Source organism: Pseudomonadota bacterium, assembly GCA_039193195.1.
GTDB lineage: Bacteria > Pseudomonadota > Gammaproteobacteria > Steroidobacterales > JBCBZW01 > JBCBZW01.
The window spans coordinates 1-54,864 of sequence record JBCCWS010000038.1; the positions used below are offsets into that span (position 1 = coordinate 1).

The 54,864-nt window shown below is 65.5% G+C and carries 44 protein-coding genes; 15 read left to right on the forward strand and 29 right to left on the reverse strand.

From position 1 onward, the window contains the following. From AAGA68_21210 to AAGA68_21225, 4 genes are all read right to left on the reverse strand, one after another. Window positions 1-2,788: formylglycine-generating enzyme family protein (locus AAGA68_21210; protein MEM9387586.1), on the reverse strand; the 2,788-nt coding region annotated here is incomplete at its 3' end. A gap of 14 nt (window positions 2,789-2,802) precedes the next feature. Beyond that, window positions 2,803-3,777, reverse strand: a complete 975-nt coding sequence (locus AAGA68_21215) for a MoxR family ATPase (GenBank protein ID MEM9387587.1) — start codon at window positions 3,775-3,777, stop codon at window positions 2,803-2,805. A 7-nt stretch (window positions 3,778-3,784) separates the two neighbouring features. Continuing rightward, the gene (locus tag AAGA68_21220; GenBank protein ID MEM9387588.1) at window positions 3,785-5,203 is read right to left on the reverse strand and encodes a toll/interleukin-1 receptor domain-containing protein; all 1,419 of its coding nucleotides are present in this window, start codon (window positions 5,201-5,203) and stop codon (window positions 3,785-3,787) included. A 213-nt stretch (window positions 5,204-5,416) separates the two neighbouring features. Further along, window positions 5,417-5,584: a hypothetical protein gene (locus AAGA68_21225; GenBank protein ID MEM9387589.1), complete on the reverse strand. Its 168-nt coding sequence runs from the start codon at window positions 5,582-5,584 to the stop codon at window positions 5,417-5,419. A gap of 45 nt (window positions 5,585-5,629) precedes the next feature. Here AAGA68_21225 and AAGA68_21230 point away from each other — a divergent pair, with 45 nt between their 5' ends. The 3 genes from AAGA68_21230 to AAGA68_21240 all read left to right on the forward strand — a co-directional run bounded on the left by AAGA68_21230 (window position 5,630) and on the right by AAGA68_21240 (window position 10,410). After that, entirely contained in the window at window positions 5,630-6,985 is a 1,356-nt protein-coding gene (locus AAGA68_21230) for a sigma-54 dependent transcriptional regulator (GenBank protein ID MEM9387590.1), read from the forward strand. Next, on the forward strand, window positions 6,982-8,289 hold the full coding sequence (locus AAGA68_21235) for an ATP-binding protein (protein ID MEM9387591.1): 1,308 nt from the start codon (window positions 6,982-6,984) through the stop codon (window positions 8,287-8,289). The genes AAGA68_21230 and AAGA68_21235 overlap by 4 nt, the downstream gene beginning before the upstream one ends. A 213-nt stretch (window positions 8,290-8,502) precedes the next feature. Then, window positions 8,503-10,410 (forward strand): M1 family metallopeptidase, encoded by a 1,908-nt coding sequence (locus AAGA68_21240; protein MEM9387592.1) that lies wholly within the window; start codon window positions 8,503-8,505, stop codon window positions 10,408-10,410. A gap of 55 nt (window positions 10,411-10,465) precedes the next feature. On the opposite strand, the gene AAGA68_21245 is transcribed toward AAGA68_21240, so the two are convergent. Beyond that, on the reverse strand, window positions 10,466-11,365 hold the full coding sequence (locus AAGA68_21245; GenBank protein MEM9387593.1) for a hypothetical protein: 900 nt from the start codon (window positions 11,363-11,365) through the stop codon (window positions 10,466-10,468). A gap of 183 nt (window positions 11,366-11,548) precedes the next feature. Here AAGA68_21245 and AAGA68_21250 point away from each other — a divergent pair, with 183 nt between their 5' ends. Beyond that, window positions 11,549-13,819, forward strand: coding sequence for a transglutaminase domain-containing protein (locus AAGA68_21250; protein MEM9387594.1), 2,271 nt, complete (start codon window positions 11,549-11,551; stop codon window positions 13,817-13,819). Further along, entirely contained in the window at window positions 13,816-17,997 is a 4,182-nt protein-coding gene (locus AAGA68_21255) for a VWA domain-containing protein (GenBank protein ID MEM9387595.1), read from the forward strand. The genes AAGA68_21250 and AAGA68_21255 overlap by 4 nt, the downstream gene beginning before the upstream one ends. Here AAGA68_21255 and AAGA68_21260 read toward each other — a convergent pair whose 3' ends face one another. After that, window positions 17,998-18,624 (reverse strand): response regulator transcription factor, encoded by a 627-nt coding sequence (locus AAGA68_21260; protein MEM9387596.1) that lies wholly within the window; start codon window positions 18,622-18,624, stop codon window positions 17,998-18,000. A gap of 118 nt (window positions 18,625-18,742) precedes the next feature. On the opposite strand from AAGA68_21260, the gene AAGA68_21265 reads away from it, so the two are divergent. Both AAGA68_21265 and AAGA68_21270 read left to right on the forward strand, forming a co-directional pair. Further along, entirely contained in the window at window positions 18,743-20,521 is a 1,779-nt protein-coding gene (locus AAGA68_21265) for a hybrid sensor histidine kinase/response regulator (GenBank protein MEM9387597.1), read from the forward strand. A 34-nt stretch (window positions 20,522-20,555) separates the two neighbouring features. Continuing rightward, complete coding sequence (locus tag AAGA68_21270) at window positions 20,556-22,925, forward strand: tetratricopeptide repeat protein (GenBank protein MEM9387598.1); 2,370 nt, start codon at window positions 20,556-20,558, stop codon at window positions 22,923-22,925. A 59-nt stretch (window positions 22,926-22,984) separates the two neighbouring features. Here the strand turns inward: AAGA68_21270 and AAGA68_21275 are convergent, their stop codons facing one another. The 5 genes from AAGA68_21275 to AAGA68_21295 all read right to left on the reverse strand — a co-directional run bounded on the left by AAGA68_21275 (window position 22,985) and on the right by AAGA68_21295 (window position 25,806). Further along, a complete protein-coding gene (locus tag AAGA68_21275) occupies window positions 22,985-23,506 on the reverse strand; it encodes a peptidylprolyl isomerase (protein MEM9387599.1) in 522 nt (173 codons plus the stop codon). 145 nt (window positions 23,507-23,651) lie between these two features. Further along, window positions 23,652-23,831 carry a hypothetical protein gene (locus tag AAGA68_21280; GenBank protein ID MEM9387600.1) on the reverse strand — a complete coding sequence of 60 codons (180 nt, stop codon included), beginning with the start codon at window positions 23,829-23,831 and terminating at the stop codon, window positions 23,652-23,654. A 138-nt stretch (window positions 23,832-23,969) separates the two neighbouring features. Then, window positions 23,970-24,104 (reverse strand): hypothetical protein, encoded by a 135-nt coding sequence (locus AAGA68_21285; GenBank protein MEM9387601.1) that lies wholly within the window; start codon window positions 24,102-24,104, stop codon window positions 23,970-23,972. 65 nt (window positions 24,105-24,169) lie between these two features. Further along, window positions 24,170-25,126 (reverse strand): DMT family transporter, encoded by a 957-nt coding sequence (locus tag AAGA68_21290; protein ID MEM9387602.1) that lies wholly within the window; start codon window positions 25,124-25,126, stop codon window positions 24,170-24,172. Beyond that, window positions 25,123-25,806 carry an isochorismatase family cysteine hydrolase gene (locus tag AAGA68_21295; GenBank protein ID MEM9387603.1) on the reverse strand — a complete coding sequence of 228 codons (684 nt, stop codon included), beginning with the start codon at window positions 25,804-25,806 and terminating at the stop codon, window positions 25,123-25,125. The genes AAGA68_21290 and AAGA68_21295 overlap by 4 nt, the downstream gene beginning before the upstream one ends. Window positions 25,807-25,921: 115 nt before the next feature. On the opposite strand from AAGA68_21295, the gene AAGA68_21300 reads away from it, so the two are divergent. Continuing rightward, window positions 25,922-26,827 carry a TauD/TfdA family dioxygenase gene (locus AAGA68_21300; GenBank protein ID MEM9387604.1) on the forward strand — a complete coding sequence of 302 codons (906 nt, stop codon included), beginning with the start codon at window positions 25,922-25,924 and terminating at the stop codon, window positions 26,825-26,827. Here the strand turns inward: AAGA68_21300 and AAGA68_21305 are convergent. The 3 genes from AAGA68_21305 to AAGA68_21315 all read right to left on the reverse strand — a co-directional run bounded on the left by AAGA68_21305 (window position 26,803) and on the right by AAGA68_21315 (window position 32,703). After that, complete coding sequence (locus AAGA68_21305) at window positions 26,803-29,523, reverse strand: M1 family aminopeptidase (protein MEM9387605.1); 2,721 nt, start codon at window positions 29,521-29,523, stop codon at window positions 26,803-26,805. The genes AAGA68_21300 and AAGA68_21305 overlap by 25 nt on opposite strands. 149 nt (window positions 29,524-29,672) lie before the next feature. Further along, window positions 29,673-31,286 carry a 4-hydroxyphenylacetate 3-hydroxylase N-terminal domain-containing protein gene (locus tag AAGA68_21310; GenBank protein MEM9387606.1) on the reverse strand — a complete coding sequence of 538 codons (1,614 nt, stop codon included), beginning with the start codon at window positions 31,284-31,286 and terminating at the stop codon, window positions 29,673-29,675. Continuing rightward, a complete protein-coding gene (locus AAGA68_21315) occupies window positions 31,279-32,703 on the reverse strand; it encodes an MmgE/PrpD family protein (GenBank protein ID MEM9387607.1) in 1,425 nt (474 codons plus the stop codon). The genes AAGA68_21310 and AAGA68_21315 overlap by 8 nt, the downstream gene beginning before the upstream one ends. Before the next feature lie 140 nt (window positions 32,704-32,843). Here AAGA68_21315 and AAGA68_21320 point away from each other — a divergent pair, with 140 nt between their 5' ends. After that, window positions 32,844-34,034, forward strand: a complete 1,191-nt coding sequence (locus tag AAGA68_21320) for a CoA transferase (GenBank protein MEM9387608.1) — start codon at window positions 32,844-32,846, stop codon at window positions 34,032-34,034. A 19-nt stretch (window positions 34,035-34,053) separates the two neighbouring features. On the opposite strand, the gene AAGA68_21325 is transcribed toward AAGA68_21320, so the two are convergent. Continuing rightward, window positions 34,054-34,926, reverse strand: coding sequence for a CoA ester lyase (locus AAGA68_21325; GenBank protein ID MEM9387609.1), 873 nt, complete (start codon window positions 34,924-34,926; stop codon window positions 34,054-34,056). Then, complete coding sequence (locus AAGA68_21330; GenBank protein MEM9387610.1) at window positions 34,923-35,702, reverse strand: GntR family transcriptional regulator; 780 nt, start codon at window positions 35,700-35,702, stop codon at window positions 34,923-34,925. Before AAGA68_21330 ends, AAGA68_21325 begins: the two co-directional genes overlap by 4 nt. A 41-nt stretch (window positions 35,703-35,743) precedes the next feature. Here AAGA68_21330 and AAGA68_21335 point away from each other — a divergent pair, with 41 nt between their 5' ends. Then, on the forward strand, window positions 35,744-36,643 hold the full coding sequence (locus AAGA68_21335; GenBank protein MEM9387611.1) for a TauD/TfdA family dioxygenase: 900 nt from the start codon (window positions 35,744-35,746) through the stop codon (window positions 36,641-36,643). Then, the gene (locus tag AAGA68_21340) at window positions 36,640-37,848 is read left to right on the forward strand and encodes a CaiB/BaiF CoA-transferase family protein (GenBank protein ID MEM9387612.1); all 1,209 of its coding nucleotides are present in this window, start codon (window positions 36,640-36,642) and stop codon (window positions 37,846-37,848) included. The genes AAGA68_21335 and AAGA68_21340 overlap by 4 nt, the downstream gene beginning before the upstream one ends. Before the next feature lie 4 nt (window positions 37,849-37,852). On the opposite strand, the gene AAGA68_21345 is transcribed toward AAGA68_21340, so the two are convergent. The 7 genes from AAGA68_21345 to pqqB all read right to left on the reverse strand — a co-directional run bounded on the left by AAGA68_21345 (window position 37,853) and on the right by pqqB (window position 42,778). Next, window positions 37,853-38,476 (reverse strand): glutathione S-transferase family protein, encoded by a 624-nt coding sequence (locus AAGA68_21345; GenBank protein MEM9387613.1) that lies wholly within the window; start codon window positions 38,474-38,476, stop codon window positions 37,853-37,855. Continuing rightward, on the reverse strand, window positions 38,473-39,126 hold the full coding sequence (locus AAGA68_21350; protein MEM9387614.1) for a GNAT family N-acetyltransferase: 654 nt from the start codon (window positions 39,124-39,126) through the stop codon (window positions 38,473-38,475). Before AAGA68_21350 ends, AAGA68_21345 begins: the two co-directional genes overlap by 4 nt. Before the next feature lie 19 nt (window positions 39,127-39,145). Next, on the reverse strand, window positions 39,146-39,625 hold the full coding sequence (locus AAGA68_21355) for a nuclear transport factor 2 family protein (GenBank protein MEM9387615.1): 480 nt from the start codon (window positions 39,623-39,625) through the stop codon (window positions 39,146-39,148). Between the two features lie 106 nt (window positions 39,626-39,731). Beyond that, window positions 39,732-40,160, reverse strand: coding sequence for a hypothetical protein (locus tag AAGA68_21360; GenBank protein MEM9387616.1), 429 nt, complete (start codon window positions 40,158-40,160; stop codon window positions 39,732-39,734). A gap of 91 nt (window positions 40,161-40,251) precedes the next feature. Further along, window positions 40,252-40,758, reverse strand: coding sequence for an N-acetyltransferase family protein (locus tag AAGA68_21365; protein ID MEM9387617.1), 507 nt, complete (start codon window positions 40,756-40,758; stop codon window positions 40,252-40,254). Between the two features lie 189 nt (window positions 40,759-40,947). Further along, entirely contained in the window at window positions 40,948-41,604 is a 657-nt protein-coding gene (locus tag AAGA68_21370) for a spondin domain-containing protein (protein ID MEM9387618.1), read from the reverse strand. Between the two features lie 244 nt (window positions 41,605-41,848). Beyond that, a complete protein-coding gene (pqqB, locus tag AAGA68_21375) occupies window positions 41,849-42,778 on the reverse strand; it encodes a pyrroloquinoline quinone biosynthesis protein PqqB (GenBank protein MEM9387619.1) in 930 nt (309 codons plus the stop codon). Between the two features lie 312 nt (window positions 42,779-43,090). On the opposite strand from pqqB, the gene pqqA reads away from it, so the two are divergent. The 3 genes from pqqA (at window position 43,091) to pqqE (ending at window position 45,530) form a co-directional block, all read left to right on the forward strand. Continuing rightward, window positions 43,091-43,165 (forward strand): pyrroloquinoline quinone precursor peptide PqqA, encoded by a 75-nt coding sequence (gene pqqA / locus AAGA68_21380; protein ID MEM9387620.1) that lies wholly within the window; start codon window positions 43,091-43,093, stop codon window positions 43,163-43,165. Between the two features lie 104 nt (window positions 43,166-43,269). Beyond that, window positions 43,270-44,022, forward strand: a complete 753-nt coding sequence (gene pqqC, locus AAGA68_21385; GenBank protein MEM9387621.1) for a pyrroloquinoline-quinone synthase PqqC — start codon at window positions 43,270-43,272, stop codon at window positions 44,020-44,022. Beyond that, a complete protein-coding gene (gene pqqE / locus AAGA68_21390; GenBank protein ID MEM9387622.1) occupies window positions 44,022-45,530 on the forward strand; it encodes a pyrroloquinoline quinone biosynthesis protein PqqE in 1,509 nt (502 codons plus the stop codon). The genes pqqC and pqqE overlap by 1 nt, the downstream gene beginning before the upstream one ends. Window positions 45,531-45,583: 53 nt before the next feature. On the opposite strand, the gene AAGA68_21395 is transcribed toward pqqE, so the two are convergent. Further along, a complete protein-coding gene (locus AAGA68_21395) occupies window positions 45,584-45,922 on the reverse strand; it encodes a tRNA-binding protein (GenBank protein ID MEM9387623.1) in 339 nt (112 codons plus the stop codon). Window positions 45,923-46,032: 110 nt separating this feature from the next. On the opposite strand from AAGA68_21395, the gene AAGA68_21400 reads away from it, so the two are divergent. After that, entirely contained in the window at window positions 46,033-46,785 is a 753-nt protein-coding gene (locus tag AAGA68_21400; protein MEM9387624.1) for a TIGR04211 family SH3 domain-containing protein, read from the forward strand. Between the two features lie 13 nt (window positions 46,786-46,798). Here the strand turns inward: AAGA68_21400 and AAGA68_21405 are convergent, their stop codons facing one another. The 5 genes from AAGA68_21405 to AAGA68_21425 all read right to left on the reverse strand — a co-directional run bounded on the left by AAGA68_21405 (window position 46,799) and on the right by AAGA68_21425 (window position 54,704). Continuing rightward, window positions 46,799-50,257 (reverse strand): amidohydrolase family protein, encoded by a 3,459-nt coding sequence (locus AAGA68_21405; GenBank protein MEM9387625.1) that lies wholly within the window; start codon window positions 50,255-50,257, stop codon window positions 46,799-46,801. 83 nt (window positions 50,258-50,340) lie between these two features. After that, window positions 50,341-51,327, reverse strand: coding sequence for a prolyl aminopeptidase (gene pip, locus AAGA68_21410; GenBank protein MEM9387626.1), 987 nt, complete (start codon window positions 51,325-51,327; stop codon window positions 50,341-50,343). Further along, on the reverse strand, window positions 51,324-52,013 hold the full coding sequence (locus AAGA68_21415; GenBank protein MEM9387627.1) for a TMEM175 family protein: 690 nt from the start codon (window positions 52,011-52,013) through the stop codon (window positions 51,324-51,326). Before AAGA68_21415 ends, pip begins: the two co-directional genes overlap by 4 nt. 350 nt (window positions 52,014-52,363) lie before the next feature. Further along, window positions 52,364-53,758 (reverse strand): DEAD/DEAH box helicase, encoded by a 1,395-nt coding sequence (locus tag AAGA68_21420; protein MEM9387628.1) that lies wholly within the window; start codon window positions 53,756-53,758, stop codon window positions 52,364-52,366. A 304-nt stretch (window positions 53,759-54,062) separates the two neighbouring features. After that, window positions 54,063-54,704, reverse strand: a complete 642-nt coding sequence (locus tag AAGA68_21425) for a Rid family detoxifying hydrolase (GenBank protein ID MEM9387629.1) — start codon at window positions 54,702-54,704, stop codon at window positions 54,063-54,065. Window positions 54,705-54,864 lie beyond the last annotated feature (160 nt).

The window sequence follows — 54,864 nt, forward strand, 5'->3', positions numbered from 1 at the left end:
CGCCGCCGCGCGCCGTCCCGGCGCGGTCACTCGGGGGACCTGCGACCAGGCGGAAGCCCACGAGGTTGAAGCGGACGTCGGCGTGGCCAGCGTCACGGCAGGCGGAACGCAGGGGCCCGCCGAAGGAGTCCCACGAGCCACCGCGGAAGACGCGGTAGCCGCCAGCGTCCCCCGGGGGCGGATCGACCCGAGGATCGGTGCCGTAGGGCGCCAAGTCCGTCGCGTCCGCGCACCATTCGTACACGTTGCCGTGCATCTGGTAGAGCCCCCAGCGATTCGGACGGAAGGAGGTCACGGGCACCGTTCCTTCTCTAACACGGAAATACTGCTTGTCTCCCTGGCGGGCCGCAGCGATGGCCTCAATGGGTACGTGGAGCCAAGCCGCCCACTCAGCGTCTGTCGCCTCGCTCCCGAAGCGCTTCGCCACCTGCGATTTGGTGCTGTCGTGCTCAAGCGCGCTGCTGACGTAGTCGTAGCCGAGGAAGCGAGCATCGTCGAAGGAGAGGTGATTCCCCCAGGAGAAGGCGCTGGGCGCGCCCGCGCGGCAGGCGTACTCCCACTCGGCTTCTGTTGGCAAGCGAAACTCGAGACCTTTGACCCTGGAGTTAAGGGCGGGGAGGAAGCGCTCTTGGATATCGTCCCAACTCACATTCTCGACGGGACGCTCGTTGCCTGGGAAATGGCTGGAGTTCTCGCCAGCGAGCGCGCTCCACAGTAATTGTGGGCAGGCGGTTTCCATCATCCAGAAGCCGCGCGTAAGGGTGACGTGGTGTTGCTCCTCGCGGTCCCAGCGGCCTAACGCGTTCGGAGGAGATCCCATCTGGAACTCGCCAGGGGGGATCCAGCGCAGGCGGATCGGAGGGACGTCGCCCGCTAGTTTCACCTCCATGATCGAGTCGGGAGGGCCATCACCTTCCGTGAGCGTTGGGTAGGGGGCTCGACCCTGCGTCGGGGCGGGGAAGGTGGGGTGAAGTTGGTCGCGGTCTATCCAGGCGCCGGGGTTGCCCTTGAGGAACGCTTCGTGGGGGCCGCCAGCGGCGCACCATTGTACTTGGCGGTCGTCGTCGAGGGTGGCGATGACGCCTTCGGCCGTTTGTTCGATGCGGATGGCCCAGGGGGGTTTGGCGAGGCGCTTGCCATGGACGACGTGCATCCCCGCACTGAGGCAGAACGGGTCACCGCCGCCCGAGAGTTCCTGCTCCGCCGGGGGTTTCAGCACAGCACGCCGAAACCCTTGCGACCACGACACCTCGTCGGCACCCTCAAAACGAAACCAGCTCAACCCTGAGGGGGTGGCCTCATCGCCCTGCGTCAGCTTCAGCCGATCGCCAGCACACGTGACGGAGACCACCCCTTTGACGTCCTTCGCTGGGGTGGCCGTGAGAAAGCCCTCGGGCAACTCCACACGCCCGTGCACCGCACCGCGCCGCAGGGCCTGCTCACACGCCACGCGCAGCGACTCGTTGAGCTGCCAAAAGCGCTCATTGCCCGCCTGGCGGAAAGCCAAGCGCCGCAGCCAGGCGTCCGTATAGGCCTGATCTTCCGGCGATTGCCTGCCCCGCGCCACCTCGGCTGCCAACATGCGTTCAAAGGCTCCCTCGTCGATATCGAGGCCCAGCTCACGCGCCCAAGCGTCCTCTTCCAGCAACGTCTGTGGCGACACCCCAGGCCGCAGCGCCGCCGCCACCTCACGCAATTCATGGAGCGTGTCACGGCCCAGACGGGGCAACCCTTGCTGGTACCGCGCGCGGTGCCGCTCGAGCCCGCAGGCACCCGGCTCTTGCCACACGTCTGGGTGGTGCCACACCGCGCCCTCATCCTCAACGCTGCCCTTGAAGTAGCGGCGCCAAAAGCGCAGCAGCTCCGGCGAACACCACTGCACGCCCGACAGGCAAGTCAGCATCTTCTGCGTTGCGTCTGCGGCGGGCGCCACGACAGGCTCCCACGCGAAGCAGCCATCGATCTCACCCCAGCCCTGCGACGCATCACTAGGCGACCACACGGCAATGCGCACGCCCTGGTCGCGCCAGGCGCGGAAAGTCTGGCGCCAGCGCGCGTCCTGGGCGCCCGCACAACCGAACGCCCCCAGCACCAATACCCAGGTACCGGCGCGAGGTCGAGGCCAACGCGCCCCGCCCCACAGCGTGCGTTTGTCCATGTGCAAGAGGCGATGGGTGCGAAGGCGGCTGGAGCCAAAGTGCCGCCGAAGAATCGCGCTAGCCGCCCGAAGGTCTGACCACCACGGCATGGTGAAGTAAGAGTATTCCTCGATGAGCAAGACGTCTCCGCTCTCCACCGCCGCCTCGATGGTGACGGAGCGCGTGGGCGTCTCGGCCCGCGAGAGGCTATGCAGCCATTGCGCGAGCTGTTGTTCACCAAGCGACGCGGGCGTGAGAGCGATCCCCTCCGCCGCCGCGATGAGTTGGGGCGGTTTGAGGGCCGTCAGCTCTGGATCGAAGCCTGTTACGGAGGGAACGTCGTCGATGTCGGGGGACGACGGTGGCCATTCCGGCGCTGCCGTGACCTCGACTTGCGCCGCCTCGGGCCCGACCCGCTCGATGCGCTCGATGACGCAGAACACCGACGGACTGGCCATGGCAGGACGGGGATCAGGCGGCGGTGGCTCCGGGTCCTTGCCTCCAGTCTCCGGCTCCGGCGGTGGGGGCTTTGGCGAGGCAACCCGCCTTGCGAACCCCGCTAGGCCAAGACACTCCGCGTCGGTGAGACCCGTGTCCTCGTGGCGCAGTCTCAGCAGCTCCGCGAAGGTCAATTGACTCTTGATGGCCATTCGTTGGCGCCGCGCTAGAGGGACTTCTCCAAGACTAGTTCCGAGAGTTCCGTGATGGCGGCATCGGGACCGTCAGCAAACTCGATGCCCCCGAGGGCGTTCAGCAAGTCGAGATACTCGGCCACGCCGGGGGGTTTGTGCGCTGGGGATTGCTGCTGGCGTAAGTTGACGATCGCCTCGGCTGCTTTGCGTCTCACAGGCTTCTTCACTTGGCTGGCATTACCGATCTTGCGTTTGGCGTTGGCGTCGCCAATGGACGTGAGGTAATCGATCAGGCCATCGTCTTCGGGCAGGGTCATGTCGAGCACGAGGCAACGACGCATGAAGGCAACGGGAAGCTGGCGCTCGTTGTTCGAGGTGATGAGCACGAGGGGCTTGCGAGGCATCTCGTCTTGGCCATCGATATCGTTGGGTAGGGTGAAATCACCGTTGCCCAGGATCTCCAGAAGGCCGTTGGGGAGGCGGGAGTCCGCTTTGTCGATTTCGTCGATCAGCAGGACCAGCCCCGCATCACGCTGCTTGTCGTTTCGTGGATAGAGGTAGGGGCAGGTGTCCGTACCGGCCTTCGTGCACAACGTGGCCGCCGAGCCGGGACGGTAGGCCCACCACAGCGGCCCAGGGCGAAGAAAGCGCTCGTGGGCCAACTCCGGCGGGAGTGCCGTGGCGCTGCCGCCTGCCCCCGCCGCGCCCAGCAGCTGCGCGGTGGCAAGACGGGCCACCGCGTCGAATTCCCAAAGCAGATCTGAATAGTCCGTTTGCGGCTGGGTGTTGATGCTCACAAATTGCCATTGGAGAGCGTGAGCGACGGCATGAGCGAGCTGGCTCTTGCCAACGCCAGCTTCGCCTCGCACGAGCAACGGCCGCCCTACATGCCACGCAGCGACGACGGCCTTGAAGTCCCTCGCCTTGCCCTGGTGCGCGGCGGCGGGCCAGCTCCCGGCCTTGCTGAGCGCCATGGGATTATCGAGGGGGAAATCATTTAGTTGCATGGTGCGCTCAACCATCAGGCATCAGGGTTTTGGCGAATCGTTCTACTTCATCGCGAATGTTAGCGCCATCGAGCTCCGGACACAGGGGCTGGATGGCGCCCGCGCGGCCCGATTCGATGCCCAACTCGATCACCAGCAGCAGTGGCAGCTCGAACTTGAGGCGATCTAGCGTGCTGCGGTGGTTGATCGCGCTGTCCTTCTCCACCAGCAAGAAGCGGGGCAGCCCCTCCTCGCGGTTGCTTTCCATCTGATGCCGCAGGCGACCGATCATCTCGGTGCGGTCTGCCGGAACGTCTTCGTGAGGCAGTTCGCTCTGCCAGATCAACTTGATCTGCGCATCGACAATATCGCCCCGTGCGGCTTCCGACGTCACGGTGGGGTAGCGCCCGCGACTCATCAATCGTCCGTCGCGCAACTCCATGTCACCCACCGGGTTCTCATGGGTGCGAGCGCTCAGCACGAACGCAACCTCCGTATCGCGCGGATCGGCGATGACGAGTAGCGACGGCTCGTCGTGGGCCTCCCGCAAGTGAGGAGTGAGGTCGTTGCGGAACACCGACAACAACAACAGCGCGACAAGTTCACTGAGGCGCTCCCGCATTTCCTCGACTTCAAGGGAGCGACGACGCATGTATTGGCGCAAGGCGCGCCGGCTCTGCCGCAAGCGGGTGCTGCCATCCAGCTGCATGAGCACGCGAGCCACCTGCGACTCCGTCGCCTGACGGCTGCGAAGCGCACTGACGAATTCCGTGGCGACATCCGCGTGTTGGCGAAGGAAGTCGCTCAGGGCGAACTCACACGCTAATCGGTAGTCCTCATCGCCCGGCACATCCACGACAAACTGCATGCGCTCCGCGTAGCGCGTAGCGTCCTGGTACACGCGCTCGATCTCAGTGGGCTCATCGGCGCCCGTAGGTGGCGTGGGCCCATCGAGTGCTCGGATCGGCAGGGAGGCGAGAAACTCCAGCGTAGCGGGCAGTAGCTCGATGATCTCATCGGCACGCTCTTTGTGTGCCGGGTACTTGGTGCCGAAGTCACGCCAGTAGTCGAGCTGAGTGCGTTGGTAGGTGCCTAGGAGGTAGTCGTCGAACTTCTCGACGTCTTCTGGCCAACCACCGATGGACACAAAGATCCCGTGATACTGGGGGGCCTTGTGGGCGCGGATGAACCGGGTGAGTTCTCGTAGGCACCAAACACTGCGGAAGTAGTTCTCGCTCAGCAGGAAGACGGCGAGGGGGGACGTGGTCAGGCGATGGATGAAGCCCTCGATAGCCTCGTAGCGCTCGACGCCCTCCCCGGATTCCGGCGCGTCGTCGTAGATGAGCTGCTGGCCGTTGGCCTCGAAATGCGCCTTGAGCGCTTGGCCGGCAGGCGGCAGATTGCCGGCCTCGCGGGCGTACGATACGTATGGCTTGACGTCTACCATCGAGCGTCCCTGCTGCTTGAACTGCTTAGAGTAGCGTGTTTCCTAGCGGGATGATTTCGCACTCGACCTCACTTGCAAAGCTCGCTGGAAACGCTAATTCACCCCCGCGCCACCCCTGCATGCAGCAAAACCCACTCCCTCACCGCCGAGTCCTCGTCCGTCCGCCGCAGCTAGCTGCGCAACATGAACGCCTTGTCCCCGCGCTGCCGCCCGTTACGTGATCGATGCGCCAAGCAGCCCATCCAGTGGGCTCGCCTCGCCGCCCTCACCCAGCCACGCCTGCTCCTCCTCACGCTCCAGCAGCCCGCGACGCTCCAGGTGGCGACCGGCGGGCACCTCTCGGATGACGCTCTGCACCATTTCGATATTCGAATCGGACACCCCGAGGCGTTCGTTTTCGAACAAGCGTGCGGTAGAGTCCCCGCCATGCCAGGCCAGGGAACCTTCCTCGTCATCGACGACGACGCCGACGTGCTCACCACCGCGCGTCTGCTGCTGCGCCGCCACTTCGGCCGCATCCTCACCACCGACGACCCGAGCCGCATCGAGGCCCTCATGGGCAGCGAGCGCATCGACGTCTTCCTCCTCGACATGAACTTCGCGATCGGCGACAACACCGGCGCGGACGGCCTGCGCTGGCTCAAGCGCATCCTGGAGATCGACCCCGACGCGGTGGTGGTGCTGATGACGGCCTTCGGCGATCTCGACACCGCCGTAACCGCCATGCGCGAGGGGGCCGCCGACTTCGTGCTCAAGCCCTGGCAGAACGACAAGCTGGTCGCCACCCTCGGCGTGGCCCTCGCCCTGCGCGAATCGCGCACGCGCCTCGCCGCCCTCGCCCACCCCCAGCCCATCGACGACTTCGTGGCCACGTCAGCGTCGATGCACGAGGTGCTGCGAACGGTCGAACGCGTGGCCCCCACCGACGCGACGGTGTTGATCCGCGGCGAGAACGGCACGGGCAAGGAGGTGATCGCGCGGGCCATCCACGCCTTGTCGCCGCGGGCCAACCGTCCCCTGGTCGCCGTCGACCTGGGCGCGATCCCCGAACACCTCTTCGAGAGCGAGCTCTTCGGCCACCGAAAGGGCGCGTTCACCGACGCCAAGCAAGACCGAGCGGGGCGCTTCCAAGCTGCGCAAGGCGGCACCCTGTTTCTGGATGAGTTAGGTAATCTCCCACTGGCCCTGCAGACGCGTCTCCTGCGCGTGCTGGAGAGCCGCGAGGTGGTACCGCTCGGCGCCGACACGCCCGTACCTGTGGACGTGCGACTCCTGGCGGCCACCAATCAGGATCTCGAGAAGATGGTGGCCGAGGGTCGCTTTCGCGAAGACCTGCTCTACCGCCTCAACACGATCGAGGTGCGCCTCCCGCCACTGCGTGAACGCCTCGAGGATCTGCCGCCCCTCATCGAACACCTCACCCAGCTGCACGCCCGCAAGTACCGCCTGACGGCACGCCCGCCGAGTGATGCGGCCCTGGCCGCCCTGCGCGCCCACCGCTGGCCGGGGAACGTGCGTGAGCTCTCCCACGCAGTCGAACGCGCACTGATCCTCGGCGCTGGCGATCAGTTGGAGGTACAGGACTTCAACCTCCCCGGTGCTGCGCCCGCCAGCCCGACCTCGCCACCGCCCCCCTCGGGCAACCTGAACCTCGAGGAAAACGAACGGCGCCTGGTCAAGACCGCCCTGAGCCAAGCGGACGGCAGCGTGGCCGACGCGGCCCGCGCCCTCGGCATCACCCGCGCCGCCCTCTACCGGCGCATGCGGAAGTTCGACCTGTGAAGGCGCGCCTGCGGGCCCGCTTCCGCCTCCTGGCGACCCTGCAAGCCCTGCTCCTCGGCCTCACCCTGGCCCTGCTCGGCCTCGCCCTCACCAGCACGGATCACGTGGCCGTGCCCCTGGTGCTCGGGATCATCGCCACCTTCCAGCTGATGGCGTTGGTCCGTTTCGTCGAGCGCCACGTGGAGACGCTGGAGGAGTTCTTCTCCGCGGTGAACTACGAGGACCTCGCCAAGCGCTTCGTCACAGACGATCTCGACGCCGAACTCAAGCGCGCCTTCAACCGCATCCTGGCCCGCTTCGGCGAAACCCGCGCCCAACGCGACTTGCAGGCGAACTACCTGGAAACGGTCGTACGCCACGTGCCGGTGCCCCTCATCGCGGTGCGCCACGACGGGTCCGTCACCTTCATGAACCAACCGGCGCGCCGCCTGACGGGCATCACCGCCCTCGCCGATCTCAACGAGCTCTCCGCCCTCGACCCCGATCTCGCCGAGCGCATGCAGGCGATCGAACCTGGGGATCAGCGCCTGCTGCAAACCCGCCTGCGCGGCATTCCCGCCGAGCTGCGCGTGAGCGTCGCGCAGATCCGGTCGGAGGAAGGCACCGAGCGGATTTATTCGCTGGAGAACCTCTCCGGTGAACTGAACGAGCGCGAGTCGACGGCCTGGCGCAACCTCATCCGCGTGCTCACCCACGAGATCATGAACACGCTCACGCCCGTCACCTCCCTGGCCAACACCTGCGATGAGATGTTGGGGGAAGAGGACTCGATCGACGATGTGCGCGAGGCGATTCAAACCATCGCCCGGCGCAGCGAGGGCCTCATGGGTTTCGTCGCACGCTACCGCGAGGTGCTGCGGGTGCCCCGGCCCAAGGTGGAACGTCTGTCCGTGCACGAGGTGCTTCAGGCAGCGGTGCGCCTTAGCGACGACAAGCTGCGCGGCGTGGACGTGCAGCTATCGGTCACGCCCGAGGGCTTGCAGGTGAACGCCGACCCGCAGCTGCTGGACCAAGTGCTGATCAACCTGCTGAAGAACGCGACCGACGCCCTGGCCAGCGTCGATGGCCCACGGCTGGAGCTCACCGCCCGACTGCACCACGGACGCGTGATCATCGAGGTGACGGACAACGGCCCCGGCATCTCGAAGGAGGCGCTGGAGCAGATCTTCGTGCCCTTCTTCACCACCAAGCGCGAGGGCAGCGGTATCGGCCTGAGCCTCAGCCGGCAGATCATGAGCGCCCACGGCGGCGCGATATCCGTCAGCAGCGGGGAGCACGGCACCCAGGTCACCCTGGCTTTCTAGTGTCCTGTCCCGTAAGTTCGTTGAAGAAGTCGCACGGGGCTTTTTGCTCCTAGGCGCGGCGCGAGGACGAGCGTGGCAGGCCCCACGGGAGGAGGAGCAACGTGCCTAGGGGTAAAAAGTACCCGCGAATTCTTTAACGAACTTACGGGACAGGACACTCGGGCGCATCGGGCAAACTGTCGCGCTACGCTACGTTCGCCCCCGGAGACCCACGTGCCTCGACTTCTGCGCGCCTCACCTGCCGTCCCCGCCTCCCTGCTACTCGCCGCCGCCCTCACCGGCTGCGCGGGTGACCCGCCGGCGGCACCGCCACCGCCCGCCCTCACGGAGACGGCGGCGGTGGAAGACGTACACAGTGCGGCGTCGACGACGCCCTTCCTCACCGACCACCTCGCCCTCGACCTCACGGTCGATTTCGAGCGCAAGGTGCTCGAAGGCTCGGCGACGCTCCACCTGGAGCGCACCGGTGAGGGCAACGAGCTGGTACTGGACACGCGCGAGTTGGTGATCAGCGACGTGCGCGCGGCTGACGGCGACGGGCCCCTGGCGTCTGTCCCCTTCACGGTCGGTGAGTTCGACACCGTCATGGGCGCGGCGCTCACGATCACCGTCCCGGACGACGCCGACCGGGTCGAGGTCGCTTACCGCACCTCGCCCAGCGCCTCAGGCTTGCAGTGGCTGGAACCGCGGCAAACGGCCGGCCAACGCCACCCCTTCCTCTTCAGCCAGGCCCAGGCGATCCACGCGCGCAGCTTCGTGCCGCTGCAGGACACGCCCGCCATCCGCTTTACCTACGAGGCGACCGTTCGCGTAACTCCGGGGCTGCGCGCCGTGATGAGTGCGAACAACACGCCCGACCTAGCCGAGGATGGCGTCTACCGCTTCGAAATGCCCCAGCGCATTCCCTCCTACCTCCTGGCCATCGCCGCCGGCGACCTGGAGTTCAAGGCGATGGGGGAGCGCACGGGCGTCTACGCCGAGGCCGAGTTGCTGGATGCCGCGGCCGACGAGTTCGCCGACACGGAGCGCATGCTCGAACTCGCCGAGCAGGCCTACGGCCCCTACCGCTGGGGCCGCTACGACCTGCTGATCCTGCCGCCGAGCTTCCCCTTCGGCGGTATGGAGAACCCGCGCCTGTCCTTCATCACGCCGACGGTGATCGCCGGCGACCGCAGCCTAGTGGCCTTGATCGCTCACGAGCTGGCCCACTCGTGGTCCGGCAACCTCGTGACCAACAGCAACTGGGCGCACCTGTGGATGAACGAAGGCTTCACGACCTACCTCACCAACCGCATCATGGAGCGGGTGTACGGCTCGCGCCGCTACCGCATGGAGATGGCGCTGGGCTACGCGGACCTGCAAGGCTCCCTCGCGTCGATGGACGCGAGCATCACCCGCTTGGTGATGCCTGAGGCCGGTGGCGATCCCGACGCCGCGTTCTCGGACATCCCCTACGAGAAGGGCGCCCTGTTCCTCTACGAGCTGGAACAGCGCCTGGGTCGCGCTACCTTCGACGCCTTCCTCCTCGACTACTTCGACCGCTTCGCCTTCCAGAGCGTGGACACGGACACGTTCATGGCCCACATGGACGGCACGCTGCTGGCGGACTACGGCGACGTCCTCGACCGCGATCGCATCCTCGAGTGGATCTACGAACCCGGGCTGCCCGAGGGCGCCCCGACCCCGCGCTCCGACGCCTTCGATCGCATCGACGCCGTGCGCGACGAATGGCTGGCCGGCGACACGCCTGCCGCCGACATCGCCACCTCCCAGTGGACCTATCACGAATGGAAGGCGTTCCTCGACGGCATGCCGGCGAGCTTGAGCCCCGAACAGCTCACGGAGCTCGACGAGACCTTCGGCTTGACGGAGGCGACCAACAACGAGATCGCCTTCTCCTGGCTGATGATCGCGATCCGCAACGGCTACGCCGATGCGGACGCGCGCCTGGAAAGTTTCCTCATCACGGTGGGGCGCAACAAGTTCGTGCGCCCCCTCTACCAGGCGATGGTAGAGGCTGATCGACGCGAGGAAGCGCAGCGCATCTTCGAGGCGGCCAAGCCCGGCTACCACCCCCTCACGGTGAAGGTGAACGGCGCGGTGGTGTACGAGGACACCTAAGGCGGCAGCCGGCCGGCGCCGGAGGCCACCGTCGCGGCGGTGGCCCTCGGGCGCCTCACATGCCGAACATGCTCCGCTCCTCGCAGTCCGGGTAGTAGTCGGCGTCACCGCTGCGCACGTCGACCACATCGGTCACCTCGCCGGACTCGAAGTCTTCAATCCGCACCGGGTACTTGCCGGCCAGTTCATCGCTCTCGAAGACAGCGATCATCGACGTATCCATGACCGCCCCGCCGCCCATCTGGTCGAGGAACTCGCGGTAGGCGGCCATCATGCCTTCCATGGCATCGCGCACATCGCGCGCGCCCTTCAGGCGCTTGGTCGGCGCCATCCACAGGCGCTGGGCGACGGTGCCGCGCGAGTCGACCACCTCGTAGCCCTCGCCCCGATAGCCGTTCACGTCGACGGCCTCGCCCGTGGCGCGCACCTCGTAGGACAGGGGTTCACTGAGGCCACGACCGCCCATGAACTCGCGCATGGCACGCGCTTCCTCCTCGGTCATCTCACCGTCGCGACGGGCCTGCTCCATCGCCTCCTCGATCGCGGCGCCCGCCTTACCCATGGCTTCCGCGAAGCGTCCGCGGTTGCGTCGCTGCTCCGCGCGCGGCGCCGTCGCGGGACGTTCCGCCACGGATAGCTTGCGGCAGATGTTCCCCTCCAGGGAGACGATCGCCTGCTCGCGCTGTTGGAAGATCGTCGTCTCGAGCAGCTCGCCCGCCTCGAAGGGCACCGGGTTCGCCGAACTCCCCGCCCCACCCGCCGCCGACGCGGACGCCGCCCGAGCACGGGGGCCGCGCTCGTCGATCCGCAGGTCGCCTGCTGCGTTGGCAAAGGTATGGGTTTGCGCGACGACCACGCCGCCCTGGCGCGTCTGGGTCACGATCTCGGCCGCGAACACGGTGGTTGTGGTGATCATCATCAACATCGCGAAGGATGCGTTAGCGCGTAGGGTCATGTCAGCCTCCTTTCTGGTGGGACTCACGCTACGAAGGCAGTCCGCCCCAGGCAACTAGCCGATTTGCACTAGCGCACCAATAATCAACAACCTACAGCACCCCTAGGGCACCTGTACTAACGCGATACGCAGCATGCCTGGCCTAGACTTTTCGCCATCGTGAACTGCAGCAGGGCAGCTGACATGCACTACCAGCCAGCACGCGTCATCCTCCCGGTCCTCTCGATGGGCCTACTACTAGTCGCTCCGGTCGCGCTTGGCGATCAAGCCGTCGACGCCCTACGCAGTGACTACTACACCGATGTGTTCGAAGCCGTATCGACGAGCATCGCCTACGAACCCTATTCGGGTGCCCAACGCGGCCCGGCACAAACCGCACGCAGCCGCGCTGGCAACGCCTTGGATCAATCGGTCCTGCTCATCGAGGCCCTGGGCGACAGCGTCCATGCCGCACGCATCGCCGTCGGACGCCTGCGCGATCCAGCGTTAGTCCAACTGCTGGGGGCGACGAGCCCGCACCTGCCCTCCCACCTCGGCATCGATCACCCGGGCGCGTACGACCCTATCAACGACGACGCCACCCAGAAGATCGCGCGCGACCACGCCTGGGTGGAGGTGCAATTGGATGAAGGTGACGACTGGCTCGCCCTCGACCCCTCGTTCCCCCACGCCGAACCGGGCGACAGCTTCGCCACCGCCACGCGCCACTACGATCGCCTGCCCGACGCGTCCCACCAACGCCTCACCATCACCTGGATGCAGACCACGGCCGATGGCCGCCAGCAACGGCTGGGGCGAATCCAAGGCACGGTGGCCGAGTTGGCGACTGCGCCGATATCGCTGGTGGTGCGCGCCATTCCCCAGTTCGCGCCATTGGCGAGCGAGGAAGCACCCCCGGCCAGCGAGGGCCTGATCTCGGGCACGCCGGGGTCCTTGCTCGGCGGCGGTGGACTCGGTGGCGGTGGTCGCCCAACCGCGCCGCCGAACGAACCTGCTAGCGAGACCGGCGCCGAGCCTGTGACCGATGAGGACCGTGCCGTCGTCGGGCTCGAGTACCGGCGCGAGGCGAGCTACGCGGGTCAAGCGCCCAAGGCCTTGGCGCCCACGCCCGTCGTGTTCGACGACGCCGGCTCCCACCTCACCCGCGAGTGGCTGGCGATCGAGCTCCGAGTGCCCGGGCAGCCCGTCCGCCGCCTCACCCGCGATCTCTTCGTGGCGCAGGACGCCAACGATCGACCACCTGCCGTGCGCCGCTACAGCGTCGCTGTGGTGGCGGGTACGCTGACCCGTGAGGCCTTCGAGGCCCAGCGCAGCCTGCTGACGGCCGATGCCGTCGCCACCGCCCGCGCGGAGCTTACGACCCTGCAAGGTGAGACCGACGACGCCGCAGCTGCCTTGAGGCTGATGCAACTGGAAGCGTCCCAGGCCATCACCCCCCACCTGATCAACTTGGCCTTCGCCAGCGAGTCCGACACTCTGTCGGCGCGCCTGGCACGACGCGCCGGCGTGCGCCTGGTGCACGATGTGCCGCGCATCCTCATCACCTCCGCACACACCGATGTGGACGAGGCATCGGCGGTCGATGCCGAGCTCACCCTCGATCTTCGCCTCGATGAGTTGCGCGCCATTCCCTTAGGCGGCATGCCCCGTGGCGCCGCCGCTTTGTTCCAGCGCGCTCGGGGCATGCAGGAATCAGCGCTCGAGGGCCGCGTGTTGGCGCGCTTCGTGGAGGATCCCAGTCAGGTGATCACCACGGCGCGCATGATGGACATCGCCCAACGCGAGGGCCAGGAACTCCTGCTCCTCACCGTCGACGACCCGTCGGCCGCCGCAACGCTCGCCAGCCTTACACCCACGGTCCGAGGTCGGGTGGAACGCACGCTCCAGCGCGAGCACCAAGTCATCATCCCCGCTAGCCCCGTCGCGATCGGCGACACGGAGGTGTGGGGATGGTGGGACGTCGACCCAGCCACCGGCGCCTTCGTGGGCGTGATGGAGAGTGGCCAGCATCAGGCGATGGCGCAGTACTCGGTCACGCTGGAGAAGATCGGCGTCAACGATGCCATGGGCTACGTGCTCGGTGCCCTCACCGGCTCGACGGCCACCATGACCCTCTACTCCGCCAAGATGCTGGAGTACGGCCAGGTCACGCCGCAGCTCATCGCCGAGGTGGCGGCGGGCATCGAACGGCTCACCTGCGTCACCTGCCCGAGCTTCGAGGTGGTGGTCTCGCCGCTCGCGGCCTCGGCGAGCGTCGAGTCCCCGTGCTTCGAGCAGACCGGTGTGGGCATCGGCACCGGTGGCGGCGTCAGCGGCAGTATCAGCTTCTGCGAGAACTACAAGCTCGGCATCTCCTGCGCCGCGAGCCTGATGCTCGGCACCTTCGAAGTGGAAGGTGACGTGGAGATCGGACCCAATATAGATCTTGACCTTGGCCCCCTGAGCTGCGAATGAACACCTTTACCTCGCTGACCGCTTCACTGCTCGCGACCCTGGCGCTCATCGCCCCCGCACACAGCCAGACCGCGGGCGCGATCGGCACTGAGACAGAGCCCAACGACCGAGCGCAGAACGCGAGCGCCTTTGATACCACGATGCCCCTGCAGGGCGTCCTCACCAGCCAAAATACGGACTACTTCCGCTTCTCTCTCAGCGACACCGACACCCACCGAGACATCCTATTCTCCCTGGACCAGGACATCCGCACGGACACCTGCCTGCTCGAGAGCGACGGCACCCGCATCAAATGCCTACGCGGCAAGCAGCATGGCTTTCGCGGCGTCACCCTCAGCGGAGAGTTCGTTGTCTCGATCTCCGGGGTGACCAAGCTGGAAGCGCCCGTGGGCTACACCTTGGCCGTGAGCGCCCCCGTGACCAACCGGGCGGGACACGAGGTGGAACCGAACGACCGCACGACGGACGCCACGCGCGTGGGCGGCACGCCCATGACCGTATCGGCCACCCTGTCTTTCGGCGACAAAGACCTCTTCCGCTTCTCTATCCCAGGACCGCGCCGCCACTGGCGCATCGCGGCCATCGGCGAGAGCATCAATGGCGTGGAGTTGCTCACGAGCGGTGGCGTCTCCCTGCAAAAGCGCTCGGGGAAGCAGCCGCTGGCGCTGGATGACCTGTTCTTGCCCCCTGGCGACTACCTACTCACCACCGTCCCCAGCAGCAAGGCAGAAGTGGGCGCCTACGAGGTGACGATCACCCCCACCGAAACGGCGCTTGGCACGGCCTACGAAGAGGAACCTAACGACACCAAGGGGCAAGCCCAGCGACTCGTAATCGGCAGCGACTTCACAGGAAGGCTCAGCCGCCGTGACACGGACATGTACCGCTTTCACCTGCCAGGACGTGCGCGCGTGCGGGCGGTGGCCACGGCCACGCCGGGCAGTCAGCTCAACCTCAGCCTCGACGGCAAGCGGGTCGCGGCGAGCACTGGAGAGGAGGAGCAAGTGGTCTTCGAGGGCACGGTCCACGGCGGTGATCACTTGCTGCGCCTGCGCGGGCGTTCCGCCGGTGTTGACGAATATCGCTTGCGCATTGACCTGCTCGACCCGCTCGCCGCGGACGGCGCCGAACTCGGCGACGTGGCCCTGGCGATCGTCGGGGAGTTGCCCACCTTCGGTGCCTATCATCCCCTCGGTCAGCGGGTGCGCCTAGCACTAGAGGTGCACAACACGGGGGGGAGCGCGCAGCGCTTGAACGTGCTAACGCAGACGAGTGCCGTGGGCTGGCGCCTGCGGGCAGCGTCAGAGACCTTGGACCTCGGACCCAGCGAACGCACGCAAATCGACCTGGTGCTCGATGTGCTGCCCGACGCCAGGACCGACACGCCGGTCCTTGTAAGCGTAGGCGTTCGCCACGCCGACGGCGCCATCGCCAGCACCTCGACGGTGACCCAAGCGGCCTGTGGGGCACCTCCGGTCAACGCCCGACGCCTGTGGTCGCTGCCGGAGGCACTGCTCGGTGGCACCAACGCGGCGTGGTCCGGCCTTGGCGCCACCATCGTGGACGAGACCCGGCACAGCGCCGCCGGCATAGACGGCATCGTCACGCGCACCACCGGCGCCTGGCTGGCCCGACCCGGGGACTTCACCGTGGACCTCGCGGGTACCCAGGCGCTGACGGTGCTCGGCACGGTGCTGCACCCGACCGGCTCCAGCAAGCTAGGCGTGCAACTGCGCCGCTTCGAGCTCCTACTCTCCGACGACGGCAACCACTACCGCTCCGTCTTGAGCGGTGACCTGCAGGCGGATGCGGTCGAGCAGGCCTTCGTGTTGCCTTCGCCCGAAAGCGCACGCTTTGCGCGCCTGCGCTTAATCGACAACATCGCCGAAGACGGCGGCGCGATCGGCTTTGGCGAGTGGAAGCTCATCGTCGCCGAGTCCCCTCGGGAGATCCTCAGTGGTCCAGTCAATATCGCGGATCATGCCGTCGGCGGGCACACGGTGTACTCACTCCCCTACGTCGGGAGCGGCTGTTGCCACACTACCTTCAACACTGAGAAGCTCGACGGACAGTTCACCGGCTCCGGCACTCCCTACGAGTGGGTGATGGGGTTCCGCGACAACCGTGCCGCACGCATCGAACGCCTGCAGTGGCGCGATGGCGAGAACACCGGCGACAGCCGACGCGCAGTTCGAAAAGTGAGCGTTTCCATTAGCATGGAGAGTCCGGTGGGACCGTGGACCGACCTCGCCGAATGGACGCTGAATCGGCAGCAGCCAGATGTGGCTGACTTGCCCCTGGCGGCGCCGGTGTGGGCGCGCTTCGTGCGCTTCGTGGCGGCACCGCAAGAAGGCACGGTGCCCCACACACCCGCCCAAATTCGTATCTTCGAGGTGGCGTCCGACGCTAACTATCTCTCAGTGGTCGGGGAATGGGGGCACGGGGCCGCCGATGGTCCCTACGAGCGCCAGCTGCCTCAGGCGACGCCGACACCGCCCACCAGCGCCGACGCCGGCGATTCGAAATCGCAGGCCACTCCCCTTTTCCCTGGCGATCTGGCGAGCGGCACAGTCCTCGTGGGTGAAGATGATGACTGGTACGCGGTCACCGTCGCCGAAGGCAACAATCAGCTCCGCTGGCGCTTTCGCACGGCACAGGCGATGGAATACGCCTTCGCACTCGTCGACGCCGAGGGCTTGGCGCTTCGGACAGAGCGACGTCATGTCGACGACGCCCTAGAAGTCACCGCCACAGTCGCCCCTGGCACTTACTACCTGCACCTCTACGAGCCGCCCCGCTCGGTGATCTTCTCCTGGGACACGAGCGGCAGCGTGGGGCCCTACTACGACGTCATCGATCACACGATGAAAGCCTTCGCGGCGGGCGTGCGAGACGGGCGCGAGGAGGTGAACTTGGTGCCTTTCAACGATCCCGCGCCGTCGCTGATGCTAGAGGAGTGGAGCGGCAACGCCTTCGAGGTCTCCGCCACCATCGTGAACTCCGATCGACGCTTCGGCTCCAGCAATGCCGAGTCCGCCCTGATCCTCGCCAGCGATGAGCTCTCCAAACGCGATGGCACGCGCGCGGTGCTGTTCATCACCGACGCGCAAACCGATGGCCTGCGCCAGACGGGCGACCTATGGCGACTGCTCGGGGAGGTGCGTCCCCGCGTGTTCTCCTTCGAGCTGAGTTCGAAAGGCAATGCCGTTCCCCAGGACATGATGCAGAACTATGCCGCAGTAAATCAGGGTTTCTACGATCTCGCGCTGACCGCCGGCGATCTGCAGATCGGCTTCGACCGCGCGATCTGCATGCTGCGTCGTGCGAAGGACTACCAGGTGGCCTTGAGCGTAGAGCAAGTGGATCCGCCCGAGCCCGGCGCCTTGCTCGTCAAGGCGCAGTCGCCTGCGGCCAATCAGCGGGTCGCGGCGGGCGATGCGGTGGAGGTGATCGTCGATGCCTCCGGCAGCATGTACAAGAAGCTGGGGGATCGCTTCCGCTATCAGATCGCCGCCGACGTGCTGGATGACCTCCTCGTCAATGATCTCCCGGACGGTATCGGATTTGCCCTGCGCGCCTTCGGCAATCGCGAGGCCAGCAGCTGCCGGACGGACCTCGAAGTCCCCCTCGGCGCCCTAGATCGAAGCGCTGCACGAGCGGTGGTCGCGGACATCACTCCCCAGGCCTTTGCCTACACGCCCATCGCCGATGCGATCGCTAAGGTGCCCCAGGATCTCGCCCAGGCCACTGGACGCAAAACCGTTGTGCTAATCACCGATGGGGAGGAGTCCTGCGATGGCGACGTAGAGGCACAGATCAACACCTTGCGCAGCGCAGGCGTCGATGTGCAGCTGAACGTGATCGGCTTCGACTTCGACGCGCAGGACACGCAGGCTGCAAGGGCCACCTTCCAGCGCTGGGCAGCTCTCGGCGGTGGCAGCTATTTCGATGCAGCAAGCGCCAGCGAACTGGCGCGCTCGCTCACCCTCGCCACCCGTGTGGTGGTCCCCTTCGAGGTGAAGGCCGACGACGGAGTCACGGTGGCGGCCGGCACCGTAAATGGCGAAGAGATCCCCCTACCGCCAGGTCGCTATACAGTGCACTTCGCGGACGACGCGTACGCACCGCGGAAGACGCAGATCAGCAGCGGGGCGACAAGTTCCTTAGTACTCGACTAGTCAGCTGAAGCCGCGAGAGGCCGCGTAGGAAGCGGCTGCTGAGCGAGAGTTAAGGCCGAGCGCCTTAAGCATCGCCGAGACGTGGATGCGCACGGTGTAGGGCGACAACCCGAGCTCGCGCGCGATCTCCTTGTTCGACTGCCCGCGGGCGATGAGGCGCAACACGTCCAGCTGGCGAGCGGAGAGGGAGGCGAAGGGGTCTGCGCCGGCCTCCTGCTGGGGCTGTGGCGATACGCGCGTGGAGCTCTTGAGCACCACCGTTTCGCCCTCCATCACCTCCACGATAGCCGCCGAGATGTTCTCTGGGCGCACGGCCTTGGAGACAAACCCGTTGATGCCCATGCTCATGATGTCGCGGATCTCAGCCTCATCTTGCAGCATGGAGATCACCACGATGGGCGTGAGAGGAAGTTGCTGGCGTAAGGTTCGCAGGTCCTTGCGGTGATCGAAGCCAGGAAAGAACAGATCGATGGTCAGCAGATCGAGCCCCTCGGCGGCGCTCAGGTGATCGCGCACGCCTGACATGTCGCCTGCCTGATCGATCGTGGCATCGGTGTAAAGACGCGAGAGCATCAGGCAGATACCTTCGCGAAACATTGGGTGGTCGTCGGCAACGAGAGCCCGCACTGCCTTACGCTCCGAAGGGTTCCAGGCTAGTGTACTGCAGCGCCTCTACCCTGCCACTAGTACGCTTGACTTAAGGCGCAGCGCCCCGCCTGTCCAGGGCCCTTGCTACTATCCTCCCATGGCGCCAGGCACCGACAACACGACCTCTGCGGGACACGCTGACACGGTGCAGGTACGCATCCAGCACTCTCTCCTGTCTGCGAACTGCGCCCTGCCCTTGGCCCTGTTCAACGCCCTGTTCGCGGGGTTGCTGGCGCTGATGATGTGGGGCGCAGTGCCGGTAGCGACGTTGCGCGCTTGGGTGGCGGTGGCGTGCCTGCTGTCCCTCAGCGACATCCTAGTCCGCCTGGTGGTGCGGCGCACAGGGGGCCCGTCCCTGCGCTGGCCAGTGCTCGCGAGCGATGCGGGCGTTGGCCTCGCCTGGCTGTTTGCTGCGCTCGCGTTCTTCCCCACCGACGTGCCCGCGCTGCAGTTCTACTTCTTGTTCTCCATCGGCGGCGCCGCCCTGTGCACCGCGGTTTACCAGCACTACTGGCTGGTCGCCTGCTTTGCGCGCATCGGGGTGGCGATGCCCGTGGCAGGCTGGCAACTGCTCACCACTGACGCATCCTTCGCTATCCTACGTGCAGCGATCTTGACTGCCGTGTGGATGGTGATCGCGTGGCTTGCCTACAAGCTTCATCAAAGCCTGCTGCAACGGCTTCAGCTCACGGCGACACGCGATGCGCTCCTGCGCCAGGTCGCCGAGAGCGCTCGCGCGCTGGATGTACTGCGCGAGGACGAGGCGCGCTCGCGGGCGGAGGCGGAGCAGGCGAACCTCGCCAAGTCGCGCTTCCTCGCCCACTCGAGCCACGACCTGCGTCAGCCCCTGCACGCCATTCGCCTGCTGCTCGAAACGGTTGACGACAGCACCCTGGACGAGGCGTCAGTCCACGTGATCGAGCGCGTACGCCACTCCACGGATGCCTTGGGCAAGCTATTCGACTCGCTCTTAGACCTCACGCTGCTCGATACGGGCCAGGTGTCCGTGCAACAGCGCGACGTCAACGTACGTGAGCTGCTGATGGAGGTGGCGGATGACTTCGCCGAACTCGCGCGGTCGAACGAGGTGGCCCTCGAAGTGCAGGCGACGGCCCACCAAGCGGCTGCGGACCCGACCGTGCTCCGGCGCATGGTGCAAAACCTGGTCGCCAACGCGATTCGTCACACCCCTAGGGGCACGGTGCTGTTGCGAACCCGCGAAATGAGCGGCCAACTGTGGCTCGACGTAGAGGACACGGGGTCGGGGGTCGCCGCTCAAGACCAGGAACGGATCTTCGAGGAGTTCACACGCATCGCCGACGCGACGGCGGGACAATCGGGCGAGCGGCTCGGCCTTGGCCTTTCCATCGTCAGTCGCTTGGCGCGCTTTAGCAACGTCTCCGTCACCCTCGACTCTGCCCCCGGTCGCGGCAGCCGCTTCACGCTCGGCCCCTTCCATGCACACTTACCGCATGGCGCCCCAGTAAACCCTGCGGCATTGGCCGCCGCCTCCCTTGCCGGCCAGCGTGTCGTTGTGCTCGACGACGATGCGGAAACCCTCGAAGCAACCGGTCGCCTGCTGAAGAAATGGGGCCTCGCCGTACGCCTCGCCGATCGCGCGGAGCACCTGGGACTGGATGACGCCGATATCTTGATCTGTGATGTCGAGCTGGGGCCGGGGCCCGACGGCATCGACGTGGTGCGCCAGGCGCAGGCGGCCACGGCCTCGCGGATAAAGCCCCTGCTCATCTCCGGCAACGCCTCTGCGGCACTCAAAGCCCGCGCCCGCGCCCACGCCCTGACCTTGCTACATAAGCCTGTTCAGCCAGCACAGCTGAAATCTGCAATACTCACGCTCGTCGGCAATGATGAATAAAAACTGACCTCGCTCGAGGCGATCCAGGCACGCCATGGCACGAGAATCCGGCGCGTCGCGCCCTGCAGACTCCATCAGCTCCGATCTCGGCGCCCTGCGCGAGATGGAAGACGCCCAGTCGCAGCTGGGGTGGTCCTGGCAATTCGCCCTCATTATCGTGCTCGTCGCCGCCTTCGTTGCGCTCGCCTGGTTCGGGCGCACGCAGAGCCAGGCAACGTTCCCCGTGGTGTTCAACGCAGGCGTCTCCGCGGGGGCACCCGCAGCGCCCGCGTGGATGGCACCTGCGCTCGAGCAGGCCCTATCCGCCACCCTGCACGCCGGCGAACAACTGCGCCTGGTAGAGCGCTCCACCTCGGGCAGCAGCTTCTCCCAATTCGGCCGCGCCGGCGCTGGATCCGTGCCCGGCGCCGCACGCTGGCAGGTGCGCGCGATCATCACCACCAGCGCCGCAAGTTCGCAGACCGCCACCGTGGACCTCGAACTGAAGGAGCTCTATGGAGACGGGCTGTTCACTACCCGCATCACCGGCGCCAGCAGTGCCATCAGTGATCTCGCGCTGCGCAGCGCCGAACAACTCTACGCGTGGCTCGACGTCGGCGCGGCTACTCGCGAACAGCTCGACCTCGCCCGGGGGGAGATCCCGGATACGGCTGCGAGCGAGGCTTTCGGCGAAGGCGTGGCCGCCCTGCAAAGCGGACGCGGCCGCGAAGCACTGGCTCACTTCCAGCTAGCCGATCGCTTGGCTCCCGACAATGCCGCCATCATCGACGGCCTGGCCGACACCTGGTCCCTACTGGGTTACGCGAGCAACGCCGTGCGCGAGTCTGGCCGCGCATTCCGGGCCGCCGCGCCCCTCTCGCGCCAACGCCAGCTGGAGCTCGAGGCTCAGCTCGCCCAGCGCAGCGAGGACTGGCCGCGTGCCGAACAAGTCTTTTCGGCGCTGAAGGAGTTTCACCCGAACAAGCTCGACTACCACCTTGCGCTGGCAGAGAGCCTAGCCAGTCAGGATAACGGTGAGGGCTTTGAAGCCCAGATTTCCGCGGCGCGACGCCTGCCAGCCCCGGCGGGGGACGACCCGCGCATCGATCTCTCCGAAGCCTGGTACTGGTACAACGTGGGCGACTACCGCCGCTGTTTGGATCTCACGGTGGATGCACGCGACAAGGCCACCGCCCAAACCAATGATCACGCCCTTGCTGAAGCCCTTGTAGCCAGCGGTCGTTGTGACGACAACTATGACCCCAAGGCCCTACTCGAAGCCCGAGAGATCTTCCAGCGCCTCGACATCCAGTCGCGCGAGCCGGAGATCCTGCGACAACTTGCCAGCCACGAGTACGCACAGGCCAACATGCAGGGCTACCTGAACTACCTAGAACAATCTGTAGCACTCTCCAAAGCCATGGGCAACGAGCCCCAGCTCGCCGCCTCCAACAACTCCCTCGCCGTGGCCTACGATCTGCACGGCTGGCTCGGGCGAGGCCTAGCGCTGAAGCAGCAAACGGCGGCCTACCAACTCGAGCGCGGCAACAAGAAGCGCTACGCGATCTCCCTAGAGAACATCGGCGTCTCCCTGTTCAAGCTCGGCCGCTACGAGCAAGCGCTGCAGGTCATCGATCAGTCAGAGACTGTGTTCGCCGAGGTGGACGACCGCATCGGTATCGCGTGGCTACCGTATCGCCGCGGTCAAATCGCCCTGCGCCAGGGCCAGCGCGACCTGGCCCGTGAGCTGATGGAGCAGGCCAAGGCGAACGCCGAGGAGCGGCCCGAAGGCAACCTGGCGCTGGAGGCCTCTTACGAACTCGCGATGAACGACTTTTTTGGGGGTGACCTAGGCGCCGCGCACAACGCCATGAGCGCCATCGCCAAGACCTTCTCCGATCTAGGACTCAGTGCGAGCGTGGCCGAAGCAGAGGTTGTGCTTGCCCGCATCGCCGCGCAACGTGGTCAGGCGGAGCAGGCCCGCGCCCACCTGGAGGCGGCCAGCACTGCGCTAGATGAGGGCGCTGCTTACTTCGCCCTCTCCATCGCGATCGAGAACGCCAACTTCGACCTGTTGAGCAATGCCTCGGCACGCACAGCGGCATGTCGCCACCTCGAAGCCTTGAGCGACGGTCAGGAACACGGCGTTTACCGGCTGCGCGCGTTGGCGCGCATCGCCATTTGCCGGGCCGAGCAAGACGTGCAAGAGGCTCTCGCGCGCCTGGATGAGGTGCGCGATCAGGCGACCGCCCTAGGCCTGTTCGAGGTGATACTCACCGAAGCGGTGGCGCGGGCTGCCGTGCTCGAGGCTTCCGGCGACAGCGGGGACTCACGCGAGCTACTGGCGAGCGTCGCGCACAGGAGCGCGCAAGCGGACTGGGGAGCACGCCCCCTACCCGATCAGTATCGCCGTTTGGCGAACTGACCCCGCGGCGGCGATGCGCAACACCAGACCGCCACGGGCCCAAGCGAAATACGCCCGTGCTAGTCCCCATCCTCGATGGTCACGCTGTTCATGCGCAGTGCCTTGTCCGGCTTGCCGCTGCTGCTGCCGTGGCCTTCGATCGCCTTCACCACGTCCATTCCCTCCGTGACCTTGCCGAACACGGGATGCTTCGATTCGGTCTGCGCGTCCCACCAATCGAGGAAGGTGTTGGCGGAGGTGTTGATGAAGAACTGAGAGCCACCGCTGTTCGGTTGGCCCGTGTTGGCCATGCTGAGCGTGCCGGGTTCGTTGGAGAATTTCGCATCCTCGAGGAACTCATCCTCGATACGCCCATGGGGCGGACCGCCGGTGCCTGCGCGCGGCGAGTTCGGATCCTTCGAGTGGGGGCAGCCGAACTGCAGCATGAAGCGCGGGATCACGCGGTGGAAATGCAGGCCATCGTAAAAACCGCTGTTGGCGAGATCGACGAAGTTCTGCCCGGTGATCGGCATCTCCTTGACGTAGATCTCGGCTTTGAAGGTGCCTTCGCTCGTGTCGAAGACGGCAACTGGGTTGCTCATGCGCTACTCCGTTGATGGGGCGTCACTGCCGGCCAGGATTGTAGCGAAAAGCCCGGCCGTCTACTGGTAGGGCTGCACCGGCACCTCGCACGCGGCGGGCTGTGCCGCCCCGTTGAGCTCAGTGGCGAAGCTGATCGACGATCGATCAGTAGCACAGTGTCGCCTCGATTTGCCCCACGGTGGAGAAGACACGCCGAGTCTGCTCCGTCCATCTGGGCCCGAACGCGATCGTCGTCTCACCGGGCGCGATCATCGCGTTGGAAATGCGGTCCGTGCTGATCACGTCGTAGGCGATCGCGCTATCCGCGCCAGCAACGGCAGCCACGAGGGGGCCGGCGCATCCGCCACGGGCTGGCCCACCACAAGTAGGTTCATGCCCCTCGCGCGCGCAGCCCGCACCCTTGTTGATGAGCTTGATGGCAAACCCATCTCAGCTAAGGAACATGCCGAACTCCACGTCGGGCTAGACCTCGGCGCGCTGCACGCTCGCCTCGTAGCGCGCCACGAACAAGGCGCCGATCGAGACCAGCAATGCCGGCGCTGACATGACGATCGCCGTATCCGCGCGCGCCGCCGTCCGGTCTAAGCTCTCACTCATCTGCGCCTCTATCCGCAACACCCATCGCGAGTCACCGCCGCAGCTGCCACGGCCCGCTTCGCGCCTCACCTCGCGCTCGGCACACCCTCGTGCTTCACCGCTGCACGCGACTCCAGCAGCAAAATCCCGGCGACGATCAACGCGCTGCCCACGACCTGCCCAAGCGTAAGGCGTTCGCCGAGCAGCAGGTAGGCTGCGAACACGGTCGATGCGGGCCCGATAGCGCTGATGAGGCTGCCGCGCGCGGCTCCTACGCGGGCGATCCCCACACCCATCAGAAACAAGGGCAGCACGGTCACCGCCAGCACCATGAACATCATCAGGCTCCAGAACTCGCCCGGTAGCGCCGCGAGATCCCCCAGCTCGCGCGTGACTAGCAGGTGCAATCCCATGCCGATGCCCGCCGCGGTCATCGCGTACACAGTGAAGGTTTGACTGCCGATCCGCTGACTAACGTTGGCGTTGACCAGGTAGTAGGCAGCGACGCCGGCGGCGGACAGCAGAGTCAAGCTCGCTCCGAGGGCGTTTGCTCGCAAGAGCGAGGCGTCGAGCCCGCCGACCGCCAGCACCACACCGCCGTAGGTCACCACCATAGCCACCAGCACCCGAAGGCGAGGCCAGCGGCGCTCGATGATCGCCAGCGCCGTCACCACCAGCAGCGGGTAGGTGAACAGCAACATCCGCTCCAGCGCCGCATCGATCATGGTGAGCGCGTAGAAGTTGATCATGGCGCCTGCGTAGTAGCTCAGAAGTCCGACGCCGGCGACGGGCAGGAGGGTCGTCGGCGGGACGGCGAACAGGCGCTTCGGCCCCACTCGAAACAAGGCCCAGGCCCAAAAGCCAGGCACCGCGAGCACCGAGCGCACGGCCGCGACGGTGACCGGGTCACCGCCTTGGGCGTACATCAGCTTGGCGACGATGCCCTTGAAGGAGAGCAACACGGCACCGGCGATGACGAATGCCACTCCGGCTATCAAGCCTCCGGTCTGTTCGGGATTCGCATCTTCCGACCGGTGGCTCAAGAAGACGCCGCGCGGCCGGTGATCTCCGCAATCACCTCGTCGGTCGTCGCCACACGCCCCCACAGGCGGCGGAAGCTCGTGAGCGTCGCCTCCTGCATGGCATCGCTGCAGGTGCCTGTGGCGTCACTCACAAGCGCCGCCCCGTACTGACGATCGGCCGCCTCCATCGCCGTCATGCCCACGCAGTTGTTGGTGGAGACGCCGGTCACGACGATCTCCTCGATGCCGCGTGCGCGCAGAACGCTGTCGATCGCCGTGGAGCCGAAGGCGCCGATCGTGGTCTTGTTCAGCACCACATCGCCCGGCTGCGGGGCGAGCGCGGGCACGATCTCATGTTCGGGACGGCCGACATGATTGCGCGTCGCCTCGAACCACTTGCGCAGATGCGCGGGCGCGTCGCTGTAGTCAGGCAGGGTCGGTCCGAGCGTGATGTAGACGATCAGCGCGTCGACGGATCGAAAGCAGGTGAGCAAGCGCTGCGTGTTCGGCACGATCAGCTGATCGATGCGGTCGAAGCGGTAGGCGGCAGAATCGAGCGTGCCGCGCTCCGCCAGCAGACGACCCAAGCCGTGTTCTCGACTGCCGCTCGCGTGCTGCATATCCACGACCACTAGGGCCGTGGAGTCAGGAGTAAAGCTAATGTCTCGAGTGAATTCATCGACGTAAGTAGGCTGGATCATTATGATTTCTCAGTTACCTCGAAGCATTCTAGTTACGGAGACTGCTTGACCGAACGCACTGCTGAGCCGAGAATCTCAAATGTCCGGACATATGCCAAGTAAGAGGCCGCTGCCCGTGAGCTCAGCATCTAACACGCCTGGTGGTGGCCCGCCGACCCTGCTCGACGTGACCTCACTCAAGGCCGGCTTCGGCGCCCGTGTGTCCGGCCTACAGATCAGCGCCGCCCCCAGTGCAGTGGACGTGACCGCAGTGCGTGAGCTCTGGCATCGCCACAAGCTACTCGTACTGCCTGCTCAGCAGGTCGAGGAGCCCGACTTAGTTGGCTTTAGCGCCGCCCTCGGCAAGCTCGAGATCCATGTGCGTGCTGAGTACCTATCGCCGCAACACCCGGAACTCCTCTACGTCTCGAACATGCGCCGCGAGGGACGCACCATCGGCATTCTCGCGGACCGAGAAGTGGGTTGGCATTACGATCAGATCTACCTGCCCAAGCCCGCCGTGGGCTCCCTGCTGTGTGCGGTCACCCTACCCGAGGCTGGTGGCGACACCTACTTCGCTGACATGGTAAGCGCCTACGCCGCCCTACCGGCGCGGACCCGCGAGCGCCTAGCAGGCGCGGAGGCGATCCAGTCCTACGCCGCGTTCAACGCCATGTACTCCGTACCGACCACCCCCGAGCAGGCCGCGCGCACGCCGGACTTGCGCCAGCCCGTCGTTCGCACCCATCCGTACACCGGTGAACAAGCGCTATACCTGTGCCCCGGGATGACCACGCGCATCACCGGCATGGCCCAACACGAGAGCGATGCGCTGCTGCAGGAGCTCTTCGACTGGAGCGTGCAAGAGCGCTTCGTCTACCGCCATCGGTGGGAGAAGGGTGACTGCGTGCTGTGGGATAACGCGGCGACGATGCACCGCCGCGATCCCTTCAGTGGCGGCGAGCGTCTGATGAAGCGCACCACGATCCTGCCCGACGACGATCGCGCCCGCCCCTTCTACCGCGCTGAATCCTCCACGTAGCGCAGGGCGCCCGCCAACCTCGCCCCCTGGCTCTGCGCCAACGCGGCACACAACCCAATTTGCTCCATCGCCTGGCGTAGCGGTCGGCGATGACCTGGCACCTCGGCTCCCTTCTCGGCGAACAACATCGACAGCTGCCGTGCTCGCTCAGCGCTGCAAAAATCCGCGGCAGGCTGCGGCGAGCGCCGCCGATACTGGGCTGGGATCACGGCCATTAGCTGCGTGAAATGCGCGCGATACCAGTCCCAGGCCTGCGCACGAGTGGACGGACCCTCGAACAGGGCGTTGACCAAGGCCCAGTTCTCGCGCGTACCGAACTCACCTGCCAGAACCCTCGCCTGTGCATCGGCCCGCAGGGTGGGCGATTGACTGCGCCCAAGCACCTTGACGGCAGCAGCTTCGAAGCGCGGGTCGTCAAGCTCGTCCCGGCGCATGAGCATGCGCTCGATGAAGGGCGCGCCGAGCTCCTGCACCCCCACCGTGAGCGCCGTGTCGTAGCGATCCGCATCCAGCGCACTCGCATCGGGATCTCCCCCGAGGCCGACGAAGTCCGCGGCATCGCGCGCCAACTGGCGACGCAAGGCGGGGTCGCGCGCATCGAGGGCCAAGAAGCGCGCCAGTGCCGTGCGCAGCAACTGGTCCTCCTCCGTTCGCGCCCACGCGAGCGCGGCGAGGCGCGGGCGGTAATGCTCGCCGGCCCAGCGCAGCAACGTCTGTCCCGCCGTCTCATCGAGCACCGTGGCTGCGTAGCGGCGCAGCCGCGCCATCGGCGCAGTCACCACCAGGCGATGCTCCGCCGCTGCCGCCGCCTCCACCACATGGAGCAGCGTACTCGCCGGCAGGGTGCCCGCCTCGAAGGCTGCCATCGCGCTGTCGATCACCGTGAGGGCCTCCGTCGCCTCGATTTCCGCCAGCGCGGCCAGCAACGCCTGCCAGCCTTTCGCGGACAGCGAATAGCGATAATAGCCAGCACCATCGGCGTTTGGGTGAAGCCAGGCGGGGCAGTGGCCGGCAGGAGCGTTCAGTGCGAGTTCGCTGCTCGCATCGCGCAGCAAGATGCAGGCCCGTCCTCGGTCCCCGGTCTCAGGGCCAGCGAATGCCACGCAAACGGGGATCACCCAGCGCTGCACGGCTGCCGCCTCCTCGGCGGGTGACCCGACCGGCAAGTAGCGTCGCTGCGCGAGCCGCACGCGTGGCGGCGCGTCGGGCGCACACTGCAAGGCAGCGGACACCTCTGGCACGCCCGGTTGCTCTACGAAGCTTTGGAACGACTCAGTCAAGGCAGGCTCGCCCGAGGCCTCGCCGATCGCCTCGAAGAAATCCGCCGAATCCGCCGTGCCGTCTGCGTAGCGAGCGACGTAGCGCCCGAGGGCCGGCCGGAAGGCCTCCGCGCCGAAGTAGGCATCCGCCATCGCGATCAGCGCTGCCCCCTTGCTGTAGGGGATCGAGGTGTAGGCGTTGCGAATGTCCTCGTTGAGGGCAATCGGCTCACGCACGCGACGCACGCTTGCCAGGGAGTCTTTCGCCATCGCGTCCACGGTGCGAGCCCGGGCCGTCATGTCATGGCCGGCCTGCGGCTCCCACTGGGTCAACACGAAGGGAGTGGCCCACGTCGCAAACCCCTCCTTCAGCCACAGATCGTCCCACCAGGGCGGTGTGACCACATTACCGAACCACATATGCGCGATCTCGTGGGCGTGGACGGAGATCAGGGCCCGGCGCACGGCGGGCGGCGGCGTGCCGTCGATCAGAATGCGCTGCTCGCGATAGCTGATGGCGGCGGCCAGCTCCGTGGCGCCGCTCGGCCACTGGGGCGCTGCGACGATATCGAGCTTGGCGTAGGGATAGGGCTGACGCAGGGATTGCTCAAAGATCTCGACGAAGCGTGGCGTGATGTCGAGCACGTACGCCAAGGCATCACCACGCCCCTTGCGGGCGATGCCTCGCAGGGGCAAGGGAGTCTTGCGTACATCATTCGGCGGTATCGCGGGTCGCTCCACCACGTCGAAGGGCCCCACCGCCAAAGACAAAAGATAGGTGGACAGGGGGCGTGTGGTAGCAAAAGTCACCCGCTGCATGCCGTCGCCCGCCGGCTCCCGCCTCACCTCCGGGCCATTTGAGATAGCCGCGTAGCCCTCGGGAATGGTGAGCGAGATATCGAAGGGCGCCTTGAAGCCAGGCTCGTCGAAGCCCGGCAGGTACTTGCGGGCTTGGATGGACTCGGACTTCGCCAGCGCGTAGAACTCGCCCTGCTCCTGCACAGCGAACAGCCCTGCTAGGTTACGGTCGAAGAGCGCATCGTACTCTAGGGTGAGCGTCACTACTCCCGGCCCCACAGGCCCACCGTCGATATCCACGCGGGCCACACCGGAGGGCAGGACGTCGCGCCACTGGGCATCCCTACGCGAGCGGCCTTGAATGATCTCTGCGCGTGCGATCTGCACCCCATCGCCATGCAACCACAGGTGGGAGACGGCCTCGTCCAAGCGAAGACGAATCGACACTCGACCGCCGAAGCGCTCGTGGCGTGGATCGATTTCCAACTCGAGCGTGTAGTGCAGGGGCTGCACTTGCGGAGGCAAGCGCCCGCGCGGCGCGGCATCCGGGTACGCTGCATATGCGATACCCGTCACGGCAACGCTGAGCAAGACGCTGAGTATGAGCAAGGGCAGGCACGCGAGGTGTCTAGCGGGCATAGGTAAGGTCTCGGCGTTCGGAAGCAGCGCCGATGATGTCGCGCCTGGGCGGTGAGCGCCAGCACACTGTGGCGGGCGGGATTGGCGCAGGAGGCCCGCGAGTCTCGGGCAGGGCTTCGAAGGCCGGGCGCAGCGTGATCGCGATGAACTCAGCCGGTGCGGTCTCCCTCGGTCGCCTGCGCACCAGTCGCGCCATCAGGGCCCTCACACCCGACGGCGCAGCATTTGCCGAGCTGGCGTCGCCGCGGCGGCGCCCCGCTCTGTCCCGTGCTCGCCACCCCGCGATCGAGCAATCGCTCCACCAGCGCTCGCCGCTCTGGTAGAGGGTAATTGCGGTGGATCTCCCGCTTCATCGCCTGGGGGGATCCGCCGCCATGCAGCGAGATTACCGAATACCACCCGGCAGTATTCGAGGCCGTCAGGTCTTCCATCAGGCGCGCCACTTCCATGCGCTGGGCGTAGGGCACGTCCGCACGCGCGGTCAGTAGCTCGCTGAGCTTTGCGGCGGTGGCAGGGTTGTGGTCCTCATCGGGCCCGGGAAGAGCAACCACCAACCCGCCGGAGACCTCGTGGGCTAGGCGATGCATATCGTAAATCTGATTGGCGAGCAGGAGCTTGCCTATGTTGGCGAAGACCGGTTCGGGCTGCACGTTGCCGGCGGGGTCTACCAGGGCGTAGGTCGAGGCCGCTACGCCGCAGGCGAAGAACCCTTCCACAATCGTGATCAGCTCCACCAGGTCCTCACGGATATGCTGCACGCGATTGGGGTCGAGGCCGTTCGCCTCGGCCATCAGCAAGCCTGCGCCGATCAGCAAATCGCCAAAGCCAGCGCGGGCGCCTATGCAGCTGTGGCGGTGGTGGGCGGCGTAGCTCGTTACTAGCAGCTCTGAGTGCATCCACTCACCGGCCATGAACACACGCTCGTGCGGCACGAAGACGTCTTCGAAGATACACACGCCCGTCGACTGGCCGTAGCGAGCACTGAACTTCGCGGCCGGCTCGCCGGGCCGGCCGGCGGGGCGGGTGACGATGGTCAGGCCCGGCGCGTCGATGGGCACCGCGCAGCACACGGCGTAGTCCGCATCCGCCTCGCCCATGGTGCGACAGGGCATCACCAACAGTTCGTGCATATAGGGCGCGCCAGTGACGATAGCTTTGACGCCCCGAATGACGATGCCGTCGGCGCGCCTTGCCACCACGCGCACGTAACTGTCCGCATTCGGTTGCGCATGGGGATGTAGGCGACGATCGCCCTTGCCGTCGGTCATCGCCACGCCAAGGGTGAGGTCGCGACGCTGGACCTCGTGCAGGTAGGCCAGGAAGCGGTCGGGGCGTTCGTCGGCGCCATCCTCGGCGAGGCGGTGAGACAGCTGGAAGATGGCATTCAGTGCGTCGTGAGTGAGGTAGCGTTGGGCACACCCCGTCTCGCGGCACACGAGCCGGCAGGCCTCGAGCTTCGAGAGCAAGTCATCCTCGTGGCGGTTGATGTGCAGCATGCGGTTCACCTGAAGCCCCGAGGTGGCCTGCTCGGCCACCATCAGCGCCCGCGTGTCCGCTTGCACGGCGAGATCGTAGGTCACTCCCACGGCGGCCACGCCGGGTGCCAAGCGCGGATCGTCGGCCACGGAGGTCACCTGCTCGCCGTTGCAGTACACGCGCGGCGAGTAAGCACGCAAGCTCTCGCGGTAGTCGGCAGCGCTCATCAACACATTGGTCACGGGGAGCACCTCCTCGCGCGCGAAGTGGTCGGGCGACTCACGCATCACCTGCCAGCACCGTGGCCAAGCCTTGAAGATCCGGCTGCTGTTCCAAAGTCAAGAGCACGTCGCGTATGCGCTGCGCGCGCGCGCGATCGGTCGTGCGCTCGGCGTTAGCGAAGAACTTGGCTTCGACATCGGCCTCTGCCATGGGGTTTTCGCGTGCGCCGCGGTTCACGGCCTGGCGCCGGGTGACGCTGCGACCGTCGCTAAAGGTAACGGTGATCTCACCGCTGTAGTGGGTGGGATATGCCGACTCCGGATCGATCTCGTAAGACACTCGATCGATCAGCGCCAACACGTCCCGGTCGCCGCGCGTGGCCTCCTCCAGCTCGCTCAAGGCAAAGCGGCCCCGGAGTAGGGCCACCGCCACGGCGTAGGGCAGGCTGAACTGGGCGTCGTAATCGCTGCTTGGGCGGCGCTTCTTCTCGAAGGGCTCGCACACCACGCCGACTTGCCGTGGGTGCAGGCGCACGGTGACTGCCTCGACCTTCTCCGGCAAGAACCCGGGCGCCTCGCGCAACGCCAAGGCTGCGTCGATGAATGCATGATTGAAGTGGCAGGCAGGATAAGGTTTGAAGGCGACATTCAGGGTCTCCCACGCGTCGCCGAGATCCTCGCCCAAGGCCCCTATATCCAAGCCATGGTCCGGCCCCAGGTGCAGGTTGTATAGCCCGTAACGCCCCTCATAGGCGCGCTTCGGCCCCAGAAAGCCCCCGGCCGCTAGCGCAGTGGCCGTGGTGGCGCTGACGGCGGCCCACCCCGGGTGCATGCGCTTGGTCCAGTCCCCATCATCGAGAAACTCAAGGCTGCCAGACGCCATGCTGAGCACGATGCCCTGAGCGTTCACCAGTTGTTCGAGCGTGAGACCGGCGAGGCGCCCGGCGCAAAGAGTGGCGCCGTAGGCACCGATCATCCCCGTTGGGTGATGGCCGCGATGCTGGAAGCGCCCCTGCGCCACCGCGCCCAGGCGAGCGTCTGCTTCGAGCGCGATGACGTAGGCGGCGAGCGCCTCGTGCCCACTGGCTCCATGAGCAAGCCCGTTGCCCAAGGCCGTGGGCAAGGCGCTTGCCGTTGCGTGCACCACGCTGCCGGCGTGGGTGTCGTCGAAGTCGAGGCCGTGGATGAGGATGCCGTTCAGCAGCATCGCATCGCGCGGCGCCAATCGCAGGGCTTTACCGATCACCGGGGAGTCGCCACCACTCACCAGCGGTGTGAGCCCTGCGATCGCACGGGCTGCGAAGGGAAAGGCGCCAGAGGCGAGCGCGATCCCAACCCCGTCCAACATGCACAGAAGCGCATGTTCGCGAACCTCTCGGGGGATCTCCCCGTGGCGCAGGTCTAGGCTCCAGCGCGCAAGTCGAGTGGCGATGAGCTCGTCGACGCCCGTGATCTCGGGCATCGGAGCGGAAGAAGTGGACACGGGCGGGAGCCTCCAAGGGCGGCGCAAATGCCGCGACGTGCAACCGGACGGGCTAGTATAGGCAAATGTCCGGACATTCACTCCCCTAGCAACGCCACACTTGCCGTGCTGGTTCGCGACCGCCGGCACGGAGGTTGAAGATGAAGCCACTTGCAGGCCTGCGGGTCCTCGACATCGCCACTTACATCGCGGCCCCCTACTGCGCCACCCTATTCGCGGAATTCGGTGCGGATGTCATCAAGGTCGAGATGCCCGGCGGCGAGCCCATGCGGCGCTTCGGCAGCCGAATGGCGTGCGGCGAGACCCTCGTGTGGTTGAGCGAAGCCCGCAACAAGCGCTGCATCACGCTAAACTTGAAGGAATCCCGGGGGCAGGAGCTCTTCCGCCAGCTCGCCGCCCAAGCCGATGTCATTACCGAGAATTTTCGCACCGCCACGCTGGAGCGTTGGGGACTAGGCTACGAGCAGCTCGCAGCAGAAAACCCTGGTTTGATCATGCTGCGCGTCACAGGCTACGGGCAGACAGGCCCCTACGCCCAACGCCCGGGCTTCGGTCGTATCGCGAATGCCTTCGGAGGCATCTCTTACCTCGCCGGCGACCCCGACCGCCCGCCCGCGACCCCCGGATCGGCCACTCTGGCGGACTACATGAGCGGCCTCTACGGCGCCTTCGGCGTCATGCTCGCCCTGCGCGCCCGCGAGCAATCAGGCAAAGGCCAGATCGTGGACATGGCTCTCTACGAGAGTATCTTCCGCATCCTCGACGAGCTTGCCCCGGCGTATGACAAATTCGGTTTCATTCGCCAGCGCATGGGCGCGGCCACGGTGAACGTGGTGCCCCACAGCCACTACCCCACCGCAGACCAACGCTGGGTGGCGATCGCCTGTACCAACGACAAGATCTTCGCGCGCCTCGCGGGCGCCATGGGCTGCCCGGAAGTGGCCGGTGACGGCTGCTACGGCACGATCGAGCAGCGCGAAGCGGCTCGAGCACAGGTGGACGGCTTGGTCGGCGAATGGACCGGCTCGCTCACCAGCGAGGAGGTGATCGCACGCTGCGATGAAGCCTCCGTCCCGTGCGGCCCGGTGGCGGCTATCGATGAGCTCTTCCGCAATCCCCAGGTGGCCGCGCGCGAGAACATCGCACGCGTGGAGGACCCCCGCGTGGGCGACCTCGCGGTGCCGAACGTCGTTCCCAAGCTGATGGAAACCCCAGGTGAAATCACCCATCTCGGCGCTGGTGTGGGGGCACACAATCGCGAGGTGTACGGTGACCTTCTAGGGCTCGACGATGAGGCCCTAACGGCCCTGCGCGAGTCCGGCGTGATCTAAGGGCAACGAACGCCGCCAGTCAGCGCTCTGCGCCGCTGGCGTCGGCCAGAGCCACGATGCGTTTCGCGCGCTCCACGATAGGGTAGTCGATGAAGTAGCCGTCCAGCTGGATCGACGCCGACCCAGCCGCCTCCGCCCGCTCGAAGGCCGCGATCACCGACCGTGCGTGCGCCACTTCGGCCTCCTTCGGCGAGAAGATCTCATTGCACGCGTCCACCTGGCGCGGGTGAATGACCAGCTTGCCCTGAAACCCGTACTCGCGGCCGCGCTGGGCCGATGCCCGCAGGCGCTCATCATCGTTAATGTGGATGACCACCGTATCGATCGGCGGCTCTAGGCCCGCGGCACGGGACACGCGAACGAGGCGCGCGCGCGCGTCGGCCAGCGCCGTCTCGTGCGCGGTCCACTCACAGGCGATGTCATGGTGGTAATCACCGGCACCGAAGGCGAGCCGTCGCACACGTGTGCCCGAGTCGCAGATGGCCTCTAGGTTGGTAATCCCCAGCGCGGTCTCCACGATTGGCATCAAATCGAGGCTGCCGGGGTCCAGGCCGCGCTCCCGCTCGAGTGACTGCATCAGCCAGTCGATCGTGTGCAGCTGCTCCGGTGACTCCACCTTTGGCAACACGAAACCATCGAGCCAGGCACCGAGCGTCTCAAACACATCGCGAAAGCACCATGCCGTGTCGGTGCCGTTGACACGAACGTAGCCGCGGCACGGGCGCGGCGCCTGCAGCGCCGCCACCACGGCGTCGCGAGTGATCGCCTTCTCCGCCGCCGCCACGGCGTCTTCTAGGTCTAGGATGGCGACATCCGCGCCCACCTGAAACACCTTCTCCACCTTACGTGGATGATTGCCTGGAGCGAACATCCAGGTTCTGTTTGCGGTCATCGTTCGCGTCCTTTTGGATCGAGCCAATCGCGGGTCAGGCTCCATCGGTAGGAGAACTGGTCGGCCGGATGGTGGGAGACGGAAATCTCGAAAATTCGCTCGTCGTTGCCTCGGTAGCGACGAACGGCGGTCAGCGCCGGTGTCCCTGCCTCCATCGCTAGCGCCCTGGCGATCGGCGCTTCGAGTAGTTCGGCGGAAATCTCTAGATCCACGTTGGTCACCCGCTCCCCGAACTGCTCCTCGATCAGCGCATACACGGGCTTCGGCTCCCCGATCCAGCTAGCGACCGCCGAGTAGGCCGGCAGCAGGTAGACGTCCGTCCAGCAGATTCGTTGACCGGTCTTGAGCACCTGGCGGACACCCGATAGGCGGGTCCACGCAGAGCCCTGGGGCACGCCGAGTCGCGCCGCGAGCGCCCGATCGACCTTCAGCTCGTGCTCTTGCTCACTGATCCGAAGGCGCGTGCCGCCGGGGTATTGGAACAGCTCTGCCACGCTGCTGACGGACTGCACGAAGGCCTCGACCGGTCGATCGGAGAGCACGGTGGTGCCGGCCCCCTTGCGCCGGCCGATCATGCCTCGCTCTTCCAACACGCGCAGGGCCTCGCGCACCGTGTGCCTGGACACCCCGTAGCGCGCACAAAGATCTAGCTCGCCTGGGAGCAGCGCACCAACGGCGATGGCCCCGGCCGTGATTTCCTCCATCAGCTCGTCAGCGATCTGACGGTAACGCGGCTTGGCGCGGCGACCGCCCTTCGGCTCGATTTGTCCGGACATGGTTTATAGTATGCCAGCTCGGTTCCCTGCGGTGTTTCGCCTTGCGCACAAGTGCCCCATCAGATGCCGTAATTACCAAACGGCCCCTGAAAGACAGCGCCGGCCGCCCGACCTTCGGGGTCGAGGTGGGCGGCATCGACCTGCGCGACGCTGACGATCAGCTTCTGGAGCTGCTCGCCACCACCTGGTCTGAGCACCCGCTGGTACTGATCCGCGACCAGCTCCTGGACGAGCCCACGCTGATGCGCGTGAGCAGCGCTTTCGGCGAGCTAGAACAGGTGGTGCGCAAGGACATTCACTCCCGCTACCATCCGCAGGTCGCCCTGGTCACCAACTTGTATCTGGAAGACGGTACGAACCTGGGCGGCCTCGGCAGCTATGAACTACGTTGGCACACGGATCAGAGCTACCGCGAACGTCCGGCCACCGGCGCGGCTTTCTACGCCATGGAGGTGCCACCAAACGGCGGCGATACCCACTGGATCAACACTGTGCTCGCCTACGAGGCGTTGGACAGCGAGACTCGCGCCTTGATCGACGCCCGCCACGGCTTGTTCGCCTACCAGATGTACGACACGGACATCACCGACGCGCCGGCGGTGCGCTCGATTCGCGACCGCACACCCGATGCGCGCCATCCCACGGTGCTGTACCACCCAGTCGACGGCCAGCCCAACCTCTACTTCGATCCCACTCAGACCTACGCGATCGACGGCCACGACGAGGACACCAGCGAAGCGCTGGTGAGCAAGCTCTCCGCCCACCTGATGCAACCTGAGTTTCGTCACACCCATCGCTGGCGCCTAGGCGACCTCATGCTCTGGGACAACGCCCGCCTGCTGCATTCGCGCGAGGCTTTCGATCCTAAGCTACCGCGCCTAGCCAAGCGTACGACGATCTTCCTCCGTCCCGATCTGTTCCCCGTGCCCGCCCTGCCATGAGCGAACACGCTGACCCACGCCCGCTCGACGGTATGCGCGTGGTGGAGATGGGACAGATCCTCGCTGGCCCCTTCGCCTCCACCCTGCTCGCCTACTTCGGCGCCGAGGTCATCAAGATCGAACCGCCGGGCAGCGGTGACCCGATTCGAAGTTGGCGCATCACCCGCAACGGCACATCGCTCTGGTGGTGGAGCCACGCGCGCAACAAGAAATCCGTCACCGTGAACCTCAAGCGCGAAGAAGGTCAGGCGATCGCACTCGCGCTGCTGCGCGATGCAGATGCTCTGGTGGAGAACTTCCGCCCGGGTCAGATGGAGAAATGGAACCTAGGCCCGGACGTGGTGCGCAACGCCAACCCGGCGCTCATCTACACGCGGGTCTCGGGATACGGCCAAACCGGCCCATACGCGCACAAGCCCGGCTTCGCTTCGGTCTGCGAGGGATTCGGCGGTTTACGCTACGTCAATGGCTTCCCAGATGGGATCCCCGTCCGTGCGAACTTGAGCATCGGCGATACGTTAGCGGGCATGCACGCCGCCTTCGGCATCCTGCTCGCCTACATCCACCGCTTGAAGGGCCGCGCTCAAGCGGGGCAAGTCGTGGATGTGTCCATCTTCGAATCGGTGTTCAACATGATGGAGGGGGTAGTGCCGGAATACTCAGGTGCGGGAGTGATCCGCGAGCCCTCCGGCTCCACGATCACCGGTATCGTGCCCTCCAACACCTACCGCTGCGCCGACGGCACCTTGATCGTCATCGGCGCCAACACCGATTCGATGTACCTTCGCCTAATGGGAGCGATCGGTCGCCAGGACCTCGCCGACGAGCCTGCGCTGGCCAACAATGCGGGCCGCGTCGAGGCGCAGACGCGCATCGACGGCGCCATCGCGCAATGGGCCAACACGCTCAGTGGCGCCGATGCCCTCGCCCTGCTCGAGCGCGCCGCGGTGGCGGCGGGCCCGATCTACAACGTCGCCCAGATGTTCGAAGACCCGCAGTATCAAGCGCGGGAGCTGTTCGAAGAGGTCGAGGTGGAGGGCGAGCCACTACACATCCCAGCGATGGTGCCGCGCCTGACGGAAACGCCCGGCCGCACGGACTGGCCGGGCCCGACGCTCGGCGAGCACACGGAGGAGATCCTGGGCGCTCTGCCCGGCTACGACTCGGCGCGAATCGCGCGCTTGCGCGCCGACGGTGTCATATAAACGCTTAGCCGCTGCCCAGATGCTTCTCATCGATCGCGGATGCCCGCGCCACTGCCTCACGCGCACCCACGCGCTCGGCGTAGGCCTTGAAGGCGTCGGTCTCAGGCAGCAGCCCAAAGCTCAGGGTCCAACCGAGGGAAGTTCCCCACAGCACGTCCAGGGCGGTGAACGACTCGCCCAGCAAGTAGGGCTGGTCACCCAGCTGGCCGGCGAGCGCATCGATCACGGCCTCGAAGGTGCCGTACGGGGACATGGCCTGGGGCCCCGGCTCCCGCTGTTGCGCGCGATCGATAATAGCGGGCTCGAAGCAGCTACCGTAGAAGGCCATCCAGCGCAGATAAGGGCCGCGCAGGGGATCGTCCAATGACGGCGCCAATCCACGATCTGCGTAGAGATCTGCTAGGTAGATGTACACCGCTACTTGCTCGGTCACAAGGATGGCGTTGTGCACGATGGCGGGCACCTTACCCATCGGGTTCAGCGCCAGATAATCGGCGCAGCGCTGCTGGTCCTTACGCTGATCGAGGATCTCGAGGGAATAGTCGGCACCAAGCTCTTCGAGCAGTGCGAGCACTCCCCTAGAGCGTGACTGAGGCGAATGGTAAAGGCGTATGTGACGGTCCGTCATCGGTGCTCTCCTTGGGTCGCGGGATGGCTCGCCGCGGGCGCCGGGGGTGCGACTAGCGTCGCGCGGTCAGCGCGGAAAAATGCGCTCGCCGGTTGGGCAGCGTCGCTTGGGATGAAGAACTCACTGACCAACTCACCCACGCGCGTTCGCAGGTGTCCGGCGCAGTGCATCGCGCAGTGCTCCAAGACCCGCGCAGAGGCATGGTTCCCCGGCGCCGTAATCCCAACCACGGCGTGTAAGCCGAAGGCGTCGCGACCGAAACGCAGGGTAGCCTCGGCGGCCTCGCGAGCGATGCCTTTGCCGCGGAACGCCGGCAGTAGCGCGTAGCCTAGGTCTGGGCAGGTGAGGTAGTCGCGTCGATACAGCCCACACAATCCCGCGGACGCCCCTTCGGGCTGCTCGCCATAGCATTCGATAAGGTAGGGACCAAAGCCGTGGCTGCGGTAACTATCGCGAATGCTGTACTCGAGAAATGCGAGCGCGTGGTCATGCGTACGCACCTCGCGATCACCGATCAGCGCAATGAACTGGGGATCGTTGAGCAGCTCTACCAAAAACCCTGCGTCGCGTTCATCCAGGGGACGCAGACGCAGGCGCTCAGTTGAAAACAGCGCCCCTCGCGGGAGGGCGCAGGGCCCATTCACGCGCATACCCCCACCCCGCTTGGCCCTACAAGCCAAGCTCGGATAGGGTCGGATGATCGTCCGGTCGCCGACCTTGGGGCCAATGATACTGACGATCCTCCTCGCGAATGGGCAGATCGTTGATGCTCGCATGGCGGTAGCACATCAAGCCATTGCCCGCGAACTCCCAGTTCTCGTTACCGTAGGAGCGGAACCAGTTACTGGCATCATCACGCCACTCGTAAGCAAAGCGCACCGCGATCCGATTGCCCTCGTGAGCCCAAAGCTCCTTGATCAGTCGGTAGTCGAGCTCACGCTGCCACTTGCGCGTGAGAAAGGCGTGGACTTCGTCGCGACCGCATGGAAACTCAGCGCGATTACGCCAGCGCGTATCGAGCGTATAGGCGAGTACTACCTGGTCAGGTTTGCGGGTGTTCCACGCATCCTCGGCCTTGCGCACCTTGATCAGGGCGTCTTCTCGGGAAAAGGGAGGGAGGGGTGGGCGCGGTGTTTCAACATCCATCATCCTGAGCCTGCGATAAGTGCGGTGAAGGTCCCTACCGTTGCCCTGGCCACACCTTCGGTTGCGCCCGCGTAGGAGCCAACGCAATCGCTAGCCAGAGTGGCCCGCGCTAGCGAGCGCCGTACTGCTCCCCCGTGCCCGGCTGCACGAGCACGTCGCCGTACTCGATCGTGCCGCCCTCGCGGCTGTAGAGCATAAAGACAATGGACGGGTCTTCCGCCACCTGATCCACCTCGATGACCACCGCATCGCTGTCGATGTCTCGATCACGTATCTGGACGCGGGCATCGTAGGCCACGGCGGTTGCCACCACTTCGGCGCGCGGCACCCGCAGGCGTACCTCCTCGCGCAGCTGCTCGATCAGATTCTGCGAGACCGGATTTTGATCGTCATCGTCCCCGTCGAGCGTGCTCAGCTCACCCTCCGCGTCCAAGGCACAGGCGAAGGGGTAGAACTCGCCAAAGGTGCTGAGCATGAGCTGCGCGAAAGATCCCGCGTGCTCAACGAGTTGCTCCAGCGGCTTGGTGGAATGCGACACAGGCTAGTCCTCGATGATCAAACGCCAGAAGCGGACCACTCCGCTCCATGCCCTGCAGTCTACCGCGGCGGCGCGCGCCTGACACCCGCCCTCAGGTCGGTGGATGCTCGTGGAGGTCGACGATCCAGTAGCCTACATCGAGCCACTGCTCGAACTTGAAGCCCACCTTGGGGAGTCGAGCGCACTGCGTCATGGTGAACTTCTCGTGCAAGGCCACGCTGACCGGGTTCGGCAGGGTGATGCCAGCGATCAGTGTGCGCAGGCCACGGGCGGCCGAAAGTGGGAACAACTGCCCATACAGGGTGGTGCCCAGACCCTGGCCAACACACGAAGGGGACAGGTACACAGAGATCTCCGCCGCGTAGCGATAGGCGGCCCGGTCTTTCCAACGGGTGGCGTAGGCGTAGCCGGTGACCTCGCCGTCCTCGGCTTCAGCGACCAGCCATGGCAACCGCGCCTCAGTGACCTGACGGATGCGCTTATGCATCTGCGGTGGACTGACCGCGGCCTCCTCAAAGGTGTGGGTGGTGTGGGCGACGTAGTGGTTGTAGATGTGCGCGATGGGCGCGGCGTCGGCGGGGGTGACCGATCGGATCATGAGCGCTAGCACTCCCGTGTCTTGCGGGCGTTCACGGATTTTAGGTCAGCGCCGATGCAGGGTCACGGGGAGCGGCGACTACGGCGTCGCAAAACGCCGACAAAAGAGGCGGCTCATCCCGAGCGAGGTGGGACGAGCCGCAGGCGAACGGCCGAGCAACCTCAGCCGTTAGCGATCAGATCGCTTAGCTTAGTCGAGGCGTGTGATCGTGACGCGCGCCACGGGGTTGCGCCAGTCGTACACCGACGGGGTGACATCAGCGATGCCGGCGATACCGCCGCTCACGTGCACGTAGCCCTCACCGCCCTCGTTGGGGCTGGCGCCGGCACCACCGCAGGTGGGACCGGGGATGTTCTCGCATACCTCGTCGTTCAGCTCACTGCCGGCATCGAGTCCAATGGCGAAGTAGGTTCGCGTGCCGCCGACGCGGCGGGGGACGCGCAGGCTGTCCGCACCGACGAAGCTGTCGTTGGTGGGCAGCAGCATCGCCGCCAGGCTGATGCGATCGAAGCCCTCACCGCCTTCGACGATGACCGACGCCGAGGAACCGGGGTCGGTCAGGCCTTCCGTCGCCCCGAAGTCGCTCACGAGATCAGGCACGGTGGCGAGCAGGGTTTGCAGCGGCGTGGTGTCGCCGTCTTCCGCCAGAAACGCCAGCTCGTCCGACGCTGGGGCACCGAACTCCCACAGCGCGATGTCGGCGGAGTGCGCGACGACCAGAATCGGCGTGAACTGTACCCCGCGGGAGATGTTGGTGATGGACACTTCGAAGCTGTCGGCGTGGGCGATGCTGGTGGCGGCAGCGCTCAGGGCGAGCGTACCGACGGCGATGAGATTCTTATGCATGTGTTCGATTCCCCTAAGAAATTCTGCGAACTAGATCGGGTTGGCCCGAGCGCATACGTTCGTTGCGATCAGGATGGCCCGTATGGTCGCGGGGAGTAATCACAGGTTCGTCACGGAATTCTCACGAAATTATCCGCCCGGCCTATCACCGACCGACGGATGCCGCTGACCGAGGACCGGTCAGCAGCGCCCATTGCGCATTGCGCAAACGCGCCGCGGGAGGGCGGACTGTGCAGTGCCTCTCCTAGAGGGAGATCGCCATGCCGTCGTAGGAGACTTCCCAGCCCGCGGCCTCGGCTTCGGCACGCTCTGCCGTATCCGCGGCGAGCACCGGGTTCGTCGTATTGATATGAATGAACACCTTGCGTTGCACATCGATGTGCTTGAAGGCTTCGATGGAACCGTCTTGGCCGGATAAGCTCATGTGGCCCATGCGCTTGCCCGTCTTCACGCCCACGCCGTCACGCACCATCTCATCGTCCACCCACAGGGTGCCGTCGAAGAGGACTAGGGGCGCGCCCTGCAGCCGAGCGGCGAGTGCCTCAGTCATGCGCGCGCAGGCGGGCAGGTAGAAGAAGGCGGTCTCGCCACTGGCACGCTTGACCTCGAGGCCGATGGTGTCCTCATCGACGGAGCCGAAATTATCTCCCTTACTCTCATCCTCAAGCCACAAGGCGACCTTGCCGGGCACGGCGAAGGGTTGCACGGTGATGCCAAGGTCGAGCTCCTGCGCGCCATGTAGGTGTAGATCCTCCCCAAGGGTCATCGACCGGCGGTCGACGAAGGCCGGATTCAAGACGTTGAATATGGGGTTGGCATCGAGCACACCCAGCACGCGCTGCGTCGCATAGACATTGAACGCCTGAGACTCGCGCAGATTGATCAGGCCCGCCACGTGGTCAACGTCAGCGTTGGTCAGCACAACCGCCTGGATTGGGCTGTCTCGCAGCCCCGCGCGAGGGTGCAGAATGTCGTTGTCATTGATTTGCTGGCGCAGATCGGGCGATGCGTTGAACAAGGCCCAGTTGCTGCCATCAGCGCTGACGGCCAGGGACGACTGGGTACGCTGGGGCGCCGCCGGATCGGCGCTTCGCGCTCGCCGGCTGTTGGGGTGGTTGCAATTCCATTGGGGATAGCCGCCACCGGCTGCCGATCCGAGCACGCGTATCTGCATAGCCAAGGCTCCTCGTGTTCGAGTGGGAAAGGCGGGGAGAGTACGGCCTACACCGAGCGTTGCGCCAGCCTCTCCTGCAATCGGGTGCTCTCAACCAGAGCCACTGGTTCATATGAACCAAGCAAGCGCTGCCGTGTTGCATCGCAGCGCGATCCGATCAGTTAAATCAATGGCTTATACGGTCTCTGGACTCGCTTCAAAACTGGCCCGGTGATTGCAACCTGATCTGCACAGAGCGAGGGCAACCTCACTCGTACCGCTTCCGGCAAGTGCCGGTGGAGCATTGGAAACTTAACCGTTTGGAGAGACACCATGAAGTGGGAAACCCCTGAGTACAGCGACATCCGCTTTGGCTTCGAAGTGACGATGTACATCAACAACCGCTAAGCCTTAGCGGTTGGGGGAATCGCCGGACATCGGCGATTCCCCGACCTGCGCAAACGCGACCCCCCACCTTCCCCTCGGTCGCTGCTTTTTCCGAGAACAGCCCGATGATTGAAGCGTTGCTGCCGCGTCGTGTTACCGACGAAGCGCCCTACTCCCGTGAGGAGTTTCAAGCCAAGCTGCAGGAGAAGGAGCGCTTCTACCACATCCACCACCCCTTCCAGGTGCGGATGAACAGCGGCGAGCTCGACGCCGAGGCGATCCGCGGCTGGACTGCCAACCGCTACTATTACCAGACCACGATTCCCGTGAAAGATGCCGCGATCATGGCCAACTGTGCCGATCGCGAGACCCGTCGCCTGTGGATCCAACGAATCCTCGATCACGACGGCAGCGACGGTGACGAGGGTGGCTTGGAAGCGTGGCTCGCCCTTGGCGCCGCTGTTGGCCTCGAGCGTGAAGAGCTCGAAGACCACCGCCACGTGCTGCCCGGCGTGCGCTTCGCCATCGACGCCTACTACAACTTCGCCCGGAGTGCGCGCTGGCAGGAAGCCGCCGCCTCATCCCTAACGGAGCTATTTGCTCCGAAGATCCACCAGAAGCGGCTGGACAACTGGCCCGATCACTACCCGTGGATCGATGCGAGCGGCTACGCCTATTTTCGCAAGCGCCTCTCGGAGGCACGTCGCGACGTTCAGCATGGCCTCACGGTCACGCTCGACACCTTCAAGACACGCTATGAGCAGGAATACGCCCTCAACATCCTGCAGTTCAAGCTCGACATCCTCTGGTCGATGCTCGACGCCATGTGGATGGCATACATCGAGAAGAAACCGCCCTTCTACTGCTGCGAGGACTGATGATGAACGCACCAGCAGCCCAAGTCGGCGCGCAAGCGTCGATGCCGGTGAGCCGCGAGGATCGCTACGAGATCTCCTCCATCTACCGCTTGCAGTTCGAACCGGTGCAGGGCGCCCCCGTGTTGCTGTATCCCGAAGGCATGGTGAAACTGGCGCCGAGCGCCATCGAAATCCTACGCCGTTGCGACGGCAGTCGGACAGTTGATGAGCTGATCGGCGAGCTCAAGGCGCTCTTCAACGGTGCCGACCTCGACGATGATGTATTGGCCTTCCTGGCCCACGCCCGCGCATCGCGCTGGCTGACACCTTCCTCCGGCGCCAACGCCGCCGCAGCACGACGCATCGTGCTCCAGAGCAATGCGCCCGCGCCGGTCGACCTCCCCGATGGCATCACACGTCCGCACTGGCTGCTGGCCGAACTGACCTACCGTTGCCCTTTGCAGTGTCCCTATTGCTCCAACCCTGTGGACATGGCGAAGTACCGCGAGGAGATGACCACCGACCAGTGGAAGCAGGTACTGCGCGATGCGCGCGCCATGGGCGCGGTCCAACTGGGTTTCTCCGGCGGCGAACCCCTCGTGCGTAAGGACCTGGAGGAGCTCATCGCCTACGGCCGCGAACTCGGCTTCTACTCTAACTTGATCACTAGCGGCGTCGGTATGAACGAGCAGCGCGTCGCTGCCTTCCGCAAGGCGGGCCTCGATCACATCCAGATCAGCTTCCAGGCCAGCGACGAGACCCTCAACAACTACCTCGGCGGCACCAACAGCTTCCAGCACAAGCTCGACATGGCCCGCGCGGTGAAAGACAACGGCTACCCCATGGTGCTGAACATCGTCATTCATCGGCAGAACATCGACCAGATCGAAGCCATCCTCGACATGACCATCGACCTAGAGGCGGATTTCGTGGAGCTGGCGAGCACCCAGTACTACGGCTGGTCCAAGGTCAACGCAGATCATCTCTTGCCCACCCGCGCGCAGCTCAAGCGAGCCGAGGCGATCGCCCATCAGTACCAGGCGAAGATGGCGGGCAAGATGAAGATTATCTACGTGGTCCCCGACTACTTCGAGGATCGTCCCAAGGCGTGCATGAACGGCTGGGGCTCGGTGTTCCTGACCGTTGTGCCCGACGGCCGCGCGATGCCCTGCCATGCCGCCGGCCAGCTGCCAGGCCTGGAGTTTCCAAACTTAAAAGAGGCGAGCGTCTACGACGCCTGGTGCACCTCGAACGCCTTCAATGCCTTCCGCGGCTTTGATTGGATGGCGGAACCGTGCCGCACCTGCCCGGAGAAGGAAAAGGACTTCGGCGGTTGTCGCTGTCAGGCCTTCATGCTCACGGGCGATGCCCGGAACGCCGATCCCGTGTGCGGACTCTCGCCCCACAAGTCTGCTCTGCTGCAGGAAGTTAACGCGATCGAAGCGCGGGCCGAGGCCGGTGCCGTGCAGGAAAAGCCCCTCGTATTCCGCAACATGCGCAACTCGCGACAATTGGCGCCCGCCAAGTAGCGCCAAGGAGCGCCCACCCCACCAACGAGCAAGCGCGGTGGCTGGGATGCCCGCTAGTGGATGAGCGCCCCGGGGGTCACCCCGGCGTCCGGGCTCAGTAGCTTGATGTTGCCCTCGGTGTCCGCGGCGCCGAGCACCAACACCTGCGAGTGAAATCCGGCGATGTTCCGCGGCGGGAAGTTCGCCACTGCCACCACTAAGCGCTGCAGGAGTTGGGGTTCGGTGTAGTTGGTGATCTGCGCGCTTGAGCGACGGGTGCCGAACTCACCGAAGTCGATCGTCAGGCGCCAGGCCGGTTTCCTCGCCCGGGGAAACGGCTCCACGGCGATGATGCGCCCTACGCGCATCTCCACCTTGGCGAAGTCTTCATACGTGATTTGTGCCAACTCCATGATATTCTCTCGCTCCTGTGCGATCAGTCCCCGTGCCATCGAAGGCGTTAGGCGCGCGCTGCACCGGGAAGATGTCGCTCGCTAACGACGTTCCCACCGCCAGAGTGCGCATGACACCCTGCGCAACCTTAGCCGTTACCCATCTTATCCTGCGAGCATGGATCGCTCGTCCCAGCCCCCTGTTTGCCATGCCCGCCCGACGCCTCCTTCTCTGCTTGCTGCTCGTCACACCGGCCCTAAGCTGCGTCGCTGCCCCGGCGTGGGTGACCGACCGCTTCGAGATCACCCTACGCTCCGGCCCAAGCACCGGGAATGAGATTCGCCGGATGATGCCGAGCGGTACCGAGCTCGAGGTCCTTGAGCAAGACGCAGCGAGCGGTTACTCGCGCGTGCGCACGCGCGGCGGCACCGAGGGTTGGGTGCTGACCCGCTACCTGATACCAGAGGCTGGCGCCCGCGAGCAGCTGGGCCAGCTGGCCATGACCGTAGCGCCTTCCTCGGCCGGTGAGACCTCTATTGGCGCTCAACGCCGCGTCGTGCTGGCGGCGTACGAGGATGCGCGCGAACGCATCAGTGCCCTCGAACAGGACAAGGCTGACCTGCAGCAGCGCTTCACTGATTTACAGCGAGTAGCGGCTGACACGGTCAACATCGACGCGCGCAACGGCGAGCTTGCGCAGCAGGTCACCGCGCTGGAAGGCCGCCTAGATGCCCTTAGGGCGCAGAATGTAGCTCTGAAGGAAGGCACGATGCGCCAGTGGTTCCTCGCGGGTGCCGGCGTGCTACTGATCGGCGTGCTCATGGGCCTGTGGCTGCCCAGGATGCGCCGCCGCCGAGACCACGGTTACGGGCGCTTCTCGTAAGCCTGCTCATCGCTCAATGCAGTCGGTTCGGCGGATCCTCATCGGCGAACCACAGCACGGGGGCCTCCACCTCGTTCGGGGCCAGCTGCATCAACGTACCCGCATCGTAGAGACGGCCGTTCACCATTACCAGGCTTAGGCTGGCCGTGTTGCGAATGTCCTTGGATGGGTCGCGGTCGAACACATTGAGGTCGGCATACTTGCCAGGCTCGAGGGAGCCGATGGCCGCCTCGTAGCCGATCACCTCCGCGCCTCCTAGGGTCGCGACCCGAAGGGCCTCCATCGGCGTCAACCCCCCACTCGCCATCGCCCACAGCTCCCAGTGGTAGCCGAGACCCTGGAACTGACCGTGGCTACCCACACCCACCTTGCCGCCGGCACGGAGGATCTTGGCCGCATCGGCCGCAAGACGCGGGAACACATGCTCTTGATCTGCAAACCAGCGGCGACGCAGAGACTTCTGCGCCAGCACGTCGTGGGGCATGAAGCGCCGCACCTTAGCATCGTCGTAAGGGCTCTCGCGCGTGTAGAAGTAGTTCTCGGCCCACGGTCCTCCGTAGGCCACGAGCAAGGTGGGCGTGTAGCCGATGCCCGTGCCCGCGATGAGCTGTACGACGTCATCGTAGATTGGGGTGACCGCGAGGGCGTGTTCAGATCCCCAATAGCCGTCGATGGCGTGGGTGAGATCCAGCTTCAGATCCAGTGCACCCTCGGTCGTCGGCAACATGCCTAGCTCCGCGGCCGCCTGCATCAGGAACTGGCGCTGTTGGCGGTTACCCGCTATGTACGCCTTGATGTTGCGCGTGCGGTAGTGATCGCGATAGCGCTTTAGCACGCCGAAGGCGTGATCGGCCGATGTGAAAGCGTTGTCCGAAAACACGCCAGGCCCGGTGGAGAAGGCGCGCAGGCCGATCATGCGGCCGGCATCGATCATATCCTGGTAAGCGAACATGTCATTGGTGGCCGTTTGCACATCCAGCCCTGCGGTCACACCGTAGGCCACATTGGCGAGGAATCCCCAGTGGTTGGGATCGATGACTCCGCGACGGATCTCGAACCAGTGCGCGTGCGTGTCGACGAATCCGGGTGTGATGACCTTGCCGGTGACGTCCACGATCCGCGCGTCGGCGGTCACCTCCAGCGTGCCGCTGGGACCTATCTGCCGAATGCGATTGTTGGTCACCACGACGTCCGCATCTTCGAGCACTTCCTCGCCTCGCATCGTGATGACCTTGGCGCCGCGTAAGACTAGGGTGCCAGCGGGCACGTCGCGGGGCACCTGGACATCGATGGCGAACCGCTCGACCGCGTCGGCATCCTCCTTGAGCTGCGGATTCCAGGGGGCTTGCGTCTCTTCGTTGCCTGTCTCGTCAGCCGCGACATCCACCTCCTCGCCGTCGCCAGCCAGCTCGTTCGCTCCTGCGGCCAAAGGAAACTGGATCGAGGCCACCGCCTGGCGGTAGAGGGTCGCCCCTATTGCCCAGTACACGCTCTCCCCATCCGCCGACCAAGCGAAGTAATCGGCCCCCGAGTCAGTCAGCTGCCTATGAGGAACATTCGGCGAGTCTACGTTCACGGTGATGCCGCTTCGACTAACCCGCGGCACCGCCACCAGGTGCAGCTGATTACCAACGTATGCCAGGGCCCGGTCACCGTTGGGATTGATGCGAACATCATCTGCCGCCACCGGCTCCTCGGCGTAGTAGAGCCCGGAGCCCTTGACCTGCAGGTGCGTGCGACGATCACTGCCGTCTAGACGCATCGAGAGCAGACCATCCGGGGTATACACGTAGACACGGCTGCCATCCCCAGCGAACTGGGGTGCGGAGAAACCTGCGGCGCGAGCGATGAGCTGCACATCACCGCCCTCCAGGGGAACCCTTACGAGGTCCATACCCGGCGCCGATCCGAAATCGAAGGTCCTCTGCAGATAGCTACGCGCCGTTGCCCGCAGGGCGATCACGTACTTGCCGTCCGGCGAAACCGCCGGATCTGCATAGTAGGCCTTGCTTTGCGTTAGCTGAGCGGGTCGTGCGTTGCGACTAGTCCCGAGGCGCCAAAGGTGGCCCCCATCCGGCCCCCAGGAGACATAGGTGATGCTGCGCCCGTCCGGCGCCCAGGCCGGCATGAACGCGCGGTCACCTGCCGCTTCCAGCTGACGGGTGCCACCGTCCTGGGAGAGGGCGTGCACATAGAGTTCGCCAAGCGCCGAGAACACGACCTGATCACCGCTCGGTGCAATGGCGGGAGACTGGATCAGGCGCACGCGGATAGGTCCGGTCTCCACCTGCGCATCCAGATCGAGGTCAGGCCCGATGTCGAGGGCTGCCCTGACCCGGAAGGGAATCACCTCGGTCTGACCGGTGGCGAGCACCACGCGCTGGATCTTGCCGTCGAGGGTGGTGATGAGCGCGCTATCGTCGGCAGTAAAGGTCGCCGCTGGCATCAGGTCTCGCGTGAAACGTGACTCCTGATCATCTCGTGTCACAGGATAGAGCAACCAGCGATCCTCGCCTGTGGTGAGATCGAGCAGGCGCAGCGCTGTCTGCGAGTCGTGGCGCGTCGCGTATACCAGCGTACTGCCATCGTGGGACAGGACGGGGCGCATCGCGGATCCCTGCGCCGTCACAATCACCTGGTCCGTGTCGTCATCGAGGCCACGGCGCCAGATACTCCATTGGGGCAGGGTCATGTTGTACTCAAACCCTCCCTGCTTGCGTGCGTAGTAGAGGTAGCGACCGTCCACAGAGGCCTGAACCCCTAGCGCATTTACTCGCTCATCCTGGGGCGTTGTCGGTGTCGCCTTAGCCTGCGTCAGTTGGATCCCGCTACCGCCGTCCCGGTGGTACATCCATAGCTCATAGGTGCGCAGGCTCCAGCTGCTCTTCGACACCAAGACGTACTGGCCGTCCGCCGACCAGGCGGGCGAGGTAAACAGGCCTTGCGCCTCGTCCGAGAGCTTTGCCGGATTGCTGCCGTCGGCGTTGGCGATCCACACGTTCTCCGCGCCATCTCGATCGGAGATGAAAGCGATCTGAGCGCCGTTCGGCGAATACGTCGGTTGGCTCTCGAAGGCCATACCGCTCAGCAGTGCCGTGGCGTCGCCGCCCGCGACCGGCAGCGTGTAGATGTCGCCCAGGAGCTCAAAGATGATTGTCTGCCCATCGGGCGAGAGGTCGAGCGATAGCCAAGTCGCCGTCTGCGTGTCCACGCTGACCTGGCGCGCTGGAGCGAGCGGCAGTCCACTGCCATCATGCTCCCGTGCCGGCCCCCTTTCGCCGGTCAGTTCCTGTAGCTCTTCATGGTGATCGAGCACCGAGTGCCCATCGCCCGGTGCCGGCAGCACCGCCGAAGCACCCGGCGCGGCACACATGAGCATCCACCCGAGCGCACCCGCCAGCAGCGCTTTGCGCGCCGGGCAACTCCCGGGACCGGATTTCAGGCGACGGAACGCGAGCGCGGGACCGAGCATGAAGCCGTCCTTTGAAGGGAACGCAGCTGCTACCTGACAACGTGCCTTCGAGAAGGGAGACACAACGTCGCTCAAAGGTCGCATCACGGCGGCGCAAGCCGGTCAGCCATTGCATCTGCGGCGCGTACGAGCGCATCGATGATGCCCTCCTCGATGCCGAGGTGGCCGGCGTCGCGCACGATCTCCAGAGCCGCCTCCGGCATCGCGGCTGCTAGGGCGAACGCGCTGTCCGCGGTGCAGGTCAGATCGCGGCGCCCGTGGATGATGGTGGCGGGAAGGTGGGCGATTCGCCCCATCCGGGCGAGAATCTGATTCTCTTCGATGAAGAAGGCACTCGCCGCATAGGCTAGCTCGATGCTGGCCGCCGCCACCTCCCGCGCCTGATCCTCGCTATCAGGTGAGGCAGGGCTTCGCTCAACTGATGCGTTGGGTAGCGACTGCGTAACCACTGCACTCGTATAGGCCTCCCATCCCAGGGCCACGGCGGCCCGCTCCGCGTCTGTGCCGTGGCGAATCACCTCGGCGGCACGAGAGATGACATCGCCCTCACCCGCTGGCACGGTGCTGGCGAAGTCGGGCCAGCGGTCTGGGAAAACACGCCTCACGCCAAGGGGAGAGACGAACCACTCGAGATCCTCTCGACGGGCCAGGAAGCTACCACGAAGCACCAGGCCGGCGGCGCGTTGCGGGTAGGCCTGCGCGTAGAGTAAGGCGAGAGTGGCACCCCAAGAGCCACCGAACACCAGCCAACGCTCGATCTGTAGCTGGGCACGGATTCGCTCCAAGTCTTCGATCAAATGGGCCGTGGTGTTGGCGCGCAACTCACCGCTCGGGCGCGAGCGTCCAGCGCCGCGCTGATCGAACAACACAGCGCGGTAGCGCTTGGGATCGAAGTAGCGCCGGTGGGCGGGACCGCACCCTGAACCTGGTCCACCGTGCAGGAACACCACCGCCAGGCCGTTCGGGTTCCCCACCTCTTCGACGTGCAGGGTGTGGCCCTCGCCTACCTCTAGGGCGTGCACTGCGTAGGGGTCGATCTCGGGATAGAACGAGCGCATATCGCTCTTCATGGAGCCGTCTCCTGCGACGCCGGACCTAGCCAACGGCCTACGGCGAAGGTACTGATGAACAAGCTGAGGTAAACGAAGCCGGCCCAGATCGCCCAGTTCGGCGGGAGCAACGCCGCCCACAGAGCTGAGGCAACACCGGTTAGGGCCATCGCTAACCAGACGCCCGCTTCCATCCGAGCCATTTCGCGGTAGTAGGGACTCAAACCTAACGCGTCAGCTCGCTGAGTGGATCGCCAATAGAGGGCGGCGAGTGTCCCTGCCAGCGCAAAGAAGCCGATGCCGTAGATCTCGAAGATGCCGAGCAGCTGGAAGGGCTCGTCGAGCTCGAAGTTAGCGGGCAACCATCCACCGGACATCCAGGCGAACATCGCCGAGGTGACCACCTTCAGTGGGTAGACGAACACCATGACGAGGAAGACGAGGATGAGGCTGAGGATGACGCACACTGGGTCGTCCTCATCTCCGTAGCGCTTCGACCAGCTCTTTTGGCCGATCCAGAACGACATGATGCCGGCGAAGCTAGCGAGAAACGCGGGAGTGCCCTTCAGGGCGCTGATCAGCTCGTCGTAGGACTCGGGAACGGCATCGACGGAAATCACCAGCATAGTGATCGCGAAGGCGAAGGCAGCATCTACGAAGACGTCGAGCCGCGTCATGGGCGCGGGCGGCGGCTTGAGCTCGGGCATGCGGGTCCTCGGGCATCGGGCGAGCCACCCGTGGGGGCTCGCTACGCCCACAGCATGCGCCCGCCAGCGCACGCAGGTAAAGCCCTAGTGGGCCGCTTGGTAAATAAGGAAACGCTCAGTCTGCGTAGGGGCAGCGTCAGCAAGGCGCGTCGCGCAGCCAATGGCATCGCCATTGGCAAGCGATGCAACGCCGCGGACGCTGCCCCTGGGCAGACCCGAAGGGCAAATAGCACGGGCGCCATCGCGGCGTTAGTCAAATTCAGCCATAGCTCGGCTAGGGCTGCATTCGACCGCCTTGCCCTGGCGCCCGTGCTACTCGCTGAGCGTCACCCTATTTACCAAGCGGCCCACTAGCGGGGGCCCCCGCTGGTACCGGCAGGGCGTGGGCGACGCGAGCGACGCCGAGGATGGTGCCCGCCATTTCCGCTCGCGCTCGTCGCTGAGCCATCGCTGCCAGCCTTGCCCTTGTTGTTGCTGCTGCCGCCAGCGCGCTTGGGTCGACGAGGAGCATCCTGACGGCGACCTCGGGCACCGCTCTCACCGCGACGCTGACCGCGACCGTTTCCGCCGCTCTGGCGCTCGCCCGCAACAGGAGCGGCGGCCGGTCGGGGTGACCGTTCGAAAGCTGGTAGATCAGCCACCGGGATGCTGCGCTTCAACAACCGTTGAATATCGCGCAGCAACTTACGCTCCTCTGGTTCGACCAGAGAGATCGCCTCCCCTTGCGCACCCGCGCGCCCAGTGCGACCGATCCGATGCACGTAGTCCTCAGACACGTTGGGCAGTTCGAAATTCACCACGTGAGGCAAGCCGTCGATGTCGATACCACGGGCTGCGATATCCGTAGCTACGAGCACTCGGATCTTGTTGGCCTTGAACCCCGCCAGTGCGCGGGTGCGAGCCGATTGACTCTTGTTGCCGTGAATCGCTGCGGCCTCGATACCGGCCTTTCCGAGTTGCTCTGCCAGGCGATTCGCGCCGTGCTTCGTGCGCGTGAACACGAGGGCCTGGAACCAGTTCTCCTCCCGCACCAGGTGAATGAGCAAGTCGCGCTTGTCACGTTTCTCCACCTGATAGATACGTTGCTCGACAGTCTCTGCGGCCGTATTGCGCCGAGCGACTTCCACATGCACGGGGTCGCGCAGGAGGCTGTCGGCGAGGCGTCGAATATCGTCTGAATAGGTGGCCGAGAACAAGAGGTTCTGACGCTGCTTGGGCAGCAGGCGCAAGACGCGCCGGATGTCGTGGATAAAGCCCATATCCAGCATCCGATCAGCCTCGTCGAGAACGAGAATCTCCACGTGCTTGAGGTCCACTGTGCCCTGACCGGCGTGATCCAGCAGGCGTCCAGGGGTCGCGACGAGCACGTCGAGCCCGCGACGCAACCGGTCGATCTGCGGGTTGATGCCGACGCCGCCGAAGATCACTGTTGACTCGACCGGCAAGTTGACCCCGTAGGTGTCGATGCTCTCCCCGACCTGGGCGGCGAGCTCGCGCGTCGGCGCCAGCACGAGGACGCGCGGGGCGCGCTTGTGGCGCGGCGCGGGCTGGCACGTTAGCAATTCTAGGATCGGCAGCGTGAACGCGGCTGTCTTGCCGGTGCCCGTCTGCGCTCCTGCGAGCACATCGTGGCCCTCCAGGACGGCGGGGATCGCTTGTTCTTGGATGGGCGTAGGCGTGGTGTAGCCCTGCGCGTCTACAGCGCGCAGCAATTCGGCTCGTAGGCCGAGATCTTGAAAGTGCAAGGAATTCTCCGGACAACGCGCTGCCAAGCGCCCAGCGGCGCCACCGGTCCAGGCAGGGTGTCAGGGTGAGGGGGTAATGCGAAGCGCGGGATCGCGCTGCTCGCGACGACCGGAAGGCCGCGAGATAAGGGCACTATATCGCATCGCAGCACGCTATTCCAGCCCTCTACTGCGCAGCAAGGCTTTTGGCGGCTCGGAAGCTTGGTATTGCAGCGGTTCCGGCGCCGCGGCTGGCCTTGGCAACCGCGACGGATTTACACGCCAACTGCCGTTCGGTCGCGCCTGCGCGACTCGCTAGAGCCGCCTAACGAGCAGCGATGCACTCCACCTCCACACGCGCGCCAAGGGCGAGGCCGCTTGCCGCCAGGGCACTGCGCGCCGGGTACGGGGGCTCGAAGAATTGCGTGTAGACGGAGTTGAATGCACCCCATTCATCGATATCCGCCAGCATCACCAGGCACTTGACCACGTCCGCGCGCGCGTAGCCGTGGGCCTTGAGGATGAGATCGATGTTGTCGAGCGTGCGCTGTGCCTGCTCGGTGATGCCCCCCTCGATCAACTCAAGGCTGCCGGGAATGACACCTATCTGCCCGGACAGGTAGATGGTGCCACCAACTTCCACCGCTTCGGAGAACGGCAAGTTGCTCGGCAGTACCTCGCCGCTGTTGAGAAAGCGCACGCGAGAGCGCGCCGACGGTGGCGCCGTAGCTGGGGGCGGTGAGCCCTTTACCGTGGTCAGCCCCGACTCCACCGCCGGAGTCTGCACCTGATCCTCGCGCTGGCCAGGGGCTTTGGCTCTGCGAACCTCAGCGCCGGCCACCGGCGCAGCACGCGTCTCGGCGCTTGCCGCCTCTGCTGAGTCCGTCGCCGCCTTCAACCAGCGAGGGGACATCACACCTAGGGTGCACAAAAGGACAATGGCCAGGGTTTGGTTACTCAGCGTCATGGCAGGCTCTCGGCTAGTAGTCCTGAGTTAGAAGTTCGTTGATGACTTCGCGGCACCTTTTCGCCCCTGAACACGTTGCTCCTCCTCCCGTGGGACCTGCCACGCTCGTCGTCGCGCCGCGCTCAGGGACAACAACTCGCGTGCGAATTCATCAACGAAC

Coding starts and splice junctions, on each gene's coding strand:
- AAGA68_21345 (MEM9387613.1), bottom strand. CDS start 38,476: ATGACGGACCGTCACATACGCCTTTACCATTCGCCTCAGTCACGCTCT.
- AAGA68_21215 (MEM9387587.1), bottom strand. CDS start 3,777: ATGCAACTAAATGATTTCCCCCTCGATAATCCCATGGCGCTCAGCAAG.
- AAGA68_21340 (MEM9387612.1), top strand. CDS start 36,640: ATGAGCGAACACGCTGACCCACGCCCGCTCGACGGTATGCGCGTGGTG.
- pqqE (MEM9387622.1), top strand. CDS start 44,022: ATGATGAACGCACCAGCAGCCCAAGTCGGCGCGCAAGCGTCGATGCCG.
- AAGA68_21355 (MEM9387615.1), bottom strand. CDS start 39,625: ATGATGGATGTTGAAACACCGCGCCCACCCCTCCCTCCCTTTTCCCGA.
- AAGA68_21265 (MEM9387597.1), top strand. CDS start 18,743: ATGGCGCCAGGCACCGACAACACGACCTCTGCGGGACACGCTGACACG.
- AAGA68_21330 (MEM9387610.1), bottom strand. CDS start 35,702: ATGTCCGGACAAATCGAGCCGAAGGGCGGTCGCCGCGCCAAGCCGCGT.
- AAGA68_21400 (MEM9387624.1), top strand. CDS start 46,033: ATGACACCCTGCGCAACCTTAGCCGTTACCCATCTTATCCTGCGAGCA.
- AAGA68_21270 (MEM9387598.1), top strand. CDS start 20,556: ATGGCACGAGAATCCGGCGCGTCGCGCCCTGCAGACTCCATCAGCTCC.
- AAGA68_21425 (MEM9387629.1), bottom strand. CDS start 54,704: ATGACGCTGAGTAACCAAACCCTGGCCATTGTCCTTTTGTGCACCCTA.
- pqqC (MEM9387621.1), top strand. CDS start 43,270: ATGATTGAAGCGTTGCTGCCGCGTCGTGTTACCGACGAAGCGCCCTAC.
- AAGA68_21405 (MEM9387625.1), bottom strand. CDS start 50,257: ATGCTCGGTCCCGCGCTCGCGTTCCGTCGCCTGAAATCCGGTCCCGGG.
- AAGA68_21305 (MEM9387605.1), bottom strand. CDS start 29,523: ATGCCCGCTAGACACCTCGCGTGCCTGCCCTTGCTCATACTCAGCGTC.
- AAGA68_21295 (MEM9387603.1), bottom strand. CDS start 25,806: ATGATCCAGCCTACTTACGTCGATGAATTCACTCGAGACATTAGCTTT.
- AAGA68_21285 (MEM9387601.1), bottom strand. CDS start 24,104: ATGAGTGAGAGCTTAGACCGGACGGCGGCGCGCGCGGATACGGCGATC.
- AAGA68_21415 (MEM9387627.1), bottom strand. CDS start 52,013: ATGCCCGAGCTCAAGCCGCCGCCCGCGCCCATGACGCGGCTCGACGTC.
- AAGA68_21370 (MEM9387618.1), bottom strand. CDS start 41,604: ATGCATAAGAATCTCATCGCCGTCGGTACGCTCGCCCTGAGCGCTGCC.
- AAGA68_21275 (MEM9387599.1), bottom strand. CDS start 23,506: ATGAGCAACCCAGTTGCCGTCTTCGACACGAGCGAAGGCACCTTCAAA.
- AAGA68_21320 (MEM9387608.1), top strand. CDS start 32,844: ATGAAGCCACTTGCAGGCCTGCGGGTCCTCGACATCGCCACTTACATC.
- AAGA68_21325 (MEM9387609.1), bottom strand. CDS start 34,926: ATGACCGCAAACAGAACCTGGATGTTCGCTCCAGGCAATCATCCACGT.
- pqqB (MEM9387619.1), bottom strand. CDS start 42,778: ATGCAGATACGCGTGCTCGGATCGGCAGCCGGTGGCGGCTATCCCCAA.
- AAGA68_21365 (MEM9387617.1), bottom strand. CDS start 40,758: ATGATCCGATCGGTCACCCCCGCCGACGCCGCGCCCATCGCGCACATC.
- AAGA68_21230 (MEM9387590.1), top strand. CDS start 5,630: ATGCCAGGCCAGGGAACCTTCCTCGTCATCGACGACGACGCCGACGTG.
- AAGA68_21350 (MEM9387614.1), bottom strand. CDS start 39,126: ATGCGCGTGAATGGGCCCTGCGCCCTCCCGCGAGGGGCGCTGTTTTCA.
- AAGA68_21250 (MEM9387594.1), top strand. CDS start 11,549: ATGCACTACCAGCCAGCACGCGTCATCCTCCCGGTCCTCTCGATGGGC.
- AAGA68_21255 (MEM9387595.1), top strand. CDS start 13,816: ATGAACACCTTTACCTCGCTGACCGCTTCACTGCTCGCGACCCTGGCG.
- AAGA68_21395 (MEM9387623.1), bottom strand. CDS start 45,922: ATGGAGTTGGCACAAATCACGTATGAAGACTTCGCCAAGGTGGAGATG.
- AAGA68_21310 (MEM9387606.1), bottom strand. CDS start 31,286: ATGCGTGAGTCGCCCGACCACTTCGCGCGCGAGGAGGTGCTCCCCGTG.
- AAGA68_21220 (MEM9387588.1), bottom strand. CDS start 5,203: ATGGTAGACGTCAAGCCATACGTATCGTACGCCCGCGAGGCCGGCAAT.
- pip (MEM9387626.1), bottom strand. CDS start 51,327: ATGAAGAGCGATATGCGCTCGTTCTATCCCGAGATCGACCCCTACGCA.
- AAGA68_21245 (MEM9387593.1), bottom strand. CDS start 11,365: ATGACCCTACGCGCTAACGCATCCTTCGCGATGTTGATGATGATCACC.